Origin of the sequence: Pantoea sp. EKM20T (genome assembly GCF_011800485.1) — a bacterium.
GTDB classification, from domain to species: Bacteria; Pseudomonadota; Gammaproteobacteria; order Enterobacterales; family Enterobacteriaceae; genus Pantoea; species Pantoea agglomerans.
On sequence record NZ_JAALFW010000002.1, the window covers coordinates 513926 to 564815 of the forward strand.

50 protein-coding genes and 3 pseudogenes (1 of these 53 only partly in view) are annotated in these 50890 nt (G+C 52.7%); 32 read left to right on the forward strand and 21 right to left on the reverse strand.

Features of this window, described 5'->3' with window-relative positions:
• Window positions 1-468 carry the 3' portion of a 23S rRNA pseudouridine(2605) synthase RluB gene (gene rluB, locus HFD94_RS05635; protein ID WP_010670251.1) on the forward strand. It extends 423 nt beyond the left edge of the window, so only the last 468 of its 891 coding nucleotides appear in the window; its start codon lies beyond the left edge, outside the window; it ends in the stop codon at window positions 466-468.
• A 54-nt stretch (window positions 469-522) separates the two neighbouring features.
• Here rluB and cobO read toward each other — a convergent pair whose 3' ends face one another.
• Window positions 523-1113 carry a cob(I)yrinic acid a,c-diamide adenosyltransferase gene (gene cobO, locus HFD94_RS05640; protein ID WP_010244463.1) on the reverse strand — a complete coding sequence of 197 codons (591 nt, stop codon included), beginning with the start codon at window positions 1111-1113 and terminating at the stop codon, window positions 523-525.
• Window positions 1113-1874 carry a YciK family oxidoreductase gene (locus HFD94_RS05645; protein ID WP_167432868.1) on the reverse strand — a complete coding sequence of 254 codons (762 nt, stop codon included), beginning with the start codon at window positions 1872-1874 and terminating at the stop codon, window positions 1113-1115. Before HFD94_RS05645 ends, cobO begins: the two co-directional genes overlap by 1 nt.
• Window positions 1875-2047: 173 nt before the next feature.
• Here HFD94_RS05645 and sohB point away from each other — a divergent pair, with 173 nt between their 5' ends.
• Window positions 2048-3094: a protease SohB gene (gene sohB, locus HFD94_RS05650; protein WP_010244469.1), complete on the forward strand. Its 1047-nt coding sequence runs from the start codon at window positions 2048-2050 to the stop codon at window positions 3092-3094.
• A gap of 31 nt (window positions 3095-3125) precedes the next feature.
• Here sohB and HFD94_RS05655 read toward each other — a convergent pair whose 3' ends face one another.
• Window positions 3126-3374: a YciN family protein gene (locus tag HFD94_RS05655; protein WP_033757844.1), complete on the reverse strand. Its 249-nt coding sequence runs from the start codon at window positions 3372-3374 to the stop codon at window positions 3126-3128.
• A gap of 371 nt (window positions 3375-3745) precedes the next feature.
• Here HFD94_RS05655 and topA point away from each other — a divergent pair, with 371 nt between their 5' ends.
• The 4 genes from topA (at window position 3746) to acnA (ending at window position 11467) form a co-directional block, all read left to right on the forward strand.
• Entirely contained in the window at window positions 3746-6370 is a 2625-nt protein-coding gene (gene topA, locus HFD94_RS05660) for a type I DNA topoisomerase (protein WP_167432869.1), read from the forward strand.
• A gap of 184 nt (window positions 6371-6554) precedes the next feature.
• Complete coding sequence (cysB, locus tag HFD94_RS05665) at window positions 6555-7529, forward strand: HTH-type transcriptional regulator CysB (protein ID WP_003853865.1); 975 nt, start codon at window positions 6555-6557, stop codon at window positions 7527-7529.
• A gap of 496 nt (window positions 7530-8025) precedes the next feature.
• Window positions 8026-8184 (forward strand): YmiA family putative membrane protein, encoded by a 159-nt coding sequence (locus HFD94_RS05670; protein WP_071778593.1) that lies wholly within the window; start codon window positions 8026-8028, stop codon window positions 8182-8184.
• 601 nt (window positions 8185-8785) lie between these two features.
• The gene (acnA, locus tag HFD94_RS05675) at window positions 8786-11467 is read left to right on the forward strand and encodes an aconitate hydratase AcnA (RefSeq protein WP_167432870.1); all 2682 of its coding nucleotides are present in this window, start codon (window positions 8786-8788) and stop codon (window positions 11465-11467) included.
• A 342-nt stretch (window positions 11468-11809) separates the two neighbouring features.
• Here acnA and ribA read toward each other — a convergent pair whose 3' ends face one another.
• Window positions 11810-12403 (reverse strand): GTP cyclohydrolase II, encoded by a 594-nt coding sequence (gene ribA, locus HFD94_RS05680; RefSeq protein ID WP_010244482.1) that lies wholly within the window; start codon window positions 12401-12403, stop codon window positions 11810-11812.
• 227 nt (window positions 12404-12630) lie between these two features.
• Here ribA and pgpB point away from each other — a divergent pair, with 227 nt between their 5' ends.
• From pgpB to yciH, 5 genes are all read left to right on the forward strand, one after another.
• Window positions 12631-13389 (forward strand): phosphatidylglycerophosphatase B, encoded by a 759-nt coding sequence (gene pgpB / locus HFD94_RS05685; RefSeq protein ID WP_010244484.1) that lies wholly within the window; start codon window positions 12631-12633, stop codon window positions 13387-13389.
• Window positions 13390-13523: 134 nt separating this feature from the next.
• Window positions 13524-13832: a LapA family protein gene (locus HFD94_RS05690; protein WP_010244487.1), complete on the forward strand. Its 309-nt coding sequence runs from the start codon at window positions 13524-13526 to the stop codon at window positions 13830-13832.
• 6 nt (window positions 13833-13838) lie between these two features.
• Window positions 13839-15008: a lipopolysaccharide assembly protein LapB gene (gene lapB / locus HFD94_RS05695; RefSeq protein WP_045140308.1), complete on the forward strand. Its 1170-nt coding sequence runs from the start codon at window positions 13839-13841 to the stop codon at window positions 15006-15008.
• A 198-nt stretch (window positions 15009-15206) separates the two neighbouring features.
• On the forward strand, window positions 15207-15926 hold the full coding sequence (pyrF, locus tag HFD94_RS05700; RefSeq protein ID WP_022625580.1) for an orotidine-5'-phosphate decarboxylase: 720 nt from the start codon (window positions 15207-15209) through the stop codon (window positions 15924-15926).
• A complete protein-coding gene (gene yciH, locus HFD94_RS05705) occupies window positions 15926-16249 on the forward strand; it encodes a stress response translation initiation inhibitor YciH (protein ID WP_045140309.1) in 324 nt (107 codons plus the stop codon). The genes pyrF and yciH overlap by 1 nt, the downstream gene beginning before the upstream one ends.
• Before the next feature lie 77 nt (window positions 16250-16326).
• Here yciH and osmB read toward each other — a convergent pair whose 3' ends face one another.
• A complete protein-coding gene (gene osmB / locus HFD94_RS05710) occupies window positions 16327-16542 on the reverse strand; it encodes an osmotically-inducible lipoprotein OsmB (protein ID WP_003853848.1) in 216 nt (71 codons plus the stop codon).
• A 347-nt stretch (window positions 16543-16889) separates the two neighbouring features.
• Between osmB and araD the strand changes: the two genes are divergently transcribed.
• The 3 genes from araD (at window position 16890) to HFD94_RS05725 (ending at window position 19801) form a co-directional block, all read left to right on the forward strand.
• On the forward strand, window positions 16890-17588 hold the full coding sequence (gene araD, locus HFD94_RS05715; protein ID WP_010244508.1) for an L-ribulose-5-phosphate 4-epimerase: 699 nt from the start codon (window positions 16890-16892) through the stop codon (window positions 17586-17588).
• A 218-nt stretch (window positions 17589-17806) separates the two neighbouring features.
• Window positions 17807-18790: a 2-keto-3-deoxygluconate transporter gene (kdgT, locus tag HFD94_RS05720; protein WP_167432871.1), complete on the forward strand. Its 984-nt coding sequence runs from the start codon at window positions 17807-17809 to the stop codon at window positions 18788-18790.
• 144 nt (window positions 18791-18934) lie between these two features.
• On the forward strand, window positions 18935-19801 hold the full coding sequence (locus HFD94_RS05725; RefSeq protein WP_003853843.1) for a crotonase/enoyl-CoA hydratase family protein: 867 nt from the start codon (window positions 18935-18937) through the stop codon (window positions 19799-19801).
• A gap of 12 nt (window positions 19802-19813) precedes the next feature.
• Here the strand turns inward: HFD94_RS05725 and pdeR are convergent, their stop codons facing one another.
• The 5 genes from pdeR to HFD94_RS05750 all read right to left on the reverse strand — a co-directional run bounded on the left by pdeR (window position 19814) and on the right by HFD94_RS05750 (window position 28863).
• Window positions 19814-21799 carry a cyclic di-GMP phosphodiesterase gene (gene pdeR / locus HFD94_RS05730; protein ID WP_033757832.1) on the reverse strand — a complete coding sequence of 662 codons (1986 nt, stop codon included), beginning with the start codon at window positions 21797-21799 and terminating at the stop codon, window positions 19814-19816.
• A 159-nt stretch (window positions 21800-21958) separates the two neighbouring features.
• Window positions 21959-22249, reverse strand: a complete 291-nt coding sequence (locus tag HFD94_RS05735) for a YbdD/YjiX family protein (RefSeq protein WP_167432872.1) — start codon at window positions 22247-22249, stop codon at window positions 21959-21961.
• Window positions 22242-24311, reverse strand: a complete 2070-nt coding sequence (locus HFD94_RS05740; RefSeq protein ID WP_010244523.1) for a carbon starvation CstA family protein — start codon at window positions 24309-24311, stop codon at window positions 22242-22244. Before HFD94_RS05740 ends, HFD94_RS05735 begins: the two co-directional genes overlap by 8 nt.
• Window positions 24312-24512: 201 nt before the next feature.
• Window positions 24513-26447, reverse strand: a complete 1935-nt coding sequence (locus HFD94_RS05745; RefSeq protein ID WP_050679875.1) for an exoribonuclease II — start codon at window positions 26445-26447, stop codon at window positions 24513-24515.
• A gap of 112 nt (window positions 26448-26559) precedes the next feature.
• Window positions 26560-28863, reverse strand: coding sequence for an FdhF/YdeP family oxidoreductase (locus HFD94_RS05750; RefSeq protein WP_033757827.1), 2304 nt, complete (start codon window positions 28861-28863; stop codon window positions 26560-26562).
• Window positions 28864-29124: 261 nt separating this feature from the next.
• Between HFD94_RS05750 and HFD94_RS05755 the strand changes: the two genes are divergently transcribed.
• From HFD94_RS05755 to HFD94_RS05770, 4 genes are all read left to right on the forward strand, one after another.
• A complete protein-coding gene (locus HFD94_RS05755; RefSeq protein WP_167432873.1) occupies window positions 29125-30711 on the forward strand; it encodes a PTS transporter subunit EIIC in 1587 nt (528 codons plus the stop codon).
• A gap of 186 nt (window positions 30712-30897) precedes the next feature.
• Window positions 30898-32442: a methyl-accepting chemotaxis protein gene (locus HFD94_RS05760; RefSeq protein ID WP_167432874.1), complete on the forward strand. Its 1545-nt coding sequence runs from the start codon at window positions 30898-30900 to the stop codon at window positions 32440-32442.
• Between the two features lie 151 nt (window positions 32443-32593).
• Window positions 32594-33325 (forward strand): YoaK family protein, encoded by a 732-nt coding sequence (locus HFD94_RS05765; protein ID WP_167432875.1) that lies wholly within the window; start codon window positions 32594-32596, stop codon window positions 33323-33325.
• A gap of 432 nt (window positions 33326-33757) precedes the next feature.
• Entirely contained in the window at window positions 33758-34999 is a 1242-nt protein-coding gene (locus HFD94_RS05770; protein ID WP_167432876.1) for a site-specific integrase, read from the forward strand.
• On the opposite strand, the gene HFD94_RS05775 is transcribed toward HFD94_RS05770, so the two are convergent.
• Window positions 34982-35176 (reverse strand): helix-turn-helix domain-containing protein, encoded by a 195-nt coding sequence (locus HFD94_RS05775; protein ID WP_167432877.1) that lies wholly within the window; start codon window positions 35174-35176, stop codon window positions 34982-34984. The two genes, HFD94_RS05770 and HFD94_RS05775, sit on opposite strands and share 18 nt — an antisense overlap.
• Window positions 35177-35272: 96 nt before the next feature.
• On the opposite strand from HFD94_RS05775, the gene HFD94_RS05780 reads away from it, so the two are divergent.
• The gene (locus tag HFD94_RS05780) at window positions 35273-35866 is read left to right on the forward strand and encodes a hypothetical protein (RefSeq protein ID WP_167432878.1); all 594 of its coding nucleotides are present in this window, start codon (window positions 35273-35275) and stop codon (window positions 35864-35866) included.
• Between the two features lie 580 nt (window positions 35867-36446).
• Here the strand turns inward: HFD94_RS05780 and HFD94_RS05785 are convergent.
• From HFD94_RS05785 to HFD94_RS05810, 6 genes are all read right to left on the reverse strand, one after another.
• Window positions 36447-36698: a hypothetical protein gene (locus HFD94_RS05785; protein ID WP_167432879.1), complete on the reverse strand. Its 252-nt coding sequence runs from the start codon at window positions 36696-36698 to the stop codon at window positions 36447-36449.
• A 315-nt stretch (window positions 36699-37013) separates the two neighbouring features.
• Window positions 37014-37238, reverse strand: a complete 225-nt coding sequence (locus tag HFD94_RS05790) for a hypothetical protein (RefSeq protein ID WP_167432880.1) — start codon at window positions 37236-37238, stop codon at window positions 37014-37016.
• The gene (locus tag HFD94_RS05795) at window positions 37235-37477 is read right to left on the reverse strand and encodes a DNA polymerase III subunit theta (RefSeq protein WP_167432894.1); all 243 of its coding nucleotides are present in this window, start codon (window positions 37475-37477) and stop codon (window positions 37235-37237) included. The genes HFD94_RS05790 and HFD94_RS05795 overlap by 4 nt, the downstream gene beginning before the upstream one ends.
• A 17-nt stretch (window positions 37478-37494) precedes the next feature.
• Entirely contained in the window at window positions 37495-37725 is a 231-nt protein-coding gene (locus tag HFD94_RS05800) for a hypothetical protein (RefSeq protein ID WP_167432881.1), read from the reverse strand.
• Between the two features lie 245 nt (window positions 37726-37970).
• The gene (locus HFD94_RS05805) at window positions 37971-38213 is read right to left on the reverse strand and encodes a hypothetical protein (protein WP_167432882.1); all 243 of its coding nucleotides are present in this window, start codon (window positions 38211-38213) and stop codon (window positions 37971-37973) included.
• A 110-nt stretch (window positions 38214-38323) separates the two neighbouring features.
• Window positions 38324-38734: a hypothetical protein gene (locus HFD94_RS05810; RefSeq protein WP_167432883.1), complete on the reverse strand. Its 411-nt coding sequence runs from the start codon at window positions 38732-38734 to the stop codon at window positions 38324-38326.
• An 80-nt stretch (window positions 38735-38814) separates the two neighbouring features.
• Here HFD94_RS05810 and HFD94_RS05815 point away from each other — a divergent pair.
• The 7 genes and pseudogenes from HFD94_RS05815 to HFD94_RS05845 all read left to right on the forward strand — a co-directional run.
• Window positions 38815-39126, forward strand: a pseudogene (locus tag HFD94_RS05815) (ParB/RepB/Spo0J family partition protein); the annotation flags it as partial.
• A 100-nt stretch (window positions 39127-39226) separates the two neighbouring features.
• Window positions 39227-39835, forward strand: coding sequence for a recombination protein NinG (locus tag HFD94_RS05820; protein ID WP_167432884.1), 609 nt, complete (start codon window positions 39227-39229; stop codon window positions 39833-39835).
• The gene (locus HFD94_RS05825) at window positions 39832-40653 is read left to right on the forward strand and encodes an antitermination protein (RefSeq protein WP_167432885.1); all 822 of its coding nucleotides are present in this window, start codon (window positions 39832-39834) and stop codon (window positions 40651-40653) included. The genes HFD94_RS05820 and HFD94_RS05825 overlap by 4 nt, the downstream gene beginning before the upstream one ends.
• Before the next feature lie 232 nt (window positions 40654-40885).
• On the forward strand, window positions 40886-41485 hold the full coding sequence (locus HFD94_RS05830) for a hypothetical protein (RefSeq protein ID WP_167432886.1): 600 nt from the start codon (window positions 40886-40888) through the stop codon (window positions 41483-41485).
• Window positions 41486-41669: 184 nt separating this feature from the next.
• Window positions 41670-41912 carry a phage holin gene (locus HFD94_RS05835; RefSeq protein ID WP_033772838.1) on the forward strand — a complete coding sequence of 81 codons (243 nt, stop codon included), beginning with the start codon at window positions 41670-41672 and terminating at the stop codon, window positions 41910-41912.
• A gap of 3 nt (window positions 41913-41915) precedes the next feature.
• A complete protein-coding gene (locus HFD94_RS05840) occupies window positions 41916-42425 on the forward strand; it encodes a lysozyme (protein WP_305848815.1) in 510 nt (169 codons plus the stop codon).
• Entirely contained in the window at window positions 42409-42879 is a 471-nt protein-coding gene (locus HFD94_RS05845; RefSeq protein WP_167432887.1) for a lysis protein, read from the forward strand. Before HFD94_RS05840 ends, HFD94_RS05845 begins: the two co-directional genes overlap by 17 nt.
• Here HFD94_RS05845 and HFD94_RS05850 read toward each other — a convergent pair.
• Window positions 42876-43421, reverse strand: coding sequence for a hypothetical protein (locus HFD94_RS05850; RefSeq protein ID WP_207712417.1), 546 nt, complete (start codon window positions 43419-43421; stop codon window positions 42876-42878). The genes HFD94_RS05845 and HFD94_RS05850 overlap by 4 nt on opposite strands.
• Window positions 43422-43442: 21 nt before the next feature.
• Between HFD94_RS05850 and HFD94_RS05855 the strand changes: the two are divergent.
• Window positions 43443-43511 (forward strand): annotated as a pseudogene (locus HFD94_RS05855) (terminase small subunit); the annotation flags it as partial.
• Between the two features lie 31 nt (window positions 43512-43542).
• Here the strand turns inward: HFD94_RS05855 and HFD94_RS05860 are convergent.
• From HFD94_RS05860 to HFD94_RS05870, 3 genes are all read right to left on the reverse strand, one after another.
• On the reverse strand, window positions 43543-44121 hold the full coding sequence (locus tag HFD94_RS05860; protein ID WP_243234770.1) for an ATP-dependent Clp protease proteolytic subunit: 579 nt from the start codon (window positions 44119-44121) through the stop codon (window positions 43543-43545).
• A 226-nt stretch (window positions 44122-44347) separates the two neighbouring features.
• Window positions 44348-44869, reverse strand: a complete 522-nt coding sequence (locus HFD94_RS05865) for a hypothetical protein (protein WP_167432888.1) — start codon at window positions 44867-44869, stop codon at window positions 44348-44350.
• Between the two features lie 68 nt (window positions 44870-44937).
• Window positions 44938-45465 carry a hypothetical protein gene (locus HFD94_RS05870; protein WP_167432889.1) on the reverse strand — a complete coding sequence of 176 codons (528 nt, stop codon included), beginning with the start codon at window positions 45463-45465 and terminating at the stop codon, window positions 44938-44940.
• Here HFD94_RS05870 and HFD94_RS05875 point away from each other — a divergent pair.
• From HFD94_RS05875 to HFD94_RS05895, 5 genes and pseudogenes are all read left to right on the forward strand, one after another.
• Window positions 45440-46039 carry a hypothetical protein gene (locus HFD94_RS05875; RefSeq protein WP_167432890.1) on the forward strand — a complete coding sequence of 200 codons (600 nt, stop codon included), beginning with the start codon at window positions 45440-45442 and terminating at the stop codon, window positions 46037-46039. The genes HFD94_RS05870 and HFD94_RS05875 overlap by 26 nt on opposite strands.
• A gap of 2 nt (window positions 46040-46041) precedes the next feature.
• Window positions 46042-47514, forward strand: a complete 1473-nt coding sequence (locus tag HFD94_RS05880) for a terminase (RefSeq protein WP_167432891.1) — start codon at window positions 46042-46044, stop codon at window positions 47512-47514.
• Between the two features lie 80 nt (window positions 47515-47594).
• On the forward strand, window positions 47595-48983 hold the full coding sequence (locus tag HFD94_RS05885; RefSeq protein WP_167432898.1) for a DUF1073 domain-containing protein: 1389 nt from the start codon (window positions 47595-47597) through the stop codon (window positions 48981-48983).
• A pseudogene (locus tag HFD94_RS05890) lies at window positions 48931-49896 on the forward strand (phage minor head protein). Before HFD94_RS05885 ends, HFD94_RS05890 begins: the two are co-directional and overlap by 53 nt.
• A 29-nt stretch (window positions 49897-49925) precedes the next feature.
• Window positions 49926-50669, forward strand: a complete 744-nt coding sequence (locus HFD94_RS05895; RefSeq protein WP_167432892.1) for a hypothetical protein — start codon at window positions 49926-49928, stop codon at window positions 50667-50669.
• Window positions 50670-50890 lie beyond the last annotated feature (221 nt).

Sequence of the window (50890 nt, forward strand, 5' to 3'; positions counted from 1 at the left end):
GTGCGCGTCTTTGGTCAGGTCGACGATGATAAAATTCGTCAGCTGAGCAAGGGCGTTCAGCTGGAAGATGGCCCGGCTGCCTTTAAAACCCTGAAATTTGGCGGTGGAGAAGGGATCAACCAGTGGTACAACGTGACTCTGACCGAAGGACGTAACCGTGAAGTGCGTCGTTTATGGGAAGCGGTCGGCGTGCAGGTCAGTCGTCTGATGCGTGTTCGCTACGGCGATATCACCTTACCAAAAGGCCTGCCACGCGGTGGCTGGACCGAACTGGATCTGCCTGCGGTTAACTACCTGCGTAACCTGGTGGAGATGGATGATGAAACGGTTACCAAACTGGTGGTCGAAAAAGATCGTCGTCGCACCAAAGCGAACCAGATTCGTCGTGCCGTGAAACGTCACAGTAAAGTGAGCAGCACCCCACGTGCACCACGCCGCAATCCGGGCAGCAAACGTAACTCCGGTTAATCACGTTGCCCGATCGCTAAAAACGCAGCCCCAGGGCTGCGTTTTCTTTTTCTGTTACCAGTCAATTCCCTGCTGAGCCTGTATCCCGGCATCAAAAGCGTGCTTAACCGGCCGCATCTCAGTCACCGTATCCGCCATCTCAGTCAGGCTGCGATGACAGCCACGTCCGGTAATGATGACGCTCTGATGCGCCGGGCGCTGTTGCAGGGCCACTATCAGCTCTTCCAGTGGCAGATAATCCATGCTGACCATATAGGTGATTTCGTCGAGCACCACCAGATCCAGCTGCTCATCGGCCAGCATCCGTTTTGCATGCTGCCACACCGCCAGACAGGCGGCGGTATCCGTTTCGCGGTTCTGCGTATCCCAGGTAAAGCCGGTTGCCATCACCTGAAATTCAACACCGTGCTGTTCCAGCAGGTTTCGCTCGCCATTCGGCCAGTCACCTTTAATGAACTGGATAGCCGCCACGCGTTTGCCATGACCGGTGGCGCGGAGTGCGGTGCCAAAGGCCGCAGTCGTTTTGCCTTTGCCATTGCCGGTAAAGACCATCAGGATGCCACGAACCTCCGTGGCTGCAGCAATACGCGCATCTACCTGTTCTTTTAACCGCTGCTGACGCTGTTGATGACGATCGTCAGCCATTATTCAGCGGCTCCCGGTTTTCTGCCTGGCTGGGCATCAAAGCTGATCCCGGTTTTACGACGGCTGTCATCACCCATCAGATAAAGGTAGAGCGGCATCAAATCGGCAGGGGTTTTCAGCTTATTGGCATCTTCCTGCGGGAACGCGCTGGCACGCATTTTTGTTCGCGTTCCGCCCGGATTAATACAGTTCACCCGCAGCGACTGCGTTTTATACTCATCAGCCAGTACCTGCATCATGCCTTCGGTAGCAAATTTAGAGACGGCGTAAGCCCCCCAGCCCGCGCGACCGGTGCGGCCCACGCTGGAGGTGGTAAACACCAGTGAACCGGCATCCGATTTTAACAGCAGCGGCAACAGCGCCTGCGTCAGGAAGAAGGTGGCGTCCAGGTTGATGTTCATCACCTGCTGCCAGACCTGTGGGTCAAGTTCAGCCAGCGGCACAATCTCACCGAGGATACCGGCGTTATGCAGCACGCCGTCGAGACGCGGGAACTGCTGTGCCAGCTGTTCTGCCACCTGCTGGCAACGTTCCGGTGTCGCTTCGGCCAGATCGAACACCACAGTGTGAGCAGGGCAGAGATTAAGTTGATTGATCGCCTGTTCGACCTGCTGAAGCTTCTCAGGGTTACGGCCCATCAGGATCACTTCTGCGCCATAGCGGGCATAAGTCAGCGCCGCTTCCCGGCCAATGCCATCTGAAGCGCCAGTGACCAGGATAATGCGATGATTGAGCAGGTCGCTTTTCGGTTGATAATGCACAGCGGGGTCCTCCAGCGAAAACAGCATGATTCCGCTTTATGCCTGAATTTACGAATGGGCGCAATCGCCAACCCACGCATTCTGTGCCAGCTGCTGGCATTTCAGGCGACGAACCGGGGCAAAACGGCTAAACTGGCGAACTGTTTTTGATTCTCAGTTTACTAAGGCGACCTATGGATTTTATTTCAACGTATGGACTGTTTTTAGCGAAAGTGGTGACACTGGTGGTTGCCGTCGCTGTGATTGTCATGATTGTGATGAATGCCGCATTACGCAAACGGGCACAAAACGGTCAGCTTCGACTGACTCATCTGGATGATGACTATCAACAGATGAAAGAGGATTTGCAGCTGGCAAAAATGAAGCCTCAGGCACAAAAAGTCTGGCTGAAAAATCATAAGAAAAGTGAAAAGCTGAAAGCCAAAGCGGAAAAGCAGGCGGCGAAGCAGGGGCAGACAGACAGTGCGAAGCCCACGCTCTATGTACTCGATTTCAAAGGCAGCATGGACGCCCATGAGGTGACTTCACTGCGCGAAGAGATTTCAGCCGTGCTGGCCGTCAAGCAGCCTGGCGATGAAGTGCTGCTGCGTCTTGAAAGCCCTGGCGGCGTGGTTCATGGCTATGGCCTGGCAGCCTCGCAGCTGCAGCGTCTGCGCGATCAGGGTCTGCGTATCACGGCGGCCGTGGATAAAGTGGCGGCCAGCGGCGGTTACATGATGGCCTGCGTAGCCGATCGTATTGTGGCAGCACCTTTCTCGATTATTGGCTCCATCGGCGTGGTCGCGCAGATCCCCAATTTCAACCGCCTGCTGAAACGGAACGATATTGATATTGAGCTGCATACCGCCGGACAGTACAAGCGCACGCTGACGCTGTTTGGTGAAAACACCGAAGAGGGACGTGAGAAATTCCAGGAAGATCTCGACGAAACGCACCTGCTGTTCAAGCAGTTTGTCCACCAGATGCGCCCGTCACTCGACATCGATCAGGTGGCAACCGGTGAACACTGGTATGGCCGCCAGGCGCTGGACCTCGGCCTGGTTGACGAAATCGGCACCAGCGATGATCTGATCATCCGTCAGATGGATAAGTTCAGCGTGCTCGGCGTGCATTATGCCCGCCGCCGTAAGGTGATGGATCGCTTTACGCAGAGCGCCGGCTCGGTGGCAGAGCGCCTGCTGCTGAAACTCTGGCAGCGCGGCGAAAAGCCCCTGCTCTGATGATGCGAAACCCGGCCTGCGCCGGGTTTTTTCATTCCAGGTGGTAGAGCGGCGACAGCACCACGGCAAGGTGTTTGAACACGTTAAACACCGCCGTGGTTTTAGCCGTCGGCACTCCATCGGCATCGAGAAAAAACGGTCCGCGAAATACCAGCACTTCTCCCTGCTGAATCACCTCATCCGCCTGCATTCCCGCTAAATAATCATCATGTTCTTTGATCAGCGCATTGGCCTTTTCCAGCAACGCCTGGCGGGAAATAGCCTGAGTTGAACTCTGCATTTATTGACTCCTGTTTGACAGTACTCCAATCCTTTCTATATTACTGGCGAGTCACACGCTGTGACAAATCGGTGTAATCGATGAAAACCTGGCGTAAGTCCGGGCTGAGTGCTAATTAAGTTGCGTAACAGATTTTATCAGGTAGAGTGTGGGCGATTCCGATTTCAGGGATTTTGCACCAGGATGTGCGATGAGTTCAGATAGAAAAAGCACTCTTTATCATGCAGTTGCATAACGCCACATCATCTGATCTGAGATTGACCCCTCCGCCTTGAAATGTTAAACAGGCGCAGCAATATTGAACCCATTGGGTTTTTGGGCATCCAATCCTCTCCCGTTAAGCAGGATGTTTTCATTAGGTAAAGGTAAATATGGGTAAAGCACTCGTTATTGTTGAGTCCCCGGCAAAGGCTAAAACAATCAATAAATACCTGGGTAGTGATTACGTGGTTAAATCCAGCGTGGGTCATATCCGGGATCTGCCGACCAGTGGTTCAACCGCGAAGAAAAGTGCTGACGCCTCGACAGATAAGAAAGTCAAAGACGCTTCGAATGACAAGAAAGTCAAAAAAGTTAAAAAAGATGAGAAGGCCGCACTCGTCAGCCGCATGGGTGTTGACCCCTATCACGGCTGGGAAGCGGACTATCAGATTCTGCCCGGCAAAGAGAAAGTGGTCGCCGAACTGAAGGCGTTAGCCGCCAATGCCGACCACATCTATCTCGCAACCGACCTTGACCGCGAAGGGGAAGCCATTGCCTGGCACCTGCGGGAAGTGATTGGTGGTGATGACTCGCGCTTCAGCCGCGTCGTGTTTAACGAAATAACCAAGAATGCGATTCGTCAGGCGTTTGAAAAGCCGGGCGAACTGAATATTGATCGGGTTAATGCTCAGCAGGCGCGTCGCTTTATGGACCGCGTGGTGGGCTACATGGTCTCGCCACTGCTGTGGAAAAAGATCGCTCGTGGTCTCTCTGCCGGACGTGTGCAATCCGTTGCCGTTCGCCTCGTGGTGGAACGTGAACGTGAGATTAAAGCTTTTGTTCCCGAAGAGTACTGGGAAGTTAATGCCGCGCTGACCACGCCGAAAGGCGATGAGCTGTCGATGGACGTGACGCACAAAGGCGATAAAGCCTTCCGTCCGGTCAACCGCGACGAGACGTATGCCGCCGTCGCGCTGCTGGAAAAAGCGCGCTATGAGATCGTGGATCGTGAAGATAAGCCGACCAGCAGCAAGCCGGGCGCGCCTTATATCACCTCGACACTGCAGCAGGCTGCCAGCACCCGTCTCGGCTTTGGCGTTAAGAAGACCATGATGATGGCCCAGCGGCTGTATGAAGCGGGCCACATTACTTATATGCGTACCGATTCGACCAACCTGAGTCAGGATGCGGTCGCCATGGCGCGTGGCTATATCGAAAGCAATTTCGGTAAAAAGTATCTGCCTGAAAACGCCATAACTTACGCCAGCAAAGAGAACTCCCAGGAAGCGCACGAAGCGATTCGTCCTTCTGATGTGGAAGTGGTGGCGGAAAAGCTGAAAGATATGGAAGCGGATGCGCAGAAACTCTATCAGCTGATCTGGCGTCAGTTTGTTGCCTGTCAGATGACACCAGCAAAATATGACTCCAGCACCATTACTGCCGCCGCCGGTGATTTCCGGCTCAAAGCGAAAGGCCGTATTCTGCGTTTCGACGGCTGGACCAAAGTGATGCCTGCGCTGCGTAAGAATGATGAAGATCGTACGCTGCCTGCGGTAAGCGTGGGTGATGTTCTGGACCTGCAGCAACTGCTGCCCGGTCAGCACTTCACCAAGCCACCGGCGCGCTTCAGCGAAGCGTCACTGGTGCGCGAGCTGGAGAAGCGCGGAATTGGTCGTCCATCCACCTACGCCGCCATTACCTCGACGATTCAGGATCGTGGCTACGTACGGGTTGAAAACCGCCGTTTTTATGCGGAAAAAATGGGTGAAATCGTCACCGATCGTCTGGAAGAGAACTTCCGCGAACTGATGAATTATGATTTCACCGCCCGCATGGAGAGCAACCTTGATCAGGTTGCCAATAACCAGGCGCAGTGGAAAGCGGTACTCGACCACTTCTTCACCGATTTTACCCAGCAGCTTGAACTGGCTGAGAAAGATCCTGAAGAGGGCGGAATGCAGCCGAATCAGATGGTGCTGACCTCGATTGACTGTCCGACCTGTAGCCGTCCGATGGGGATTCGAACTGCCAGTACCGGCGTCTTCCTGGGCTGTTCCGGCTATGCGCTGCCGCCTAAAGAGCGCTGCAAACAGACCATCAACCTGATCCCGGAAAATGAAGTTCTCAATATTCTGGAAGGGGATGATGCTGAAACCAACGCCCTGCGTGCCCGTCGTCGCTGCCAGAAGTGTGGTACGGCCATGGACAGCTACCTGATCGATAACGAACGTAAATTACATGTCTGTGGTAATAACCCGGAGTGTGATGGTTACGAGATTGAGAAGGGCGAATTCCGCATCAAAGGCTATGACGGCCCGGTGGTTGAGTGCGAGAAGTGTGGTTCGGAGATGCACCTGAAGATGGGACGCTTTGGTAAGTACATGGCGTGTACCAATGAAGAGTGCAAAAACACCCGCAAGATCCTGCGTAGTGGTGAAGTTGCTCCGCCGAAAGAGGATCCGGTTCCGCTGCCAGAGCTGGCGTGTGAGAAGTCAGATGCTTACTTCGTGTTGCGTGACGGTGCGGCGGGCGTCTTCCTCGCGGCCAACACCTTCCCGAAATCACGCGAGACGCGTGCGCCGCTGGTGGAAGAGCTTCAGCGCTTCAAAGATCGTCTGCCTGAGAAGCTGAAATATCTGGCCGATGCGCCAGCAGCCGATCCGGAAGGCAACAAAACGCTGGTGCGGTTCAGCCGCAAGACCAAACAGCAGTATGTCTCCTCCGAAAAAGAGGGCAAGGCAACCGGCTGGTCGGCCTTCTATATAGATGGCAAATGGCAGGAAGCGAAAAAGTAATCCCTGAAGGCCAGCGCTCGCTGGCCTTTTTCTGAGCCTTATATCAATCCGTTCTACTCTCTCACTTAAACTGATATAGTTGTTATAGCATTTCCGACCTTTCCTGATGCATAGCATCTCTTTACCCTCGCGACTATACGTCAACCGGGGATGCGACTCTGTAACTTACCGGGATGGAATAGATATGAAATTACAGCAGTTGCGCTATATCGTTGAAGTGGTCAATCACAATCTCAACGTCTCTTCGACGGCGGAAGGTCTCTACACCTCTCAACCCGGCATCAGTAAACAGGTGCGTATGCTGGAAGATGAACTGGGCGTGCAAATCTTTGCCCGCAGCGGTAAACATCTCACCCAGGTCACGCCTGCAGGGGAAGAGATCATCCGTATAGCGCGAGAAGTTCTCTCCAAAGTGGATGCGATTAAATCGGTAGCCGGTGAACACACCTGGCCTGATAAAGGCTCGCTCTATGTCGCAACCACGCACACCCAGGCTCGCTACGCGCTGCCTGGTGTGATCAAAGGATTTATTGAGCGCTATCCTCGCGTCTCTTTGCACATGCATCAGGGTTCTCCAACTCAGATCGCCGAAGCCGTCTCCAAAGGTAATGCAGATTTTGCCATCGCCACCGAAGCCCTGCATCTCTATGACGATTTAATCATGCTGCCGTGCTACCACTGGAATCGGGCGATTGTGGTGACTGCCGATCATCCGCTGGCAGGAAAAGGGCAGGTCACCATTGAGGAGCTGGCCGAATATCCCCTTGTGACCTACACCTTTGGCTTTACCGGGCGTTCAGAACTGGATACGGCTTTCAATCGTGCAGGTTTAACGCCACGCATCGTCTTTACCGCGACCGACGCCGACGTAATCAAAACTTATGTCCGCTTAGGTCTGGGGGTTGGCGTTATCGCCAGCATGGCAGTAGATCCGGTGGCCGATCCTGACCTGATTCGCATTGAAGCCGCCGATATCTTTACCAACAGCACCACTAAGATTGGATTCCGCCGCAGCACCTTCCTGCGCAGCTATATGTATGATTTTATCCAACGTTTTGCGCCGCACCTGACGCGCGATGTGGTAGATACTGCGGTTGCGTTGCGCTCCAATGAAGACATTGAAGCGATGTTTAAAGATATCAAACTGCCGTTTAAATAGAATTTAACCTCCCCGCGTAAACATAAGGCTGCCTGGTGCAGCCTTTTTTGTCTCCTGGCTTTAGCGCCAAATGAGACTCAAAAGTTTTTATGATTTTTTTGTAAATGAAACATTGATCACATGTTTCCTCATCGGGCTTTCTTAAATGCGAATTACAACACATTTTTAACTATGTCACTTTGCGGCTTGCCAGGAATATTCCCATACTCCAGTTAAGAGCTAACGTGGGAAGCCAGTAAACATAAGGTTCTTAAGTGTTATCTATAGTTTTGAGTGGATCTGTTTTTAAATTAACTCAAATTTTTTAGCGGGTTTTTTAATTAAATATTAGTTCCGGTATTAATGATTTCTTACGTTACCTGAGCTCATTGATTAATACCGTTAATCGTTGTACTCAATAAAAATAACTGGATTTTTGGCCTTAACGCGTTTAGGATTCCTCCTAAATCTTAATCGATGTTATCAATCATTTTGTTGAGAGTGATTATCAAAAACTATGAATACACGACTGACTGTACAACCGGGTTTCCCGGCAAAAAGCACCAAGGTTGAGCGTACCGGCAACACTCGTCGCAAAGCCTGGTTAACCGTATTCGCTGCCTCTGCGCTGTTTTGGGTAGTTGTCGCGTTAATGATTTGGCGTATCTGGGGCTAAAGCCATGTGGGCAAATACACTCAGCCATAAACGTTCCCTGACCTCGGGTCAGCACAAGACGGTCTCCTGTAAAGGAAAAGAACCCCTTGCAAAGGACGAAAAAGTGTCTATCCCCGATTCATGGGATTTGAGTGATAACCAGAGACTTTTTATTGAGTCGTTTCTGGACCCTAAAAACAAATAACGTTGTCAGACCATTTCTTCGTCACTGTTCTTTTAAAACCGGAATTTCCGGTGGGCCTATAAATGCCCTTACCACATCCTGTTCGACCAAAGGGTGTCGCCTCTTTCTATAAGGTGACCGCAAAAACTTTTACGCCCGATTCCGGCGAAGGAGTGAACCAAATGAATATTATTAAAATGTCCTGGCTCAGCGCGTATGCATTCTCCTTTGCGTTCTGGTCTGCGGCGGTGTGGATAACCCTGTAATTTGAATTAAAATCACCTTTTCATGATGCCTTGTGACTTCACGGGGCATTTTCGTTTGCGATCGATTGTAGCAATTTGTGTTGTAATCAAAACGTTAACGAAATTGTGGTCTATCTTTAACATAAACCTTTGTCTCTCTGAGGTTTAAAGACCATGAATGAAAGGAGGAGCTATGTCGTCTACCCTACGCGAGCAGAGTCAGGAAGTACTGCAGGTCGACACCAAAAAATATCACATCTTCAGTCTTCCCCATGCTGCTCAACACCTTGGCAATATCGATCGCCTGCCAAAATCCCTCAAGGTCCTGCTGGAAAATTTACTGCGCTATCAGGATGGTGACTCTGTTACGACGGAGGACATCCAGGCGCTGGTTGACTGGCAAAAAGATGCCCACGCCGATCGTGAAATTGCCTACCGGCCAGCCCGTGTATTAATGCAGGACTTTACTGGCGTGCCTGCGGTAGTCGACCTTGCTGCGATGCGAGAAGCAGTGAATCGGCTAGGCGGCGATGTGGCGAAAGTCAATCCGCTGTCACCGGTTGATCTGGTTATCGACCACTCGGTGACTGTCGACCATTTTGGCAATGATGACGCCTTTGAAGAGAACGTCCGGCTGGAGATGGAGCGAAACCATGAGCGCTACGTCTTTCTCCGCTGGGGCCAGAAGGCGTTTGATAAATTCCGCGTGGTGCCGCCGGGCACCGGTATTTGCCATCAGGTGAACCTGGAATATCTCGGCAAGGCGATCTGGCATGAAACCGTGAATGGTGAAGAGTACGCCTGGCCCGATACCCTGGTCGGTACGGACTCTCACACCACCATGATCAACGCGCTTGGCGTGCTGGGATGGGGAGTAGGGGGAATCGAAGCCGAAGCCGCCATGCTCGGTCAGCCTGTCTCAATGCTTATCCCGGATGTGGTGGGTTTCAAACTCACCGGCAAACTGCGGGCGGGCATTACGGCAACCGACCTCGTGTTGACCGTTACCCAGATGCTGCGTAAGCACGGCGTTGTCGGTAAATTCGTTGAATTTTACGGTGATGGCCTGGCCGATCTGCCGCTGGCAGACCGCGCGACCATCGCCAACATGGCACCGGAATATGGCGCAACCTGCGGATTCTTCCCGGTTGATGACGTCACGCTGAGCTACATGACCCTGACCGGACGCGATGCCGAACAGGTAGCGTTAGTGGAAGCCTATGCCAAAGCGCAGGGTCTGTGGCGCAACCCTGGCGATGAGCCGCGTTTTACCAGCACTCTTGCGCTGGATATGAATGAGGTGGAATCGAGTCTCGCAGGACCAAAACGTCCGCAGGATCGGGTGTCGCTGGGCGATGTGCCCGCCGCGTTTGATGCCAGCAATGAGCTGGAAGTGAATCAGGCGCAGAAACCCCATAAAATCGTTGAGTATACCGACAGTGATACCGGGCTGACGCATAAGCTGACCGATGGAGCGGTGGTGATCAGTGCGATTACCTCCTGTACTAACACCTCCAACCCCAGCGTCTTAATGGCGGCCGGTTTACTGGCGAAGAAAGCGGTCGAGCGGGGGCTGAAACGTCAGCCGTGGGTCAAAGCCTCGCTGGCACCCGGTTCTAAAGTGGTTTCAGACTACCTGGCCGTCGCGCAACTGACCTCTTATCTCGACGAGCTGGGCTTTAATCTGGTTGGTTATGGCTGCACCACCTGTATCGGTAACTCCGGCCCGCTGAAAGATGAGATCGAGTCTGCGATCAAAGCAGGCGACCTTACGGTGGGTGCTGTGCTGTCCGGCAACCGCAACTTTGAAGGCCGTATTCATCCGCTGATTAAAACCAACTGGCTGGCGTCGCCGCCGCTGGTGGTGGCCTATGCGCTGGCGGGTAACATGAAGATCAACCTGCAGACCGAGCCGCTGGGCCACGATCGTCAGGGCCAGCCGGTCTACCTGAAAGATATCTGGCCTTCACCGGAAGAGATCGCTACGGCCGTGCAGCAGGTCACCAGCGACATGTTCCACAAAGAGTACGCTGAAGTCTTCGACGGTACGCCAGAGTGGCAGGAGATTAAGGTGAGTGAAGCCGCGACTTACGACTGGGATGAGGGATCGACTTATATTCGTCTGTCGCCTTTCTTTGACGATATGGAGAAAGAGCCTAAGCCGGTGCAGGATATTCGCGGTGCGCGAGTGCTCGCCATGCTGGGCGACTCGGTCACCACTGACCATATCTCACCGGCGGGCAGCATCAAAGCGGAAAGTCCGGCCGGACGGTATCTGCTGTCACACGGCGTGGAGCGTACAGACTTTAACTCCTATGGTTCGCGTCGCGGTAACCATGAAGTGATGATGCGCGGTACGTTCGCCAACATCCGTATCCGCAATGAGATGGTACCCGGCGTGGAGGGCGGTTATACCCGACACTACCCAAGTGGCGAACAGCTGGCCATCTATGATGCGGCAATGAAATATCAGGCGGAAGGCGTGCCGCTGGCGGTCATCGCGGGTCTTGAGTATGGCTCTGGTTCAAGTCGCGACTGGGCGGCGAAAGGACCACGTCTGCAGGGGGTCAGGGTAGTAATTGCGGAATCTTTTGAGCGTATTCACCGCTCAAACCTGATTGGGATGGGCATCCTGCCACTGGAGTTTCCGCAGGGTGTGACCCGCAAAAGTCTGGGGCTGACCGGTGATGAGCGCATTGACGTGGAAAACCTTCAGGCACTGACGCCTGGCTGCAGCGTTAAAGTGACGCTGACCCGTGCTGACGGCAGTAAGGAAGAGCTGGACACTCGCTGTCGCATTGATACCGGTAATGAGCTTACCTATTACCGCAATGACGGCATCCTGCACTACGTTATCCGCAATATGCTGGACTGAAAAAAAGCCGGGGAAACCCGGCTTTTTTTATGTAGCTTACAACGTCTGTAATAAGAAGCTGTGAGACCGTGGCTGCACAGGGAGCACGGTCAGATCGGAAAGACGCAAAAGCCGTGATCCATGACATGCCCGGCCCGCGCAATTACGCACCTCATCCCTGAGGTGCGCCCGTACCGGGCCAACGCTTTGCGTTGTTCAAAAACGCTCCCGGCGTTTTTATCCGGGCGGCGGGACGCTTTCTTCTTCTGACCGTGCCCCCTGCGCGTTGAGCTAATCCGTTGCTTGAGGATTCTCTCAGATTGGGCTTCTTAAATGGTCAGATGCCAGTGAATCCCAGCTTATTTATGACTTCGGCAGCAGATGCCCCATCTTTTCCGCTTTCGTATCCAGATAGTGCGCATTCTTAGGATTACGTCCCACGACCAGCGGCACGCGTTCAACAATGTTGATCCCGGCTTCGCTGAGGATCTCCACTTTACGCGGGTTATTGGTCAGCAGACGCACTTCATTGACGCCCAGCAGTTTGAACATATCGGCGCACAGCGTGAAGTCGCGCTCATCGGCGGCAAAGCCCAGCTGATGATTCGCTTCTACCGTGTCATACCCTTTGTCCTGCAACGCATAGGCGCGGATCTTATTCAGCAGACCGATGTTACGGCCTTCCTGACGGTGATAGAGCAGTGCGCCGCGACCTTCTTCTGCGATGGCATTGAGGGCGGCTTCCAGCTGAAAACCACAGTCGCAACGCAGGCTGAAGAGTGCATCGCCGGTCAGGCATTCAGAGTGAACGCGCGCCAGTACCGGCTCGTTATCATTAATATCGCCAAAAACCAGTGCAACGTGGTCATGCCCGGTTGCCAGTTCTTCAAAACCAACCATCAGGAAATCTCCCCATGGCGTGGGCAGTTTGGCTTCTGCCACCCGTTTAAGCTGCATGTGACTCTCCAGAACCTTCAGAGGATGCACTATCATCATGATAGTGCACAGGCCAGTGTGGCCCGACAAACGTGCAATATTGTGCCACAACCCGCAAGCGGGCTGGTAATCTCTGATACCAATTGCAGTGATAAAGCACAATTATCCAATCGGCAACGGTTATGTTATTCTTTTTTAAGCTAAAGTTATGCAATTGATCTCTTTTGACGCCGGGATAAGGGAAGAGGATGTTTAAGATTTCACGTCGTACCACCTTTGGAATGCTGCTGCTGCTGATCATGCCGGTTGCGGTCTGGCTGAGCGGCTGGCGCTGGCAACCAGGCGAAAGCAATGCGCTGCTGAAAGGTCTCTTCTGGATGACCGAGACCGTCACCAACCCCTGGGGCATTGTTACCAGCGTCGTGCTGAGTGCCTGGATGCTCTGGTGCCTGCGCTTTCGGCTGAAGCCAGCCATCCTGCTGTTGCTGATCATGAACGCCACCATTCTGGCCGGGCAATACACCAAATCCTATATCAAAGAGCAGATTCAGGAGCCGCGTCCCTATGTGATCTGGCTGGAACAGCATCACGGGCTGGATGAAAAGACCTTCTACGAGATGAAGCGCAAACAGCGTGGCGAGATGGTAACCTCACTGATTGCCGATGAGACGCAGATCCCAGGCTGGCTGAAACGGCACTGGGCGTTTGAAACCGGTTTCGCGTTCCCGTCGGGACATACTATGTTTGCCGCCAGCTGGGCGCTGCTGGCATTGGGTCTGCTCTGGCCGCGTCGGCACTATAAAACCGTGGTGGTGATCTTTCTGTGGGCCACCGGCGTAATGGCGAGTCGTCTGCTGCTGGGCATGCACTGGCCACGGGATCTGGCGATGGCAACCATACTCTCCTGGCTACTGGTCACCATTGCCACCTGGCTGGCGCAGCGATTCTGTGGCCCGCTGACGCTGCCGCCGGAAGAGCAAAAAGAGGTGGCGCAGCGGGAGCCCTGATTGTAATTCACCCGTAAGACCCCATATTATTAGACGGGCTTGCGTAAAAGCGACCCGCCCGATGCTGCTGGGAGCAGCATTTTTGCTGGAGTTTTGGCATAATTCTACCCGACAACCTCACAACAGGATGCACTGTGAAATATTTGCTGATTTTTTTAGTGGTACTGGTCATTTTCATTATTTCCGTCACCCTGGGTGCGCATAACGATCAGGTCATTACTTTTAACTATCTGCTGGCGCAGGGTGAGTTCAGCATCTCGACCTTACTGGCATCCCTGTTTGGCGCAGGTTTCGTGCTTGGCTGGATCATCTGCGGTCTGTTCTGGTTACGGACCCGCGTCTCCCTGGCGAATGCCAACCGGAAAATTAAGCGTATGCAGACCCAAATCGAGCAGAGTACTGCCCTGGCGACCACGCCATCTTCTCCGGCTGGCCGGGAATAATCCCTGATGCATGAATTGCTGTTTCTGTTACTGCCGGTGGCGGCAGCGTATGGCTGGTATATGGGCCGTCGCAGCGCGCATCAGGATAAGCAACAGGAAGCCAACCGACTGTCACGTGAATATGTCGCTGGCGTAAACTTCCTGCTCTCCAATCAGCAGGACAAAGCGGTCGACCTCTTCCTTGAGATGCTGAAAGAGGACAGCGGCACGGTTGAAGCACACCTGACGCTGGGCAATCTGTTCCGTTCGCGCGGGGAAGTCGACCGCGCTATCCGCATCCATCAGGCTTTAATGGAAAGCGCCTCCCTGAACTATGAGCAGCGACTGCTCGCCGTACAGCAACTGGGCCGCGACTATATGGCGGCGGGCTTATATGACCGCGCGGAAGACATGTTTAAGCAGCTCACCGATGAAACTGACTTTCGGGTGGGTGCGCTGCAGCAGCTGCTGCTGATCCACCAGGCAACCAGCGACTGGCAGCAGGCGATTGAGGTTGCGGAACGGCTGGTTAAGCTTGGCAAAGAGAAGCAGAAAGGCGAAATAGCCCATTTCTACTGCGAGCTGGCTCTGCAGGCGATGAGCAGCGACGATCTCGATCGTGCTATGAGCCTGCTGAAGAAAGGGGAGTCGGCCGATCGCAACAGCGCACGTATCTCGATCATGATGGGCCGTATCCTGATGGAAAAAGGCGATTACGCTAAAGCGGTGGGCCATCTGCAGCGGGTGCTGGACCAGGATAAAGAGCTGGTGAGTGAAACGCTGGGGATGCTGGAGACCTGTTTCCAGCAGCTCAATCAGCCCGACGCCTGGTCAGAGTTTCTTCATCGCTGTGTTGAAGAGAACACCGGCGCGGCTGCGGAGCTCTATCTGTCTGACATCCTTGAGCAGCAGCAAGGGCCCGAAGCGGCCCAGAATTACATCAGCCGTCAGCTGCAACGTCATCCTACCATGCGTGTGTTCCACCGCCTGATGGATTTAAATCTGCATGAAGCGGAAGATGGCCGGGCGAAAGAGAGCCTGATGGTGTTGCGTGACATGGTCGGCGAACAGATCCGCACCAAGCCGCGCTATCGCTGCCAGAAGTGCGGCTTTACCGCCCACGCACTCTACTGGCATTGCCCATCCTGCCGCACCTGGTCTTCGGTTAAGCCTATCCGCGGCCTCGACGGCCAGTAAACCGGCCGTTACAGCTGCACTGTTAATAGCCCATTGTAGTTACAACATACTAGAGAGCAGGTTAGCTTACAGACCTCAGCGACAGTGCATAATTTGCCAGGCAGGAGGGCAATGGCGATTGTGATGGTCAGACACCGCAGGTAGAATGCTTGCCGTTTGTCTATTGCGCCTGCGGGCGCCTGTTGCAGAGGAAATGCCATGCCTTCACCCCACAACGTGACCGCTTCGCCGATTCTGGTAGCGCTGGATTATCATGACCTCGACAGCGCACTGCGTTTCGTCGACCAGATCGATCCCCGCAGTTGCCGCCTTAAAGTAGGCAAAGAGATGTTTACGCTATTTGGCCCCTCGCTGGTTAACACTCTGCAGCAGCGCGGCTTTGAAATCTTCCTCGATCTTAAATTCCACGATATTCCCAACACCACCGCTCATGCCGTGGCGGCCGCTGCCGATCTCGGGGTCTGGATGGTCAACGTCCATGCCAGTGGCGGGGCACGGATGATGAACGCGGCGCGTGAAGCGCTGCTTCCCTTTGGTAAAGAAGCGCCCCTGCTCATTGCGGTGACTGTACTGACCAGTATGGATGCAGAGGATCTCAAAGGGCTGGGCATTACGCTTTCGCCTGCCGAACAGGCAGAGCGACTGGCGAAGCTGACACTGTCGTGCGGGCTGGATGGTGTGGTCTGTTCCGCCCATGAGGCTGTCCGCTTCAAACAGGTTTTAGGTCAGGAGTTTGCGCTGGTCACGCCGGGGATTCGCCCGGCAGGCAGTGATGCAGGCGATCAGCGTCGCATCATGACACCTGAGCAGGCGAAGCAGGCGGGCGTGGACTATATGGTTATCGGGCGTCCGATCACCCAATCCGCCGATCCTGCCGCTACCCTGCAGGCGATCCTGCACAGTCTGGAGACACAATAATGGCGAAGGATAATCCACTGGTTTACTCAACCGACAGCGGACGCATTACCCAGCCGGAGCCAGCGAAGGAGCGGCCAAAAGGGGATGGTGTTGTGCGCATCCAGCGCCAGACCAGTGGCCGCAAGGGAAAAGGCGTCTGCCTGATTACCGGTATCGACCTGGACGACGCGGCATTGACGCTGCTGGCGGCCGAACTCAAAAAGAAGTGCGGCTGCGGGGGTTCGGTGAAAAAGGGCGTTATCGAGATTCAGGGGGATAAGCGCGATTTACTGAAAAGCCTGCTGGAAGCCAAAGGCATGAAGGTCAAACTGGCGGGTGGCTGAAAAAAAATCGGGCTACCGAAGTAGCCCGATTGTTGTGTAGATGCTTAGCGTAGCCGATTATTCTTTTAATAAGGTCTTTAGTGGACCTGATGACCGATAATACCACCGACAGCGGCGCCACCGACTGTGCCGAGTGCGCTACCATTGGTCAATACTGAACCCCCAATCGCACCCGCGCCCGCGCCAATAGCGGTGTTGCGGTCACGTTTAGACCAGTTAGAACAGCCGCTCAGTGCAACAGCTAACGTAGTCGCCAGTACAACGGCAGTGATTCGTTTCATTGTTGTTGTCATACACTTCTCCTTTGATGTGCTCACAGAGGCAACACTCTTAGTATAGCTCCGATATTTCCTCAGCCCGCTTGTGTCGCATCATTGCCGCATCCGTGTCGGCATGGAAATGTGATCACCATGGACAAACCGTTTGTAGCGGGAGAGTCGCAATGTAAACCCGACAGGGCCACGCATTGCCTGAGAGGATTCTAAGCGTTCTGGTTAAATTCCGAAGATAGAAAATTCTGAAATCACGACACATTTTTGCATTCACAGCCATTCCTTCTGCGTTTATAGCCATTTGCTCCATAACTCTTTCGCGTCTGACTCCGCAAAATTCAGGGACGATTGTCAGCAGGAGAAAATAGATGCTGGAACACCTGAAACAACAGGTTCTGGAAGCGAATCTGGATCTACCCAAATACAACCTGGTGACCTTCACCTGGGGCAATGTCAGCGCTGTTGATCGCGAACAGGGTTTGCTGGTGATTAAACCTTCCGGCGTGCGCTATGAAGTGATGAAGCGCGACGACATGGTCGTGGTCGATCTGGCGAGTGGCGACGTGGTGGAAGGGGATAAACGCCCCTCCTCGGACACGGCGACGCACCGCGCGCTTTACCTCGCCTGGCCGGAGGTGGGTGGCATTGTCCATACCCATTCGCGGCATGCGACCATCTGGGCCCAGGCAGGACGACCGATTCCTGCCTGGGGAACCACCCACGCCGATGACTTCTATGGTGAGATCCCCTGTACCCGGTCGATGCGCAATGAAGAGATTCAGCACGACTACGAGTGGAACACTGGTGAGGTAATTATCGAGACTTTTGCGCAACGTGGGTTGTCTCCTTCGGCGATCCCGGCGGTACTGGTCAACTCTCATGGCCCGTTTGCCTGGGGGAAAGACGCTCATGCTGCGGTGCACAGCGCGGTTGTGCTGGAGGAGGTGGCGTATATGGGCCTGTTCAGCCAGCAGCTGACCGCTAATCTGCCGCCGATTAACCAGACACTGCTTGACCTGCACTACCTGCGAAAGCATGGCGAGAACGCCTGGTACGGGCAAAAATAGCGAGCGGGACGCCACGGCGTCCCGTTTTTTTTAGTCTCATCTGAGACTGGTATGGCGATCTCCATCATATTTATCAAAACAACAGGTCATTAAAAATAAAACAGCGTTTCATTTTATCGAGGCGATCACTGTTTTGATTACCTCAAGTCACTACTTTGCTTGCATCGCCTTCGGGCACTTCCTGCTCCATCCTCTGGCATAGCAAAGGTGACATCCATATGCATATCAAACGTGCTATAGACAAAATTCCGGGCGGTATGATGCTCATTCCGCTCTTTATCGGCGCACTCTGTCATACGTTTTCTCCAGGCGCCGGGAAATATTTCGGTTCTTTCACCAACGGCCTGATGACCGGCACGGTACCCATTCTGGCCGTCTGGTTTTTCTGTATGGGCGCGTCGATTAAACTCAGCGCCACCGTGACGGTACTGCGTAAATCGGGCACGCTGGTGCTTACCAAGATTGCCGTCGCCTGGGTTGTGGCTGCCATCGCCTCTCGGGTGATGCCGGAGAATGGCGTAGAAGTGGGGATGTTTGCCGGGTTATCGACGCTGGCGCTGGTGGCTGCCATGGATATGACCAATGGCGGCCTTTATGCCTCGATCATGCAGCAATATGGTTCCAAAGAGGAGGCCGGTGCGTTTGTGCTGATGTCTCTGGAGTCCGGGCCATTAATGACCATGGTTATCCTGGGCACCGCCGGCATCGCCTCATTCGAGCCGCACGTGTTTGTGGGGGCGGTCCTGCCGTTTATTGTGGGATTTGCATTAGGGAATCTTGATCCGGAGCTGCGCGACTTCTTCGGAAAAGCGGTCCATACGCTGATTCCTTTCTTCGCCTTTGCTCTGGGTAACACCATTAACCTGGGTGTCATTGCGGAAACCGGACTGCTGGGCATCATGCTGGGCGTGTCGGTGATCGTTATTACCGGTATCCCACTCATTCTGACCGATCGGCTGATTGGGGGCGGGGATGGCACGGCTGGCATAGCTGCATCCAGTACGGCAGGCGCAGCGGTGGCGACACCGGTGCTGATTGCCGAGATGCTGCCGCAGTTTAAACCGATTGCCCCTGCTGCCACGGCGCTGGTGGCAACGTCCGTGATTGTGACCTCCGTGCTGGTGCCGATCATCACGGCCATCTATTCAAAACGTGTTAAGCGTCTTCATGTTGCCGTGGAGCAGCGTGCCGCTATTAAGTAACCCGCCTAATCAATCCCCGACGCGCGAGTCGGGGATCACTCTGGATTTTGTGTTGTAAATCAATCTCTCATTTGGTCTGGCCTCACTCTGCATTACGCTGATGTGGCGTATTTAACGCATCAAATATAAACAGAGGATGAGACAATGACAGTTATTAACCAAGCAACGTGCAGATTATTTACCGAAGTCGGCAACACCACGCAGTTAGTCGCCTATTACGAAGAAGGGCGTCGTACTATGTGGATGATGTTGCGTGCACAGCCCCGTCCGAGCTTCAACCATGAACTGATTGAGGAGATCATGAATCTGAGCTACGCCGCTCAGCGTTCCGGTCTGCCGATCGACTTCTGGGTTACCGGCTCTCTGGTGCCACAGATGTTTAACGCCGGTGGCGATCTGCGCTTCTTTGTCGAGTGCATTCGCAATAACCGCCGTGAGGCGCTGCGGGCCTATGCCCGTGCCTGCGTTGACTGCATCCATTCGGCAGCACGGGGGTTTGATACCGGCGCGGTGACGCTGGCGATGATTGAGGGCAGTGCCTTAGGCGGCGGATTCGAAGCGGCGCTGGCGCATCACTTCATTCTGGCGCAGAACAACGCGCGGATGGGCTTTCCGGAAATTGCTTTTAACCTCTTTCCCGGCATGGGCGGCTACTCACTGGTCGCGCGTCGTTCCGGCATGAAACTGGCAGAGGAGTTAATTTGTGAAGGGGAGTCCCACAGCGCAGAGTGGTATGAAACGCGCGGACTGGTGGATAAAGTCTTCCAGCCTGGCGACAGTTACCGCGCCACCCGCACCTTTATCGATACGTTACGTCCTAAACTCAATGGCGTGCGGGCTATGCTGAAAGCGCGTCAGCGCGTGCTGCAATTGTCACGCGCTGAGCTGATGGATATTACCGAAGATTGGGTCGATTACGCCTTTACCATCGAACCTAAAGACATTGCTTACATGGAACGCCTGGTTCAGTTACAAAACCGCCACAGCGCATCACTGCGTAAAGCGGGTTAATCTGAATTAGCGTTAAACGCGGGCAGGATGCTTAGCCAGCCAATGCCCAAACTGTTCCGCGGGCATTGGTTTTGCGTAGTAGTAGCCCTGACGCCCATCGACACCACTGTTAAGGACAAACTTCTCTTCATCCGGGGTCTCAATACCCTCTGCAATCACCTGCAAATCGAGCGCCTTGGCGACGGCGACAATAGCTCGTACCAGCGATTGTGAGACGGGCTGTTTATTAATATCGCGGATAAAGCTTTGGTCGAGCTTGATGGCATTGATCGGCACTCGTGCGAGCTGAGAAAGCGATGAGTAACCCGTGCCGAAGTCATCCAGATGAACCTGTGCGCCCAGCTCCTGAAACTGCTTCATCAGCCGCAGGGCTTCAGCTTCATTCTCTATCAGGCAGCTTTCTGTGAGCTCAATATCGATAGGACAGTCGGTGATATTCGCCTCATGCAGTGCCTGTTTCAGGTCAGTATAGATGCTTTGATCAATCAGCTGACGTGCCGACACGTTGACGGCGACGCGCAGAAAAATGCCCTGCTGGCGCCAGACGATAATCTGTTTCAGCACATTGAGCATGACCCAGCGTCCCAGCGGCACAATCAGTCCCGACTCTTCGGCGTAGGGAATGAAATCAGCAGGGGAGACCAGGCCGCGCTCGGGTGAGTTCCAGCGTACCAGCGCTTCGGCGCTGCGGACTTCACCATCACTGTCGATTTTCGGCTGGTAATGCACCAGCAGGTGATCCAGCTCCAGCGCTTTACGCAGATTGGTGTCCAGCCACAGGTACTCAAAGACACGCTGGTTCATCTCTGCCGCGAAGACACAGAACTTGCCACGACCGTTCTCTTTGGCGTGATACATCGCGGTGTCAGCATTGCGAATAAGGCTCTCGCGATCTTCACCGTGCAGCGGCGCGAAAGCGATCCCGATAGAGCAGCCGCTGTACACTTCGATTAGTCCGATACGGAAAGGCTGACGCAGGCGCTCAAGAATGCGGGAGGACATCGCCTCCAGCGCAGCCTGGCTGGTGTGCTCAGCCAGCACCACAAACTCATCGCCACCCAGCCGGCCCAGAGTCTGGTCTTTACCCAGACAGCTAAGAATCGCCAGTGAAACCGCCTGCAGTAACTGATCGCCGAACATATGACCGTAGGCGTCGTTCACTTTTTTGAAATTATCGAGATCGAGGTAGACCACGCCGGTCTCATCGCGCTCAGATCGCTCCAGCGCCAGGCTAATCTGTTGATGAATTGCGTTGCGATTAGGCAAACCGGTCACCGTATCGGTGTTTGCCAGCACCCGGAGGCGTTCCTGGGCGCGTCGCTCCTCGGTTATGTCGGTGCCAGAACAGATGAGGAAAATTTCATTTTTGCCACTGCCGCTGTGAACAAACTTATTACGAAACAGAAACAGTCGCTGACCTTTTTTGGTTTTAACCCAGCGCTCCACCTCATAGGAGTTGCCGTCACGGAAGAAGCCCGCAATGTTGCGTCGTGACTGAGAGGCCTCCTGTTTGGTCATAAAGAGCTGAAAGACGTTACGGCCGATAACCTCATGCTCATTCAGACCGGTGTATTCTTCACTAAGACGGTTAAAACGCTGAATATTGCCGCGCTGATCGAGGATCACAATCACCGAGTTGGCTTCAGAAACCACCTGTTCGGCGAATGAAAGACCCAGGGTTAAGTCGCGGGCGACCGCTGAGGTATCGCCCCAGGCAGAAGCGGTTCCTGCCCAGGTCGCCTGGTTCACTTTGCGTCCGACAAAATGCATCGGAACATCAATGCCCTGCAGCGTCATGGTCAGATTAATGCTTGAAGTGATGACCGGCATCGCGCGTATCATGGCTGCCTGGCCGGGGGTTAACGGCAGGGCGATATTAGTTTGTGACGACTCATCTTCGGCTAAATGCAACGCATCGCTGTCCGCGGTCAGACGCCAATGAGGGCTGGTTGTACCGAAAAGGGTGTACAACAACGTTTGCCCTTGTTCATCGGTCATGGAAACTTCCTCCGGGAAGTGCTCTGCAGGCGTTATCTCATTATTTTAGCAACAGTATTCATCATCTGACGCCAGCACAAGATGCAAACCGAATATATTTTCCCATCCAGATAAGAATGGCACAAAAAAGCCCCGACATTGCGGGGCTGTTTAGTGCGGTCAGCAGGGACATTTACCCAGTTTGCCTGCCTGGCTGGGGAAGCGGGCATCCAGACAGTAACGGTGGAAATCGCGCTCATTCATCGGCGGCTGATCGGGATGATGGAGTCGCATATGCTGCAGATATTTTTGATAATCCTGCACCCCGACCATTAAGCGAAAACATTGTTGCAGGCCGCGCCAGAATCCCCGCCAGCTGAATGTCTGTGGCTGTGGGGAGGCGGCAGGCTGGCAGCGGATAATCTGCCACTCTCCCTGCGGACGCCGGGACTGATGAATAGCATCAGACATGACGCACCTCCTTGTTGCGCAGCGTCACAACGGACTCATGCGTAGTAGGAAGATCGCTGCGCAGCGCCCGGCGAATGACAAAGAACGCAGAGATGAGCATCGTGACCGCCACCAGCATAAAGAAGGCGCACAGGGCCGCGTTAATCTGATTGCTGAAGACGATGGTCTGCATATCCGCCACGCTTTTTGCCGGGGCGATGATCACGCCTTCATCCAGCCCTTTGCGGAACTTATTCGCCTGCGCCAGGAAGCCAATCGACGGTTTTTCATGGAAGATTTTCTGCCAGCCGGCAGTCATCGAGGTGATAAACAGCCAGACAGTTGGCAGGATAGTCACCCAGGCGTAACGCTGCTTTTTCATTTTAAACAGCACCACGGTGCCGAGGATCAGCGCCATGGACGCCAGCATCTGATTGCCGATACCAAACAGCGGCCACAGAGTGTTAATGCCGCCGAGCGGATCGACCACGCCCTGATAGACAAAGAAGCCCCAGCCCGCGACCGCCACGGTCGTGCCGGCCATATTGCCCAGCCAGGAGCGGTTATTCGCCATAGAAGGCACCACGGTGCCTGCCAGATCCTGCACCATAAAGCGGCAGGCGCGGGTACCGGCATCGACCGCCGTCAGAATGAACAGCGCTTCAAACAGAATGGCGAAGTGATACCAGAACGCCATCATCGCCCGGCTGTTAAAGATCTCGGTAATGATGTGGGCCATCCCCACCGCGAAGGTTGGCGCGCCGCCTGCGCGGGACAGGATCGAGCCTTCACCCACGTCACGGGCGATGCCGCTCAGCATTTCCGGCGTGACGACAAAGCCCCAGCCGTTGATCACCTGAGAGGCGCTTTCAACGGTGGTACCAATCAGCGCAGCCGGGGAGTTCATGGCAAAGTAGACGCCCGGATCGAGCACTGAGGCACAAATCAGCGCCATGATCGCCACAAAGGATTCCATCAGCATCGCGCCATAGCCAATAAAGCGGATATGACTTTCCCGCTCCACCAGTTTTGGCGTGGTGCCGCTGGAGACCAGCGCATGGAAGCCGGAGATGGCGCCGCAGGCAATAGTAATAAACAGGAACGGGAACATCGCGCCGGAGAAGACCGGGCCGGTACCGTCGATAAATTTGGTGACCGCCGGCATTTTCATCTCTGGCATGGCAAAGACAATCCCCACCGCCAGCCCGACAATCACGCCGATTTTAAGAAAGGTCGAAAGGTAGTCACGCGGAGCCAGCAGCAGCCAGACCGGCAGCACGGAGGCAATAAAGCCGTAGATCACCAGCACCCAGGTCAGTGAGGTGCCTTTCAGGGTAAAGAAGGGCCCCCAGTAAGGATGCTGGGCTACGTCACCACCATAGATAATCGCCGCCATCATCAGCACAAAGCCAATCAGTGAAACTTCGGCGATTTTACCGGGCCGGATAAAGCGCATGTAGACGCCCATAAACAGCGCAATCGGAATGGTGGCCGCGATGGTAAACAGTCCCCACGGACTGTTCGCCAGCGCCTTGACCACCACCAGCGCCAGCGCCGACAGGATAATGATCATGACGCCCAGCGCGCCGAGCATGGTCACCACACCGGCAAACGCACCCAGCTCCTGCCGCGCCATCTCGCCCAGTGAACGGCCATCACGACGGGTTGAGATAAACAGGATCAGGAAATCCTGTACCGCACCCGCCAGCATCACCCCGACCAGGATCCAGATGGTGCCAGGCAGAAAGCCCATCTGCGCCGCCAGAATCGGACCCACCAGCGGGCCGGCACCGGCAATAGCCGCAAAGTGGTGACCAAACAGCACCCATTTATTGGTCGGGACATAATCGAGCCCGTCGCTCAGCCGCTCGGCAGGCGTCATCCGGCGGTCGTCCAGTTCGAAAATATTGCGGGCGATAAACAGGCTGTAGAAGCGATAAGCGATGCTGTAACAGGCGACAGCGGCTATCACCAGCCAGACTGCGTTGACGTGTTCGCCGCGGCTGAGGGCCAGCATGGCGAAAGCGCCCGCGCCGATTAACGCCACCACTAACCAGATCGCACTGGTTTTGACGTTTTTCATGACTAACTCCTTGTGAGGACCGAGAGGAAAGCGATCGAAAACAACGAGTCAAACTTAATGTAATGGAATGTAAGTGAAAGTTAATCAGTGGAGAAGTGTGAAGCGGGGTACAAATTTAACTTTTTTGCAAGGCGGGCGGGGTGGAAACAGACGGGATAACCGGAGTTATCCCGCCCGATTGACTGCTCAGTACGTCACTACTCAGACGGCGGGACGCGCCACGACGCTGCGGGTTTCCATGCGGACTTCGGCGATGGTGACATCAATCACATCGGTCACACGGTAAACCACTTCGCCTTTGATCTGAACGCTGCCATTTTCCTGGCTGCAGACCAGCTCATCACGCACCGCGTGAATGAACGGCGCCGGGATAAAGGCGACTGCGCCAAACTCCAGCAGGCGAACACGCATGCCACCACGTGACACATCGATAATTTCGGCGCTGAAGCGACGGTCGGTTGCCGCAAACGGCGCCAGATAACGGGCGTAGAGCCAGTCGCCAACATCACGTTCCGCCATGCGGTTCAGGCGGCGGCGCTCACTCATCGTCACCGTCAGCGCATCATCCGGACGAGCGATCTGCTCACCGCGAATAATCGCTTTCAGCAGACGATGGTTGACCATGTCGCCGAACTTACGAATCGGTGAGGTCCATGTGGCGTAAGCCTCAAGTCCCAGGCCAAAGTGCGGGCCAGGCTCGGTGCTGATCTCAGCGAAGGTCTGGAAGCGACGGATCCGGCTGTCGAGGAACTGGGTCGGCTGGGCATCAAGCTCACGACGCAGCACGCGGAAACCTTCCAGCGTGGTGATCGCCTGCGCATCCACGGTAATACCATGGTTGGCCAGCACGGCCGCGGCCTGTTCAGCATTGGTGGCATCGAAACCGGCATGGACGTTGTAGATACCAAAACCGAGACGGTCACGCAGCACTTTCGCCGCGCAGACGTTGGCCAGAATCATAGACTCTTCAACAATGCGGTTAGCGATGCGGCGCGGTTCAGCCACGATCTCCAGCACTTCACCTTTTTCACCCAGCAGGAAGCGGTAATCCGGGCGATCTTTAAACACCAGCGCGTGGGTCTGACGCCACTCGCTACGCGCCAGGCAGAGGCGATGCAGCAGGCGAATCTGTTCAGCAATCGCCTCACTTTCCGGCTGCCATGAGCCGCTGTTTTCCAGCCAGTCAGAGACGTCGTCATACGCCAGCTTGGCTTTGGATTCGATCCAGGCGGCAAAGAACTCAACGTCATCACCTAAGTTGCCATCGGCTGCCACGGTCACGCGGCAGGCCAGGGCCGGACGGCGCACATTCGGACGCAGCGAGCAGACATCATCAGAGAGTTCGCGCGGCAGCATCGGGATGTTAAAGCCCGGCAGGTAGTTGGTAAACGCACGCTGCGCCGCCAGCTTATCGAGCTGACTGCCTTCCGGCACATAGGCGGTAGGGTCGGCGATAGCGATGGTCAGACGCAGGGCGCCATCGTCCAGGGCTTCCACAAAGAGCGCATCATCCATATCCTGGGTGCTGGCGCTGTCGATGGTAACGAAATCCAGCGCGGTCAGATCTTCACGCGTCAGATTTTCATCCAGCATCTCGCCAAAACTGACATCGGGCGCTTCACGCTCAAGGTTATGACGCGACAGCGTCACCCACCACGGCGCCAGATGGTCATCAGCTTTGACAATAAAATCGGTGAGTTCGGCATAAAAGCCGCGATCGCCTTTCAGCGGATGGCGACGCATCTCCGCCACGGCCCAGTCACCATTTTCAAACTCATGGCTGACATCGCGCGCAGGGCGACACTGGATCGCATCCTTCAGCAGGGGATGATCCGGCACAATCGACAGGCGATCGTCTTTCTTCTGAACCCGGCCAACAAAGCGGCTCAGGAACGGCTCAACCAGGGTTTCCGGCTCAGCGCTTTCGCGATCTTTATCGCTGTGGATCACGGCGGTGATGCGATCGCCGTGCATCACTTTCTTCATCTGCGGTGGCGGAATGAAGTAGCTTTTTTGCGCATCGACTTCCAGAAAGCCGAAGCCTTTTTCAGTGCCTTTTACGACGCCTTCAGCACGAGGCGTTTGCGAATGGAGCTTCTCTTTCAGCTGCGCGAGCAGCGGGTTATCCTGGAACATAATTTTTACGTTTCGTTGGCTGATTGCGGCTGACAGTTTTACGCGAATCGACGTCGCGCGGCAAGGCAAAAAGCCGGACGAGCCGGCTTTTTAGGGGGGAGTGAAAGGGCTGTCAGGCGATGCGCTGATCGGCCAGTGCCTCAGAGAGTTCCAGCTTCACCGGCACCGATTTAGAGGTCGGTGTGCCACTGTCATCACCAAAGCTGTTCAGCGGCACCAGCGGGTTGGTTTCCGGATAATAGGCCGCCAGGTTACCGCGCGGAATATTGTAGGGAACCAGTTTGAATCCGCTGACGCGACGGGTAATGCCATCATTCCACAGCGTTTCGATATCGACATTTTGGCCTTCGGTAAAGCCCAGGTCTGCCATATCGTCCGGGTTGATGAACACCACTTCACGCTGACCAAACACGCCACGGTAACGGTCATCAAGGCCGTAAATGGTGGTGTTGTACTGGTCGTGCGAACGCAGCGTCTGCAGGGTAAAAGGCACGTCCTGATCAAGATTCGGGAACAGTGAGGTCGGCAGCGCTGAGGCGTTGAACTCCGCTTTCTGGCTCGGGGTGTTGAAGCGCAACTCGGCTGCTGCGTTGCCCAGATAGAAACCGCCCGGGATATCACATTTGGCGTTAAAGTCGGCAAAGCCCGGGATCGTCGCGGCGATGTGCTCACGGATCAGGTTGTAATCACCCGCCAGCTCGCGCCATTTCACTTTTTCATCACCCAGCACCGCCTCGGCGATACCGGCAACAATCCAGGTCTCTGAACGCTGCGTTTCCGCCAGCGGAATACCGATCCCTTCAGAGGCGTGCACCATGCTGAAGGAGTCTTCCACGGTAATAAACTGATTGCCGGTGGCCTGCAGATCGCGCTCGGTGCGGCCCAGCGTCGGCAGAATCAGCCCATCGTGACCCGGCACCAGATGGCTGCGGTTCAGTTTGGTGCTGATATGCACGGTCAGACCACAGCGTGACATCGCCTCTTCGGTGCGCGGTGAGTCGGGTGCGGCGGCCGCCAGGTTGCCACCCAGCGCGATCAGCACTTTCACTTCATCACGCAGCATGGCGTTCAGCGCTTCCACGGTGTTGTGGCCTGCCGCACGCGGGGGCTCGAAATTGAAATGATTCCCCAGCGCATCCAGGAAGGCTTTCGCCGGTTTCTCATCGATGCCCATGGTGCGGTTGCCCTGCACATTACTGTGACCGCGAACCGGGCAGAGGCCTGCGCCTTTTTTGCCCAGCTGGCCAAACAGCAACTGCAGGTTGGTGATCTCGCGCACCGTGTCGACAGAGTGTTTGTGCTGGGTGATGCCCATCGCCCAGGTACAGATCACCCGGTCAGCGCTCTGGTAGATCGCCGCGGCTTCACGGATCTGCGCCTGCGTCAGGCCCGACTGCGCCACAATCTGCATCCAGCTGGTGTTATCCACGGCGTCGAGATACGCCTCAATGCCGTTGGTTTTGGCATTGATAAAGGTCTGATCGAACAGGCCGCTTTCGCCAGCCGCCAGACGCGCGCGATGGGTTTCCAGCAGGGATTTCACCATGCCGCGCACCGCTGCCATATCACCGCCCAGGTTCGGCTGGTAATAGGAGGAGCTGATGTTGCCCGCTTTCGAGGTCACCACTTCCAGTGGTTTCTGCGGATCGGCAAAACGTTCCAGACCGCGTTCGCGCAGGGTATTAAAGGTGACGATTTTCGCACCATGATCGGCAGCGTGACGCAGGCTGTGCAGCATACGCGGATGGTTAGTGCCGGGATTCTGACCGAAGACAAAAATGGCATCTGCGTGGTCGAAATCATCCAGACGAATGGTGCCTTTACCGACGCCAATGCTGCGCTTCAGGCCGGTGCCGCTGGCTTCGTGGCACATATTGGAGCAGTCAGGGAAGTTATTGGTCCCCATCAGGCGACCAAACAGCTGATAGAGCCAGGAGGCTTCATTGCTGGCGCGACCGGAGGTGTAAAGCTCCATCTGATCCGGATGATCCATCGCCTTGATGTGCTGCGCGATCAGCGCAAACGCATCATCCCAGCTGATGGGCTCGTAGTGATCGGTTTCCGCGTTGTAGCGCAGCGGATGGGTCAGACGTCCCTGATACTCCAGGAAGTAGTCACTCTGGGTATAGAGCGTGGTTACGCTGTGTTTAGCGAAAAAGTCGGTGTCGACCATCCGGCGTGTCGCTTCCCAGGTCACCGCTTTGGCGCCGTTCTCGCAGAAGCTGAAGGTACTTTTATTGTCATCACCCCAGGCGCAGCCCGGACAGTCAAAACCGCGCGCTTTGTTCATGCGCATCAGGTTGCGCATATTTTTCAGGGCCGCTTTGCTGTCAAGAACGAAACGCGTGGTGGCTTCCAGTGAACCCCAGCCGCCCGCTGCCGCGCGATAGGGTTTGATTTGGCGTTTAAATTTCATATTGAGTGCAGGCTTTTTATAGTAGGAATTATTGTTTGGTGTTTGTTATCAGGTTATATCCTGATGGTGAAAGGAAGTCTGCAGCTATCCTCATACCTTGTCTAATTGATTGACTTAATGGTGCGATAGCTGGCGTTTATCGTGCATAAGCCAGAAATGTGATGATGGTCAGATTTTACCCGCCTTTAACCTGCTGATAACGGGAGTTCTCCCGACAACAGGCTAATACTTGCTGTTCACAATCAGAGAGGGCACGACTCCATGAAACAGCTGACCAGCCAGATTCATGCATTTGGCAAAGCGTTGATGATGCCAATCTCCGTCATCGCTGCCGCAGGTATCTTCCTTGGGCTGGCGGCGGCCATGCAGAACCCGGCGGTCACCGGCGATGCCTTTGCGCAGATGCAGGTGCCGCAGTTAATAATCGGCTTTATTCGCAAGGTTGCCGGAGCGCTATTCGCTAATCTGCCGGTCTTCTTTGCGGTAGCGAGTGCCATCGGACTGGCGAAAGCGGAAAAACCTACCGCCGCATTTGCCGCGGTGATTGGCTATATCGTGATGAACGTTGGTATCAGCGCGACGCTGGCGGCCAAGGGGATCACCGCCGCCACCACCACACCTGCAGCCCTGCAGCAGGCGGGGATGGATCAGACCTCCGCCATGATGACCTCGGCGGAATATATCAACATGCTGGGCGTCTTTACCTACAACATGAGCGTACTGGGCGGGGTGATTGCCGGACTGGTAACGGTGGCGCTGCACAATCGCTTTTATACCCAGCAACTGCCTACCGCGATCAGCTTCTTTGGCGGACGGCGTTTTGTGCCGATCGTGACCGTGGTCTGTCTGCCACTGATTGGGGTCTTGCTGGCGCTGGTCTGGCCGACCATTGGCGACGGTATCGCCTGGATTGGACAGATGATTGGCAAAAGCGGGCAGTATGGCGCTTTTCTGCTGGGAGCCTTTGAGCGCATCCTGATCCCCACCGGCCTGCATCATATCCTCAACGAAACCGTGCGTTTCACGCCTATTGGCGGCATGGCGGTGGTCGATGGCCAGACCGTGGTTGGCGCACTGAACATCTTCAACGCGTCACTGACTCATCCGGGATCGATCCCCGATGAGACGCTGCGCACCGCCACGCAGTTTCTGGCGCAGGGCAAGATTCCTGTCATGATGTTCGGCCTGCCCGCCGCGGCGCTGGCGATCTATCACACCGCCCGACCCGAGCATAAACAGCGGGTCAAAGCACTGGTCATGGCGGGGGCGCTGACCTCCTTCACCACCGGCATCACCGAACCGCTGGAGTTCTGCTTTATCTTTGTCTCGCCGGTGCTCTATCTGCTACACGCTTTCCTGACCGGCCTGTCGTTTATGCTGATGTCGATGCTGCATCTGATGATTGGCAACGTGCAGGGCGGTGTTATCGACCTGGTGGTGTTCGGCATGCTGGGCGGGGCAAAAACCCACTGGTGGTGGACGCTGGCGCTGGGCGTGATCTATGCGCCGATCTACTACTACGCTTTCCGGCTGGTGATCACCCGGATGAATGTTGAAACGCCGGGCCGTGAATCGGAGGATGAGAAACCGCAACAGGTCGCCGCGGATGAACGGACTCAGGTCATTATCAGCGGGCTGGGCGGGCAGGCCAATATCGAGGATGTCGATTGCTGCTTTACCCGGCTGCGCGTGCGGGTCAAAGAGATGAATCAGGTGGTCGATCAGACGCTGATGAGCACCGGTGCCAACGGAGTCAATCGCGTCAGCGAGCACGACATTCAGGTGATCTACGGCCCGCAGGTCGAGAAGATCGCCAACGAGGTAAAAATGGCGCTGGGCGTCGCTTAACGGCAGCCTGTTTCACTCTTCGTCACAACGCTAACCGTCCGACGCCCGTGGGCGGTTAGCGCCTGTTCGCCAGGGCACTCTCGCCGCTGCCGTCCCGCTTATTGTAACTAAAAAAAGCCCAGCCCTAATGGGCCGTACCTTTCTGCCGATATAGCGACTAATCCTCTTACTTTTCGGAACACCGCGATGTCGTTAAAAAAATCCTCCCTGATTATCTTCTCCTTCCTGCTGGCGCTGTTTCTTACCAGCGTGGCAATCAGTACGTGGCTGCTGATTCAGAGCAATCACTCGCTGAATGCGGTTAATAAAGAGATCCGTGTGGTGCTCTCGGTGATTGACCCCATCAACCACAGCCGCACGCTGCGTGTGCGTCTGATGGAGTACATGAAGGAGATTGAGGGCAGTGACGCAAATAATCCCGCCACGCTGGACAGCGTTCGGACCGTGGCCAGCAAAGCGGATGCTGCATTTCAGGCCTATATGAACGCGCCGCGTCTGCCGGGCGAAGAGGCGGAAGCCGACGCCTATAGCCAGGCTTATCAGGCCTATCGTCAGCAAGGTTTACAGCCGTTGATTGAGGCGGCAGAGGCGCACGATCAGGTGCGCTTTAAAAATCAGATTGCCACCGTGGTTCGCCTTGATCGTCAATATGAAATCATTCTGGACCGGGTGCTGGCCCAGCATGAAACCTATGCCAAAAAACTTAACAGCGATGCACAGAGTCACTTCACCTCCGGCATTACCCTGCTGGGGCTGTTTGGGGTGCTGTTTTTCGCCATCATCGTCGCCATTTACATCTTCATGAAGCGCTATGTGCTTTCGCCGATCAATGATGCGCAGGAACACTGCAAGCTGATTGCGGCGGGCGTCCTGGATACCACGGTGCCGGTCAAAGCCGGTTCGCGCAGTGAGATTCAGTTGCTGATGGGCTCGCTGGAGCAGATGCGCAGCGCGCTGACCGCCATTATTCTCCAGGTGCGCGATTCAACCCGCTCAGTCTCCACCGCCTCTCAGGAGATTGCGGCGGGCAACATCGATCTTGCCTCGCGAACCGAACAGCAGGCCGCCGCGCTGACGGAAACCGCTGCCAGCATGGAGCAGCTGGGCGCAACGGTGAAACAGAACACTGAAAACGTCTTTGAAGCCTGCCGCCTGACCAGTGAAGCGGTGAAAAACGCGGAAAGCGGCGAAAAGGTCTCGCAGGAAGTGGTGACATCGATGGGGCTGATTAATGCCAGCTCGAAGAAGATCGAGGAGATCACCACCGTGATCGACAGCATCGCCTTCCAGACCAATATTCTGGCGCTGAACGCGGCAGTCGAAGCCGCCAGGGCGGGTGAACAGGGTCGCGGTTTTGCGGTGGTGGCAGGGGAAGTCCGTAATCTGGCCCAGCGCAGCGCTACCGCAGCCAAAGAGATTGAGGGGCTGATTGCGGAATCTGTTTCGATCATCCACGCCGGTTCCGATCAGGTCAGCCGGACCGGTGAGGCGATGAGCGCCATTATCTCCTCTGTCAGCCGCGTGAATCTGCTGATGGAGCACATCTCAACCGCTTCTGATGAACAGAGTCGCGGTATCGGTCAGATTGAGCAGGCGGTTACCGAGATGGACAGCGTCACACAGCAGAACTCGGCGCTGGTGCAGGAGTCTGCCGCGGCATCTGCCTCGCTGGAAGAGCAGGTGCAGTATCTGACGCAGTCGGTCTCCACCTTCCGTCTGGCAAACAGTTAATCAGGGCTCTCCGCGCTGAGTTTATACAGCGCGGAGTCCGGAGCCCCGATGCTGAGTAATGCCCGACAGAGAAGGGAGAGTTTGATTCAGTGCCTTGTGGCGCAGGGCTAATCGGCGGATTATAAGGCTTTCCAGTAAATATGGGGTGGTCATGCTAATCAGCACGGAAAGTGCCCGCAGCAACAGCGCGGATACCCGACTGGCCTGCACGCTTACCGCTGCCGCAGGCGCACTGAATACCGCAGCCTTTGAGATCGTCGGTTTTTTTTCAGCCAACATGACCGGGAATGTCTCGCTGCTGTCCGATCACCTGGCAAAAGCGAATCTGGGGCCTGGCCTGTTTTTTCTGTCGATCGTGCTTCTGTTTATTGCGGGTTCCATGTTTTCAACGCTGATCATTAATGCCGGGCACCGCAGAAATATCCGCACTATCTATGCCTTTGTCATCCTGATTGAGGGCAGCGCGCTGATTGCACTGGGGGTGATTGAAAATCACTTTCCGCCGCAGTCGCCCGGTGTGGTGTTAATTATGAGCCTGAGCTTTTTAATGGGGTTGCAGAATGCGGTGGTGACGCGTATCTCCAATGCCCGCGTTCGCACTACCCATATCTCCGGCACGGCGACCGATATCGGGATTGAGCTGGCAATGCTGTTTGAGGTGCTGCGGCGTAAAGCGTCACCGAAAGAGGCGCCGCTCTATCTGAGCCGGCTGCGACTGCACTGTCTGACCCTGCTTTCTTTCCTTGCAGGAGGGATAGCCGGAATCGGGCTTTACCGGCTGCTTAGCTACGATTTCCTGCTGCCAGTAGGGTTCGGGTTAATCTGTCTGGCGCTGAATGCCATCTTTACTAAGCCAGCAAAACAACAGGGCGCGATGATTTAAGTGCGCTACCCTCACTGATGCTTAAACCAGGGCGGCGCGGAGTCCTGATTTCATCGATCCGCCTGCGCAAATGAACCGTGCGGTTAAAACATCCGAGCCTGCGCGGGGTAACATTCAGCCTTATACTCTGGTTGATCCTGCGAACGAGACAGTAATGCGAACAGCCTTCAACCTGCTGATGGAAAATTAACATCGACATTAAACAACTCATTTACTTGTGGAATTAATTGATAAATAACGCCTTATCCTTCATCATCCCCGCGCATCACAAAACTTCCCTTCGCATCAACACACAACAACTCATTTCAGTCCTTGATGTTCACTCCTACTCACTAATCATCCCGATGCATCCCTGTGATTTATGTACATGCTGTAGTACAGAAAATCGGTTAGTCTGCGATCCTCACTTTTTTATGTACTAATGAGGATGACATGGCGCTCACCGACAGCTACCTGCGATCTATTCACGGGCGCGAGCATGAAAGGGTCTTTGAAAAGACGGACAGGGACGGCCTTTCTGTACGGGTGTCAAAAAAGGGAAAAGTGGTTTTCCAGATGCGTTACATGTTTGCCGGCAAGCAGCGCCGTGTAGACATTGGCAGCTATCCGTCGCTCGGCCTCAGAGAGGCGAGGGATAAGATTCTCAAGATACGCCGATCGCTTGATGAGGGAGTAGACCCTCAGCTTTACATGGCTGCCAGATACGAGAAGAACGTCAGCGCCATGACAGTTGAGAAGGTGATGCGGGAGTGGAACAGGGTTTATGCAAGCGTCAATATAAAGAACGCCGCCGACATTATCCGGTCTTTTGAAATCCACGTCTTTTCACGGATTGGTCATCTGCCGCACGACTCTGTTAACACACATGCCTGGATTGAGCTCATAGAAAGTGTGCAGAGCAATAAGCCCGGTATCGCTAGAAGGCTGCTGACAAACGCAAAACAGGCGCACTCATGGTCGTTACGCCGAAAGCTGGTGGAGACAATGCCCATCGAGGGACTCAAGCCGCATGATTTCGGCATGAAGGTCAACATTACTCGGCGAGTGCTGAGTGACGATGAGATCCGCGTGCTTTATGAGACCTTTGAGAATACCGGCATGCGCAGAAAAAATGCTCTTCTGATGCAGCTGATATTACTTTTTGGCTGCCGGTCTGGCGAGATGATTCAGAGCAAAAGGGAGCACTTCGATTTTGATAACGGCATATGGACTGTTCCACCTGAAAACCACAAAGGCGGCAACACGGGAAAACCACTAAAAAGGCCGATCATACCGGCAGCGCAGGCGATGATTGAGGAAGCAATGTCGCTGAGCTCGCATAAGGAGTTCATCTTCCAGAGCGCGCTGAAAAAGGACAGGGAAAGAGCACTCAACAGCGCATCTGCGCTGGGCCTGCCTAAGACAGTGATGGCATATTACCAGCGTACCAGGGGTGAGATTATGCCGCACTGGTCGATTCATGATTTGAGAAGAACGGCGAGGACGCGGTGGGCTTCCATTGCTCCACCGCATGTATGCGAAGTGATGATGGGGCATGCATTACCGGGCATCTGGGCGGTATACGACCATAACGATTATCTGGATGAGCAGAGGAAGGCCTATACTGCCTGGTGGGCGCTGGTAATGAAGATAGTAAATGGCGAGTCGAAAGTTCGCTCAATCGTGACAAGCTAGCTTACCAAACTTCTCAATATCGCTTTTCAGGAACAGCCCGTGATGAGCCGGGTCGGGAAATCCGCACATGCGTTTTTCACCAGTACGGCGGTCGCGGCTGTTCCAGTTGCGAATGGTTTTAACTGACCGGCGGAAGAATGCAGCCGTTTCCTCAAATGTTATGTATGGGGATTCCATATCTACTCCTTTTATCTATTGACATAACGCCTCATATAAAATACTTATGGAACCTGATATCACCGATGCCATTAATTTTTAGTCAATGAGGAAGAAATGAATTTTCAGCCTATAGTTACTCTAATCGCAGCTTTTTTAGGTGCGTGGTTAGCAAACTTGAATTTTAACAAACAAAAGAAAAACGAATTAATTAGTCTGAAATTAAACGTGAATGAGGAAATCAAAGATATTAGAGGGGAGTTGCAAAGAGCAATTCCTTTGCTGGTTAAATCATATTACTCAATGCGAAATGGTGTGTTAACTGATGTTGCTGATGTTAAGTTGCCGAGGAAGAATGAGTTTTATATATTACCTCTTGCCTTAGATAAGATTTATGCTCAGTTACATCCGCAGAGGAGAAAGGTATTTAAAATTATGCTTACGCTTGAGAAGCACCTTTCTGAGCGGCATGATAAAATACATGATATCTTCAAAGCTGGAGAGGTATTACGTATTGGTGCTGATAGAAAAGACATTTTTTCCCTCGCTAACGAAATTCGACTTTATGTGATTTCGATTTCTATATTTTATTTTTATATAAATGCTTGTTGCGAGAATGCTGAGAGCGTTGCTTTTGATGACATAAATGATAAGGAAGTTGTTGATAAAGTTATTAAATCTCTTAATTTACATTTTAGTCTTCATGGGTGAGTTCAGTTAGCCTTTGTAATATCAACAATTTACGGATTTCTTTTACGGCTTCATCAATAGGGTCTGGATGCGTCATTTCGGTTTCCTATAGGCAATAAAAGACCCCGCCATGGCGAGGTCTTTTCGGTTATAAGTAAAATTAAGTCTTTGGCTTAACATACACCCCGTATAGGTATGGGGCAGAATTGCTAAAGCCAGTCGGATTGACTTCGACCACGACAAAATCCCTGTCAGATTTATCTACGTGAAGAGAAATCGTGTCTCCAACCTTTGGTTCGGACTTAAGCGTTATAGGGAAAACCAGTTCTGTATCGGCAATTGCTACTAGCGCTCTAACTTCCATTGCATTCATCTCTCTTGTTAATCAGGAGTTCATACAATACAGCAGAAATAATTTTTCCCTTTCAGAATGGATACGATAACTGGCCCATGCCCGCAGAGAATCGAGCATTCAAGCGCTCTGCAGAGCAAAATTAACTGATGGCACTTCAATCATCATGCCAATGACCGACCTGGTACATGTTAATTCGGGCGTAAAAAAACCTGCCGAAGCAGGTTAGTATGTTTATCTATATGGCATTTATTTAGGATCGATTGTTACTTCAACCCGTATACCAAAGATGTGATATCCATAAGCCTTGATATTCTCCTCTGCCTTTTCAGCATTGAGGCCGATGATTCCTGGCTGAAGGGTGAGGCCAATATTAAATGGCGATATGCTTGCGAATGCTGCGTCTTCAAGGTTAAGAGCCTTGCCAGTTACCTGACTTCCTGCCTGAACAACTAAAAACTTGTTGCGCTGTATATTGCTCTGATAAATATCAACAATCATTTCCCTTCATCCCTTTGATAAACCGGGTCCGATCCCCGTGGAAACTTCATCGACTCTTCGCGGTAAAACTTTAGCCGCGTGCAATAAAAAACCCCGCATGGGCGAGGTTTATTGTTTGTCTTTGTCGCGCTTATCCTGCTCTGGCTTCCATTCGAGTCCGCACATACCGCAGGACCATTTTCCGCCAGAATTCTTTTTAGGCCCCCAAAAGTTGCAAAAGGGACACGTTCTGGGTTTGTAGGCTATTTCACTTCCTCCTTCTAGTAAGCCGGGGCCAATACCCGCGAAAATCTCATCGGCCCTATGTAGTGAACATTAATCCTGCCTATTAAAGTCTAGCCATTCCTCCCAGCAATGTTCCGGGTCGATATCCTGATATCCACGACGCTCAGCCACAGCTAAAACTCCTTCAGCATCTGTGACGATAGCCGTGGCATTATCACGAATATCCAACACCTCCTCTTCAGTCAAAGGAGAGCCTTTCTCTTCGGCTTTAGAAACAAGCAGGCTGATGAGGGAGGGAATGAAAAGGACTATCACTTACCATCCTCCTTCTGATAAATCGGGTCAGTGCCGCGCGGTAACTGCAGCGCAACGTTCCTGTAATGCTGCAACCGCTCCCTGAAATAATCCCTCATCGCTTCAGGCTGCTGCATCTCCACTTCATGCGGGATAACAGGCTGATTCATAAGCTCCTTGTACGCTACTCCTGACGCAGCTAAATCAACGTTAATCCTGTCGCGCTCTTCTCTGCTGCGTGCTGCTAAGTTGTGTGATATGGCGATCAATCCTCAAATTACCACGGCAAAGGTATTACACCGGTGCGATCTATAGCATCGCGGATTTGCTCATGGCTTTTGGGATTGGATTGCATAATCAACACGCCATAGGGGCCCTTATCTCGGTAGTGATAATGGTGAGCAGTGAAAGAATGACCGTCAATTTTTATACTTTGGTTGTGCCCATATCGAGCGTTTGTATTCATAATCTCTGGCCCAGTCAGCATGAAAATCAGGTATTGATGCATAAAATACTCCGCGCGGGCTTTCAGTCATACTCCCATTAGTTAGCACACTCAAGATGGTTAAATGAGTTTTTAGACCTCACCATCTTTACCTGCCTCCCACAACTGAAACCCAAACCCTAAAATCCACAATGCATGCATCCTACAGCCATCGTAAGTCATACTGCATTTGTGAAACATCATTCGGCGGTTGAAATTGAAAGATAATCCGACCCACCAACCAAAGTCACCTCTATGGGCCTTCATTTTCATTTCGCCTCCTTGATGTCAGCGCGCAGGTGTAACTCAGTACCGTCAGGTGGCTTGAATACTTTAATGTCATCACTGTTCATTAGATGCATGGCAGCGGCATACAGCACCTGGTCCGTTACGTCCTCTTTGGCGCCAACAAACTTGCGCGCATCAGGAGCCATACCCCTTACCGCCTTGCTGCGGCCGGCGAAGATGGTATTCGTAAGCGGGCTTACGCCGATAGTTAATGGATTACTCATTCTCTTACCCCTTATGCCGCTGTCAGGCTCAATGCCGCGGCGAAAATAGTCAGATTGCAGGCAACAAAAAAACCGCCCTTAGGCGGCTATTTATAACGATTTTAAAGGGATTAAATTCCTTGGCGGTATTCTTCGTACGAACGCAGTTCCGAGTCACTTTCTCTGCGATAAGTAAGAAGCTCTTCCTTCCGATTCGTAACATACATCAGCGTTTCTGTAAGCTGACGTCGCAAAGTAGGATGCATTTGGGGGATGCTTTTATCGTCCAAGCCAGCCTCGATTTTGTTCATGATTTCGAGAGCCATGCCAATTTGCTCTTCATCGATCCTGATAGCAGTGCGATAACCCTCGCGGGTCTCTTGCTCGCTTTCCAACTGGCGCGTCAGTTTATCGACCTGAGCGGCATAAGTATCCAGTTGAGCCTGCACATCTGCCGGGATTTCACCTGTTTTTTGAGCCAGCGCTTTAAGTGCGTTGATGTTATCGATCGCCTGTTGCGCCAGGTCAGTTGCAGTGGTCATATTCGGTATCCTTTAAATGGGTAAATCAAAAGTTCAGTGAGGTTAAAAGGCCGATGAAAGTCGGCCTGTAAAAGACTCAGTTGGCTGTTCAGGTTACTGAGCAGGGCATCAAGATTATCGACGGCCACCACCGGTACTATGGCGCGAAAATGGCGTCTGAAGCCGGGCATGAAATACCACGTCTTGAGTGCAAAGACTTCTCAGGTTCTGAAGCTGATCGCATCGCATTCATGGTCACCAGTTCACAGGGTAAGGCGCTGTCTCCCCTGGAACGTGCGGCAGCATATCAGCGCCTGCTGAATCAGGGATGGACACCTGCCGAGATTGCCAAAAAGGTGAAACGCTCACCGGCAGATGTTGATCAGCATCTTCAGCTACTGGAATGTGGGGATGGCTGTGGCATACCGCTGGCTACGGACGAGACATATGCCTGCGTCCGCTGCTGCGCCGGCTGGATGTAAGACGACAACATCAGAATGCACGGAGGGGGCGATGAGAAAAGTCAGGCGAAGATGTAAGAATGCGGACTGTCGAGAATGGTTTCATCCGGGTTTCTCAAATCAAACGTGGTGCTCACCAGAATGCGGAACCGTGATAGCACTGACAAAGAGAGAGAAGGACCGGCATAAGGCGATACAGGAAGCAGAGCGACGGCGAAAAGATGAAGCTCAGCATGAAAAGCGCCACACCAAAATCCGCAAGTTAGCAGTAAAGCCCCTCAGTCACTTCCATAAGCAAACACAGTCAGCCTTCAACGAATATATACGCACTCGCGATGCCGCCGATCCGTGCATAAGCTGCGGACGATTCCACGAAGGAAAATATGACGCCGGGCACTATCGAACTCGCGGCGCTTCACCGGCTACACGCTACGAAGAAATCAACTGCCATAAGCAGTGCGTACCCTGCAACCAGCACCTTTCCGGCAACATTGAAAACTATACGCCAAGCCTGATTAAGAAAATCGGGCAGGCTGCTTTCGATCGCCTTATGGGTCCGCATGAGCAGAAGAAGTGGGCGCGGGAAGAGCTGCAGGAGCTGGCGGCGCATTACCGGCAGAAAACCAGAGAGCTGATCAAGCAAAGGAGCGAAACACCATGAGCCTTGAAGCGACAATAAAATATCATTTTCCAAAAACAGCGAGCTTTGCGGGTATGCCGCCTGCAACAGCTACAGATGCGCTATCAGGCACTGACTACATGGCTGCCATGGGAATGACTCAGAGCCGAGCGCCGCTGGGCTATAGTGCGTTCATGGGTAAGGTTGGAGTGAACGATAACGACGCCCGACGCGCCGTATCGTTATTAACTGAATATGCATTGAGTACCTGCGATAAGGTTGCCGCCTTGCGCAAGCTAGACGCTGAAATTAAGCCAGCGGTTATGCAAACGCTCGCAACTTACGCCTACATGGATTATTGCCGCAGCGCCGCCAGCGTCAAGCCATGCGAATGCTGCCAGGCGAAAGGGTTTATTGAGGCGGATGTGTTCACCATGAAGTCCAGGTTCGGCACGCAGCGCCCGGATAACGTGACGGAGATAAAGCGGCTGGATGAAGCCCTGATACAGAATGTGAGCTATCAGGTTAAAGATACCGAGCGCGTACTTTGTAAGACCTGCAAAGGGAAGGGCGTGGTTTCGTCAGCATGCCGTGACTGCAATGGACGTGGGCGGGCGATTGATCGCAAACTCACTGAAGAGCAGGGCGTACCAGTTATGGGAGATTGTAAGCGCTGTTGCGGTCGCGGTTATGAGCGCGTTCCCGCTGTGGAGGCGTTTCGAAGCGTCTGCGATATTACCGATGCAATCAGCCTGGCTACGTGGGATCGAAGTGGAAAGCCGTTCTATGACCAACTAATCGGCAAGCTGGAGATTGAGGAATCGTGGGCTAACTCAGCCCTGAATAAGGTAACCGGATAGCGCAATCGGAAATAGCTCATTATTTTATCGTGGGCTATTTACTTTTCAGGAAGCTGGGGATATGATTCCTGACAGTTGAAGTTGCGCGCTGTTGTTTAACGCGATAACTCAAACCCAGTCAGCTCCATCGATTTTTGATAGTCAAAGCGACCTGCGGTCTCACCAACTGCGAGGGAGTTTTTGTTTTGATAAAGATCATGTATGTTATTTTCTTTTTGAAAAGGAAATCATCATGACATGGCAGGGTACCCCTTTCCCTTTTTATCACCTAATTGAAAACAGTCATTCTTACTTGCGAATAGACAAGCTACCAACCATTGTGATAGATGGGGGGTTTCCATGGGAAAACGTAATTAGTTCTTTTATTGCTGCATGTATTCCGGCATACATTGCATGGAAAACAATAAAAAACAGCAATGACCTTATTAAAAGCCAGATTTTACTGAGCGCTCACCAAAATAAAATTGATTTGTTAAGGTCTCTTTTCGCAGATTACCTTACAAAGCTAGAGCATGCGAATCACAGTATAGACTTATTGTTCGAAACATTTCCTGAAGTAGGTAAGGCGTCTTACGAGGAATTGGTTAAGGTTATGGAGCTAAGCGCCGCCGTGGTATCTAGTTCCAACAAAATACTTATTACATTGGGGAAATCCCACCCAAAATATGATGAGTGTCGGAAGTTAATAAAGCTTTCAGAGCAGAAATTTGAAGAGGCTATTAGTAACAGCGAAGAAGGATTCGATGGAGATGCTGTTGTAGACGATGCAAAAAATAATTTGATTGCTTTTCTTTCTGAAATTTTAGAGGAAGAAGAAAAAAAACTAATTTAGCGACACTTTTTACTAGCCATTCAAGCAATCAAAGCGCTTACAATTTCTTTGGCCAGCTAATCAGCTGGCCTTTTTTCGTCTATCGCCCCTGCCAATCAACATCGACTCTCACCCTTTCCTGTGTGGCAACGGGCGATATTTTCTTCTGACTACCTACAGCACCGCCCGTAATCACGGAGGTGATATGAGTATCGACATGAGCAAACTGGCATCAGGCGCAGCTTACGGCGCATCTGCCGGGACTATCGCCAATGGTCTGCTGACCAGGCTAAGTCCCGATGAATGGAGTGCTGTAGGCGTGCTGGCCGGTATCCTGGTCGCGCTATTCACACTCGGCATCAACTGGTACTACAAACGCAAGGCTACCCTGGCGCAAATCAAAGCCCTTCAGCGCTGGCCCACTGCGCCAGACATCAACGAGGATTAACCCATGGCTATGTCAAACAGCCTGCGTAATAAGCTTATTGCTGTCGCGGGTGGCGGAGCTATGGCTATCGCTACGGTATTTCTCGGTGGAAAGGATGGAGTAGAGGGCAGGGTGTACGAGCCTTACAAGGATGTGGCTGGCGTCTGGACTGTTTGCGATGGTCATACCGGCACAGACATCATCAAAGGCAAGAAATACACCGACCGGGAATGTGATCGGCTTCTGTGGCGTGACCTGCAACCGGTTAAGAAGTCGGTAGATGGGCTGGTCAAGGTGCCGCTGGGTGAATATCAGCGCGCTGCGCTCTACAGCTTCACTTACAACGTTGGCACTTCTGCATTTTCCAAATCAACTCTGCTGAAGCGGCTTAACTCAGGTGATGTTGACGGTGCCTGTGAAGAGCTGCGCCGGTGGATTTATGCAGGCGGGCAGAAGTGGCGCGGGTTAATGAACCGACGAGACATGGAGCGATCAATGTGTCTGGCGGAGAGTGCAGATGACCTTAAAGGCTAAAGTGCTCGCTGCGCTCATCCTGCTGGTTCTACTCCTCTTAGCCACATCAGTAGCGTATGCGCTCTATTATCGCGGCAATGCCATTGACTATAAGGCCCAGCGCGACACTGCAGCCAGCAACCTTAAGCAGGCAAATGAAGCCATAACCGATATGCAGATACGGCAGCGCGATGTCGCTGCTCTCGATGAGAAATACACGAAGGAGTTAGCCGATGCTAAAGCCACTATCGATCAGCTGCATGATGATGTTGCTACTGGCAAGCGTCGGTTGCAGCTCAACGCGACATGCCAGAAACAATCCGCCTCCGGAACCGCCAGCATGGATTATGCAGCCAGCGCCCGACTTACTGACGCCGCTCAACGGGATTATTTCACCCTCAGAGAGCGAATCGAAGTCGCCGGAAAGCAAATAGCCGGATTGCAGCAGTATATTAATGAGCAATGCTTGCGTTAGTATCTTCTTGGCATCCTAAGGAAATCTTGCAACATGGCTTTTTTACCCCAAATATCGTTCGCATTTACCGCTCTGCCATGTAGATGAAGTATCTTTGGAGATATGAAAGTTTCTTGCGAATTTTCACTTGCAGCCATAACGGCAGTGATCATTGCAGCAATATATGATGGAGATAATTTCCATGTATCTCCAACTATCATAATTTGATCTACATTCTCAAAACTTAACCTCCTATCAAGCTCCCCCTCATGCATAATTGAGGTTCGACCAAATTTATAAATTGCTTCAGGAAAACTTACTCCATCAAATCTAGTATTTTCAAAAATTATTCGGAAGGCTAAAAATGATATGAAGGCTTCCTCGTCCTTTAGGAATCCCCTAATTCGTTCCCCAACACCTACCTTAGAGCCTGGCCTTCTTAATTTGGCAGTTTTATCTAAGGCCGGAAAAAAATGGACAAGCGAGCTTTCGTAATCATTAGCTATCAGGCTGTTTAGCGATTGTTCAAGTCTGCGCCCAATCGAGGACTGCTTTTTATCCATTTAATTCTCCAAGGTATTTCTATGGCACTCACCTACAAACAAGAAATGTACTGTCGCGAGTATTTCATCGATTTGAACGCCACTCAAGCGGTAGAGTAGGTTTTCTTATGAATTAAGCCGTTCAACAGGTTACCCACCAATTGATGGCGGAGTCGGCCAGCGTTGCTTTTGCTATAGAAGTAACCATACCGTTAGCGGCAGCTGCATCGACGTCCAGAATAGTAGCAGCATTAATCAGTGCTCCCCAGTCGATGTCATTGCGATGTGTCTCGTTATTGAGAACATCAATGAAGCGCTCAAAGTCATTATCGAGACATTTGGACCACTCAACCATCCTAGCGTGATCTGCTGCCGGGCTGGTGAATCCCCAATTTAAGGGATGAAGAAGGAACCGAGAGCCTGCATTTGCGCGACGCTCCGAACCTGCCATGAAAATGACGTTAGCAACAGATTCAACGTTGCTTATGTTGTGAGTAATTACTGGGACTGGAAGGGATTTTAGAAAGTGGTAGGCAGTAAACCCAGATATGAGATCGCCACCGCCACTGGATAAATGAATCTGTAATGATGTTGCCTGATTGCGAAGAGCCTCCAAGCAAACGCCTTGGAAATGACTGACCGTACTAGCTGTAACCGGGCATAGAAAATGAACAGTATGCAGCATGCTTTCACCCTTAAGAATATTCCGAGTAGCTAACATAAATCGACTGCTGAGAATTTGTAATCCTGATATTTGATCAGCAATTTGAGTCGGCGTTTTTTTATTGGAGCCAACATGCCTGGCACATACCGCATCACCGTTACCACGAAGTCAGGTGAAACCCACGAAGGCCTGATGAACCGATCGCAGCCTTAGATGGTTAATGGCTTCATTGGCGTTGCTCGTGAAAACGGCGCATGGGTATGCCTCGCGCCTTATGACGCGCTCAAGATGGAGTAGGTGCCGGAATAGCGAGAAAAGGCAAATCCCACCCATTCTCTTTAAGGCACTTAAAAATGTAAGCAGACGATGAGATCAATTCAGAGTCTACTTTTAGATGCTTTTGAGGAAGGTTGTCCATAAAGTTTTGCCTATCTGCAAACAGCCGATGAAACTTGTTGCTTTTAGTAAGCATTACCTTTGGGTTTCTAAACCCACGGTCGTTAAATTGGTCTGCTGTGATGTCAATCTTTAGTTCTTTTACTTCAAGCCATGCATGATTGTTGTTCGTTCTAAGCCTGGAATCATAAATTAAATGGCTTTTATAAGTACCACTTCGATAAATGGGTATGACGCCAAATTGCAAAAAAATTAAGTGGGTAAGGATTTTAGATGTGTCACCACAGCATCCCATTGGAAATTTATTCTGACTAAGGCTTGAGTCTTCGTCATGAGGTGAAGCTAAGTTAGCGCGGTCAAACGCCGCTCTGGTATCGGCGCAAAATCTCACAAGGACTTTAAATTTCAACTTTGGACTCCTTTATGGCACCCACTGACAAACATGAAATGTTCTGTCGCGAGTACCAATGATGAATATTAGTTTTCTTGACGCTCAAAGCGGATATTAACTTTATGCCCTTTGATGGTTGCGCCTTGTTGATGACCTGGCAACATGATACCAGACCAGTAAATTGATTGACCGTTGATCGCCCGCAGGAAGCGAACAGTATATTCATTATTTTTCTTAATGACCTGAATTGTTAAGAATTGCACCTCATCACCCTGCTGATGAGATGACGTCTGCGGCACGACCAGGCCTAATCCCTGGGTCATAAAACGCGCACCATCAATCGTTACCGCTACCCAAAAGGATTCATTGGGGTCAGCACAATCTCTGACAGTCTGTTTAGGTTCCCCAAAGGCTTCAAACGTAACTGTTGAGCATAAATCGCTATTAGCCAGAGCGGAATAAGAGAAACCTAAGAGGATAAGCGCAAATGCATTGGCGGTAGTTCGTCTGTTCATAGTCACCATGAGCGAAAAGAGTTCCATGAATACATCGGCAGTATCTTTATAAACTTGATTGGGAATATTGAAAATGGCATCACCAGATTGGGAGGCCATCGAATCGGCATATCGGGCTGGCTTGATGTCTATCCGCGAAATAGCCTCACAACATGGCATCACTCACGGCGCGATAAACAAGCGTGCAAAACGTGATGGATGGGAGCGAGACCTCAAGGCGAAGATCAAAGCCAAGGCTGATGCGCTGGTATCCAAACGTGAGGTATCCAGACAGGTGTCCACTGAAACGGCTACCAACGATAGGATACTGATCGAGGCCAACGCTGAGGTAATCGCCAATGTCCGTATGGAGCATCGTGGGGATATTCGCCGTGCTCGTAACATCGCCAGCTCATTGTTCGGTGAACTCGAGGCGCAGTGCGCTGATGTAGGTGCGCTGAAGCAGCTTGGCGACCTGATGTTTACTCCTGACGACAAAGGGCAGGACAAGCTTAACGAAATCTACCACAAGGTTATCAGCATGCCGGGGCGAGTGAAGTCGATGAAAGACCTCTCCGACACGCTGAAGACACTTATTGGTCTTGAGCGTCAGGCATACGACATCGACGGCCTGACCGGTGATGAAGCATCGAAGAAACTTTCTGACCTGATGGATGATTTAGCTAAGGGGTAATCATGAAGCCTGAACATCTCAATCTCTTGCGAGATAAGTTATGGCGCCTGAATCACCTCTACTGGATAACCGATAAAGAAGGTAAGCCGATACGCTTCCAGATGACGCCGGAGCAGCTCGAATACTTTGAGAGCATGCATACCCGCAACATCATCCTGAAGGCACGCCAGCTAGGCTTTACGACCGAAGTCTGCATTATCCAACTCGACGCCGCTTTGTTCGAAGCTGCCAAGTGCGCCCTGATTGCCCATACCCTTAACGATGCAAAGCGACTGTTCCGCGAAAAGGTGAAGTACGCCTATGACCGGCTACCCGCCGAAATCAGAGCGGCTAATCCGGCGAGCAATGACTCAGCTGGCGAGCTGGTATTTAAGAAGGGCGGTTCACTATACGTCAGCACATCATTCCGTGGCGGCACGCTGCGCTTCCTGCACGTTTCCGAGTTCGGGAAGATATGCGCAAAGTTCCCCGACAAAGCCCGTGAGATTGTCACTGGTGCGTTTGAAGCGGTATCCAGCGATTGCTTCACCACTATTGAGAGCACCGCAGAGGGGCGGGCTAGTTACTTCTTTGACTATTGCCAGGCAGCCGAGAAAGCTCAGTTGCAGGGTAAGACGCTTTCCAATCTCGACTGGAAATTTTTCTTCTTCTCCTGGTGGAAGAATCCACTGTATGCAATTGACTCCGTAGAGCCTCTACCGCAACGTCTCTACGATTACTTCAACGATATCGAGCAGAAGCATGGCGTCATACTCAATGAGCGTCAGAAAGCCTGGTATTACGCCAAAGAGAAGACGCTCGGCGATGACATGAAGCGTGAGTACCCATCTATACCGGCTGAAGCGTTCGAACAGTCGGTTGAGGGGGCTTATTACGCGAAGCAGTTCCGCTGGCTCTACACGAATAAGCGTGTTGGTGAGTTGCCTGATAACTCTCATCAGCTGGTCCACACCTTCTGGGATATCGGCGTAGGCGACTCCACGGCCATCTGGTTTATTCGTGAGGTTGGTGATGAGTTCCATGTCATCGACTACTACGAGAACAGCGGTGAAGGCCTGCGACACTACATGAAGGCGCTGAAAGACCGCGGCTATGAGTACGGCGATCACTGGGCGCCGCACGATATCGATAACCGTGAATTCGCCGGTGATGGCAAGAGCCGTAAGCAGATAGCTGCAGAAGGCTTTGAAATTGACGGACAGGTTTATTCAATCCGCTTCAAGGTCGCGCCAAAGCTTGGAGTTGATACCGGCATAGACTCCGTACGTGAAATCTTACCTAAGTGCGCCTTCGACTCGGCCAAATGCGAGCAGGGCATATCTCACCTTGAGGGATACCGCAAGGAGTGGGACGACAAACGCGGCTGCTGGAAAGACAAGCCTTTGCACGACTTCACTTCGCACGGCGCTGATGCGTTCCGCTACTTTGCTGTGGCGAAAACGAATCACAAACAGACCGGCGCAATATTCTTCTAAGGAGCTCATCAGTGAGTGAACTAAGCAACGGGGAACAATTCCTTGTGAACGCCCTCGCTCATGAGATAGGGCGCCAGCGCATGATGTATGCCGGAAAGCCCGGCAACACCAAGCGCACAAAGCTGTACGAGGAATTCGGTTATCCCGATGAACTTGGCTTCGAACAGTATTACCGCGCCTATGAGCGTAACCCTGTTGCATATGCCGCCGTGCATAAGCTACTGGAATCGTGCTGGACGGATAAGCCGACGATTATCGACGGTAGTGAAAACAAGGAGTCAACGGAAACCACTGATTGGGAAAAGGCTGCAACCAAGTTACTGAGCAAGCACTGGGCGAAAATCAAAGATGCTGACCGCCGCAATCTGGTTGGCAGATATTCAGCGCTGCTCATCCAGTTTAAAGATGGGCGCGAATGGAAAGAGCCAGTGGACACCGCCGTTGTTTCCCGGTTGCGCGATAAAGCGATCGTCAAACTCATCCCTGCCTGGGAATCACAGATTAAGCCGGGCAACTTCGACACGGACACCATGTCGGAAACCTACGGTGAGCCGGTTAACTACCAGTTCAACGAGCAGCCAGTGGGTGATGATGGCAGTTACGGGCCCGTGCGCAGCGTTACTGTCCATCCAGACCGCGTCATCATCCTGTGCGAAGGCTCGGAAGATGAAAACATGCTTTCCGGCGTGCCATTTCTGCGTGCTGGCTACAACAAACTGCTCGACCTCGAAAAAATATCCGGTGGTAGCGCAGAAGGATTCTTGAAGAACGCCAGCCGCCAGTTGGGCATCAGCTTTGATGCTGCAACCGATATGCAGGCGATAGCTGCGCAGGCCGAAAAGGCAGGCTACGCCAATCTGGGTGAAGCAATGAACGACAAAATGACGAAGCTGAATCGCGGTACTGATTCGGCGCTAGTCACTCAGTCGGGTACCACATCGGTGCTGTCAGTTGCTGCTGCCGACCCCGCACCAAGCTGGACAGTAACAGCCAATGAGTTCACATCATCAATTCAATGCCCTTTCACCATTCAGTTTGGTCAGCAAACCGGTCGGCTAGCCTCCGATGAAGACAAGACCGATTGGGCTAAACGCTGCAATGGTCGCCGCTGGGGTCATCAAACGGCTTTAGTAACCAAATTTATTGAGCGCTGCTGGAAGACTGGAGTGATTGAGCCGCCGACGTCAGGTGAAGTCACGCTGGCATGGTCTGACTTACTCGCACCAAGCGAGAAAGAGAAGATCGCCAATATGCAGGCAATGGCCGCAGTAGCCAAAGACACTCAGCAGGCATTCGGCACCCCAGCTGTTGACGAAAATGAGGTGCGAACAGTTGGCGAACTTGAGCCACGCAAAGCGCAAGCCACGCCTGACCCAAATAAAAAATTAACCGATAAGGACCCGCTGACAGATGACGATGACAGCGAAAACCCGAATCGGGACGCCAATAGTACCCCGCAACAAAGCTGATCCGACGCAATCCGCCCGGCCTGTTAACCGAATGTTCCGCGACATCGAGAATCGCTACTACCAGATTAAATTGGCGCTGAAGAGTCTATTTGATGAGCGCCTTACCGGGCAGGAGAGGGCAAGCAACACGCAGAGCTATGCGGTGCATGGCGACGTGATTTATCAGGTTAATGCCGGCGCGTACATCTACGACATGTCGGCACCTCAACTGGCTGACCTTCTGCAGCGTGTTCAGCTCATCCTTGATGATTATCTGCTGGAAGGCGGCAGCAAAAGCCTGTGGGCGCTTCAGTACGTTGCGGCAGAGTATGAGCGTGGCACTCAGCAGGCATTAACTAATCTGTCGGTGCAGTCGCCAATCTACGAGCAGCAGACGACACTTCAGCAGCTACTCAGCTCGGCCGCATACCAGAATCAGGTGGCAGCAGCGTAAGTATCAACGTATAGCGACTGGCTGCTTGAATCCGACCGGGCGCGTGGTGATCTGGCTAATGTGATTTCAGACGCAATTGGCCGCGGAATCAACCCAAAAGAAACGGCGCGCATCATCAGCCAGAGGCTAGACGTCTCAATGGCCCGAGCCAAGAACATGGCTCAGACCGAGCAGGTCGGAGCGTTGCGCAAGGCTCAGTGGCAGGAAACTGATTGGGCGCGTGAGCGATTAGGGCTGAATACTGCAGTGCTCTGGTTATCGGCGCTTAAACCTACAACGCGCAGCTGGCATGCTGCACGGCATGGTCGAACGTACACCACGGAAGAGGTGCAGGCCTTCTACGCTATCAACGGCAATCGCTACAACTGCTACTGCAGTCAGATACCAGTGCTTCTTAACGACGACGGCAGCATCTTCAACGAAGGGCTGGCGGATAAGCTGAAGAAAGAACGAACCAACTGGAAATCTTCTGAAATGTAATTAATATAACCCTTTTAAAAGGGATTTTTATGGCACAAGAGTTTGGGTTTTTAGTCAAAGTCTTTTCGAAAAAGAAGTATCGAGATGATTTCCTTGATGGGAAGCTATATATGAATCCCATCAAGTTTTTCAAAGACTTCGAAGAGGAAGCAACCAACAATATTGGTGATAAAAATGAAGCTATCACTGCATGGCTTCAGCCTGAAGAGATTAGGATCACTTTCAATCCACCAGGAATGGAGCCATTCACAATACCAGGAAAAGATATTGCTGCTCCTATAGCTATAAGGGCAAATGCACATGATAACTATAATGTCTTGTGCCTTACTTTATTGCATTCTCACGGTATAGATCTAAGTGAGCCAGTCACTGACGACGAAGTCGAGCTTTTGAAAGGTTATTTCAAGCTCCCAGATGAAGCGGCGAACCTTGGAGAGTATGCTGTGGTTATCCCACAATTACCGAGCTTTATAACGCAAGTGCAAGCTGCAGCACATAAACTGATCGACTCACAACAAGCAGCCTCTTTCAGTGCTAACAAAGTAAAATACTATGACAAGGGGAAAAGTCTTTCTTTAGAAAATGGAGAAGAGGCTGTTTTCCATAAGCAAAGTGAATATGAGCATCAGAATGAGTATCGGTTATGTCTTGACAGGCGTGCCGTTAATCCTGAGCCATTTGTGTTTGATATCGGTGATATTCGTAACATTGCATTCCCCTGCCTCACCACTGAAGTAAACCAAAAGTTTAATTTAGTTATATCAAAAACCTAACCCGCTACGGCGGGTTTTTTATCGCCTTAAATCCATCCGTGAGGACCCAGCATGAAACGCATCCGCGTTAACGTGCTGTCCGTCGTCAACTCCGCCTCAAATATCACTACCGAAACCATCGACGGCAAGCCACATATCGTGGTTTGAATCGCCACGGATAATCTAGACACTTCCGAGCCGTTGATAATACTGGTTTTCATATTCTGTCGGTGGCATCTGAT

Excerpts from the sequence above, each read along its gene's own strand:
- cobO (WP_010244463.1), bottom strand. The coding sequence starts at position 1,113 with ATGGCTGACGATCGTCATCAACAGCGTCAGCAGCGGTTAAAAGAACAG.
- sohB (WP_010244469.1), top strand. The coding sequence starts at position 2,048 with ATGGATTTTATTTCAACGTATGGACTGTTTTTAGCGAAAGTGGTGACA.
- HFD94_RS05655 (WP_033757844.1), bottom strand. The coding sequence starts at position 3,374 with ATGCAGAGTTCAACTCAGGCTATTTCCCGCCAGGCGTTGCTGGAAAAG.
- topA (WP_167432869.1), top strand. The coding sequence starts at position 3,746 with ATGGGTAAAGCACTCGTTATTGTTGAGTCCCCGGCAAAGGCTAAAACA.
- cysB (WP_003853865.1), top strand. The coding sequence starts at position 6,555 with ATGAAATTACAGCAGTTGCGCTATATCGTTGAAGTGGTCAATCACAAT.
- HFD94_RS05670 (WP_071778593.1), top strand. The coding sequence starts at position 8,026 with ATGAATACACGACTGACTGTACAACCGGGTTTCCCGGCAAAAAGCACC.
- acnA (WP_167432870.1), top strand. The coding sequence starts at position 8,786 with ATGTCGTCTACCCTACGCGAGCAGAGTCAGGAAGTACTGCAGGTCGAC.
- ribA (WP_010244482.1), bottom strand. The coding sequence starts at position 12,403 with ATGCAGCTTAAACGGGTGGCAGAAGCCAAACTGCCCACGCCATGGGGA.
- pgpB (WP_010244484.1), top strand. The coding sequence starts at position 12,631 with ATGTTTAAGATTTCACGTCGTACCACCTTTGGAATGCTGCTGCTGCTG.
- lapB (WP_045140308.1), top strand. The coding sequence starts at position 13,839 with ATGCATGAATTGCTGTTTCTGTTACTGCCGGTGGCGGCAGCGTATGGC.
- pyrF (WP_022625580.1), top strand. The coding sequence starts at position 15,207 with ATGCCTTCACCCCACAACGTGACCGCTTCGCCGATTCTGGTAGCGCTG.
- yciH (WP_045140309.1), top strand. The coding sequence starts at position 15,926 with ATGGCGAAGGATAATCCACTGGTTTACTCAACCGACAGCGGACGCATT.
- osmB (WP_003853848.1), bottom strand. The coding sequence starts at position 16,542 with ATGACAACAACAATGAAACGAATCACTGCCGTTGTACTGGCGACTACG.
- araD (WP_010244508.1), top strand. The coding sequence starts at position 16,890 with ATGCTGGAACACCTGAAACAACAGGTTCTGGAAGCGAATCTGGATCTA.
- kdgT (WP_167432871.1), top strand. The coding sequence starts at position 17,807 with ATGCATATCAAACGTGCTATAGACAAAATTCCGGGCGGTATGATGCTC.
- HFD94_RS05725 (WP_003853843.1), top strand. The coding sequence starts at position 18,935 with ATGACAGTTATTAACCAAGCAACGTGCAGATTATTTACCGAAGTCGGC.
- pdeR (WP_033757832.1), bottom strand. The coding sequence starts at position 21,799 with ATGACCGATGAACAAGGGCAAACGTTGTTGTACACCCTTTTCGGTACA.
- HFD94_RS05735 (WP_167432872.1), bottom strand. The coding sequence starts at position 22,249 with ATGTCTGATGCTATTCATCAGTCCCGGCGTCCGCAGGGAGAGTGGCAG.
- HFD94_RS05740 (WP_010244523.1), bottom strand. The coding sequence starts at position 24,311 with ATGAAAAACGTCAAAACCAGTGCGATCTGGTTAGTGGTGGCGTTAATC.
- HFD94_RS05745 (WP_050679875.1), bottom strand. The coding sequence starts at position 26,447 with ATGTTCCAGGATAACCCGCTGCTCGCGCAGCTGAAAGAGAAGCTCCAT.
- HFD94_RS05750 (WP_033757827.1), bottom strand. The coding sequence starts at position 28,863 with ATGAAATTTAAACGCCAAATCAAACCCTATCGCGCGGCAGCGGGCGGC.
- HFD94_RS05755 (WP_167432873.1), top strand. The coding sequence starts at position 29,125 with ATGAAACAGCTGACCAGCCAGATTCATGCATTTGGCAAAGCGTTGATG.
- HFD94_RS05760 (WP_167432874.1), top strand. The coding sequence starts at position 30,898 with ATGTCGTTAAAAAAATCCTCCCTGATTATCTTCTCCTTCCTGCTGGCG.
- HFD94_RS05765 (WP_167432875.1), top strand. The coding sequence starts at position 32,594 with ATGCTAATCAGCACGGAAAGTGCCCGCAGCAACAGCGCGGATACCCGA.
- HFD94_RS05770 (WP_167432876.1), top strand. The coding sequence starts at position 33,758 with ATGGCGCTCACCGACAGCTACCTGCGATCTATTCACGGGCGCGAGCAT.
- HFD94_RS05775 (WP_167432877.1), bottom strand. The coding sequence starts at position 35,176 with ATGGAATCCCCATACATAACATTTGAGGAAACGGCTGCATTCTTCCGC.
- HFD94_RS05780 (WP_167432878.1), top strand. The coding sequence starts at position 35,273 with ATGAATTTTCAGCCTATAGTTACTCTAATCGCAGCTTTTTTAGGTGCG.
- HFD94_RS05785 (WP_167432879.1), bottom strand. The coding sequence starts at position 36,698 with ATGATTGTTGATATTTATCAGAGCAATATACAGCGCAACAAGTTTTTA.
- HFD94_RS05800 (WP_167432881.1), bottom strand. The coding sequence starts at position 37,725 with ATGCATCAATACCTGATTTTCATGCTGACTGGGCCAGAGATTATGAAT.
- HFD94_RS05805 (WP_167432882.1), bottom strand. The coding sequence starts at position 38,213 with ATGAGTAATCCATTAACTATCGGCGTAAGCCCGCTTACGAATACCATC.
- HFD94_RS05810 (WP_167432883.1), bottom strand. The coding sequence starts at position 38,734 with ATGACCACTGCAACTGACCTGGCGCAACAGGCGATCGATAACATCAAC.
- HFD94_RS05820 (WP_167432884.1), top strand. The coding sequence starts at position 39,227 with ATGAGAAAAGTCAGGCGAAGATGTAAGAATGCGGACTGTCGAGAATGG.
- HFD94_RS05825 (WP_167432885.1), top strand. The coding sequence starts at position 39,832 with ATGAGCCTTGAAGCGACAATAAAATATCATTTTCCAAAAACAGCGAGC.
- HFD94_RS05830 (WP_167432886.1), top strand. The coding sequence starts at position 40,886 with ATGACATGGCAGGGTACCCCTTTCCCTTTTTATCACCTAATTGAAAAC.
- HFD94_RS05835 (WP_033772838.1), top strand. The coding sequence starts at position 41,670 with ATGAGTATCGACATGAGCAAACTGGCATCAGGCGCAGCTTACGGCGCA.
- HFD94_RS05840 (WP_305848815.1), top strand. The coding sequence starts at position 41,916 with ATGGCTATGTCAAACAGCCTGCGTAATAAGCTTATTGCTGTCGCGGGT.
- HFD94_RS05845 (WP_167432887.1), top strand. The coding sequence starts at position 42,409 with ATGACCTTAAAGGCTAAAGTGCTCGCTGCGCTCATCCTGCTGGTTCTA.
- HFD94_RS05850 (WP_207712417.1), bottom strand. The coding sequence starts at position 43,421 with ATGGATAAAAAGCAGTCCTCGATTGGGCGCAGACTTGAACAATCGCTA.
- HFD94_RS05860 (WP_243234770.1), bottom strand. The coding sequence starts at position 44,121 with ATGTTAGCTACTCGGAATATTCTTAAGGGTGAAAGCATGCTGCATACT.
- HFD94_RS05875 (WP_167432890.1), top strand. The coding sequence starts at position 45,440 with ATGGCATCACCAGATTGGGAGGCCATCGAATCGGCATATCGGGCTGGC.
- HFD94_RS05870 (WP_167432889.1), bottom strand. The coding sequence starts at position 45,465 with ATGGCCTCCCAATCTGGTGATGCCATTTTCAATATTCCCAATCAAGTT.
- HFD94_RS05880 (WP_167432891.1), top strand. The coding sequence starts at position 46,042 with ATGAAGCCTGAACATCTCAATCTCTTGCGAGATAAGTTATGGCGCCTG.
- HFD94_RS05885 (WP_167432898.1), top strand. The coding sequence starts at position 47,595 with ATGATGTATGCCGGAAAGCCCGGCAACACCAAGCGCACAAAGCTGTAC.
- HFD94_RS05895 (WP_167432892.1), top strand. The coding sequence starts at position 49,926 with ATGGCACAAGAGTTTGGGTTTTTAGTCAAAGTCTTTTCGAAAAAGAAG.